Annotated in this window: 56 protein-coding genes and 1 riboswitch (2 of these 57 only partly in view); of the genes, 24 read left to right on the top strand and 32 right to left on the bottom strand. The window is 49.7% G+C overall.

Annotation, left to right across the window (positions count from 1 at the left end):
- From IE094_RS09980 to acnA, 3 genes are all read right to left on the bottom strand, one after another.
- A protein-coding gene (locus IE094_RS09980) for a DUF1223 domain-containing protein (protein ID WP_189640546.1) crosses the window boundary here: on the bottom strand, positions 1-301 show its 5' end (the start). The gene continues 407 nt to the left of window position 1, outside the view; only the first 301 of its 708 coding nucleotides appear in the window; it begins with the start codon at positions 299-301; its stop codon lies off the left edge, out of view.
- A 204-nt stretch (positions 302-505) separates the two neighbouring features.
- Complete coding sequence (locus IE094_RS09975) at positions 506-1,153, bottom strand: hypothetical protein (protein ID WP_189640545.1); 648 nt, start codon at positions 1,151-1,153, stop codon at positions 506-508.
- Positions 1,154-1,446: 293 nt separating this feature from the next.
- Entirely contained in the window at positions 1,447-4,137 is a 2,691-nt protein-coding gene (acnA, locus tag IE094_RS09970; protein ID WP_189640544.1) for an aconitate hydratase AcnA, read from the bottom strand.
- A gap of 160 nt (positions 4,138-4,297) precedes the next feature.
- On the opposite strand from acnA, the gene ccmA reads away from it, so the two are divergent.
- The 4 genes from ccmA to ccmD are packed head-to-tail and all read left to right on the top strand — an operon-like array spanning position 4,298 to position 6,504.
- Entirely contained in the window at positions 4,298-4,921 is a 624-nt protein-coding gene (ccmA, locus tag IE094_RS09965) for a heme ABC exporter ATP-binding protein CcmA (RefSeq protein WP_189640543.1), read from the top strand.
- Complete coding sequence (ccmB, locus tag IE094_RS09960) at positions 4,918-5,574, top strand: heme exporter protein CcmB (protein ID WP_189640542.1); 657 nt, start codon at positions 4,918-4,920, stop codon at positions 5,572-5,574. Before ccmA ends, ccmB begins: the two co-directional genes overlap by 4 nt.
- Before the next feature lie 59 nt (positions 5,575-5,633).
- Positions 5,634-6,365 (top strand): heme ABC transporter permease, encoded by a 732-nt coding sequence (locus IE094_RS09955; RefSeq protein ID WP_189640541.1) that lies wholly within the window; start codon positions 5,634-5,636, stop codon positions 6,363-6,365.
- The gene (gene ccmD / locus IE094_RS09950) at positions 6,358-6,504 is read left to right on the top strand and encodes a heme exporter protein CcmD (protein WP_189640540.1); all 147 of its coding nucleotides are present in this window, start codon (positions 6,358-6,360) and stop codon (positions 6,502-6,504) included. Before IE094_RS09955 ends, ccmD begins: the two co-directional genes overlap by 8 nt.
- 328 nt (positions 6,505-6,832) lie before the next feature.
- Here ccmD and IE094_RS09945 read toward each other — a convergent pair whose 3' ends face one another.
- Both IE094_RS09945 and mbfA read right to left on the bottom strand, forming a co-directional pair.
- On the bottom strand, positions 6,833-7,273 hold the full coding sequence (locus IE094_RS09945; RefSeq protein ID WP_189640539.1) for a 6,7-dimethyl-8-ribityllumazine synthase: 441 nt from the start codon (positions 7,271-7,273) through the stop codon (positions 6,833-6,835).
- Positions 7,274-7,362: 89 nt separating this feature from the next.
- Positions 7,363-7,505: riboswitch (FMN riboswitch) on the bottom strand.
- Between the two features lie 65 nt (positions 7,506-7,570).
- Positions 7,571-8,554, bottom strand: coding sequence for an iron exporter MbfA (gene mbfA, locus IE094_RS09940; RefSeq protein ID WP_189640538.1), 984 nt, complete (start codon positions 8,552-8,554; stop codon positions 7,571-7,573).
- A gap of 123 nt (positions 8,555-8,677) precedes the next feature.
- Between mbfA and pyrC the strand changes: the two genes are divergently transcribed.
- The 12 genes from pyrC to IE094_RS09880 all read left to right on the top strand — a co-directional run bounded on the left by pyrC (position 8,678) and on the right by IE094_RS09880 (position 21,119).
- Positions 8,678-9,718, top strand: a complete 1,041-nt coding sequence (pyrC, locus tag IE094_RS09935) for a dihydroorotase (RefSeq protein WP_189640537.1) — start codon at positions 8,678-8,680, stop codon at positions 9,716-9,718.
- A gap of 110 nt (positions 9,719-9,828) precedes the next feature.
- On the top strand, positions 9,829-11,328 hold the full coding sequence (locus IE094_RS09930; RefSeq protein WP_189640536.1) for a replicative DNA helicase: 1,500 nt from the start codon (positions 9,829-9,831) through the stop codon (positions 11,326-11,328).
- A gap of 72 nt (positions 11,329-11,400) precedes the next feature.
- Positions 11,401-12,450: an alanine racemase gene (alr, locus tag IE094_RS09925; protein ID WP_189640535.1), complete on the top strand. Its 1,050-nt coding sequence runs from the start codon at positions 11,401-11,403 to the stop codon at positions 12,448-12,450.
- 61 nt (positions 12,451-12,511) lie between these two features.
- Positions 12,512-13,246 (top strand): MlaE family ABC transporter permease, encoded by a 735-nt coding sequence (locus tag IE094_RS09920; protein ID WP_229802225.1) that lies wholly within the window; start codon positions 12,512-12,514, stop codon positions 13,244-13,246.
- Positions 13,243-13,989 (top strand): ABC transporter ATP-binding protein, encoded by a 747-nt coding sequence (locus IE094_RS09915; protein ID WP_189640533.1) that lies wholly within the window; start codon positions 13,243-13,245, stop codon positions 13,987-13,989. The genes IE094_RS09920 and IE094_RS09915 overlap by 4 nt, the downstream gene beginning before the upstream one ends.
- Entirely contained in the window at positions 13,986-14,999 is a 1,014-nt protein-coding gene (locus IE094_RS09910; protein ID WP_189640532.1) for a glycosyltransferase family 2 protein, read from the top strand. Before IE094_RS09915 ends, IE094_RS09910 begins: the two co-directional genes overlap by 4 nt.
- Positions 14,996-15,427, top strand: a complete 432-nt coding sequence (locus tag IE094_RS09905; protein WP_189640531.1) for a paraquat-inducible protein A — start codon at positions 14,996-14,998, stop codon at positions 15,425-15,427. The genes IE094_RS09910 and IE094_RS09905 overlap by 4 nt, the downstream gene beginning before the upstream one ends.
- Positions 15,428-15,467: 40 nt before the next feature.
- On the top strand, positions 15,468-16,841 hold the full coding sequence (radA, locus tag IE094_RS09900) for a DNA repair protein RadA (RefSeq protein WP_189640530.1): 1,374 nt from the start codon (positions 15,468-15,470) through the stop codon (positions 16,839-16,841).
- Positions 16,842-16,854: 13 nt separating this feature from the next.
- Complete coding sequence (locus IE094_RS09895; protein ID WP_189640529.1) at positions 16,855-17,454, top strand: CvpA family protein; 600 nt, start codon at positions 16,855-16,857, stop codon at positions 17,452-17,454.
- 161 nt (positions 17,455-17,615) lie between these two features.
- Entirely contained in the window at positions 17,616-19,088 is a 1,473-nt protein-coding gene (gene purF / locus IE094_RS09890) for an amidophosphoribosyltransferase (protein WP_189640528.1), read from the top strand.
- On the top strand, positions 19,088-19,741 hold the full coding sequence (locus IE094_RS09885; RefSeq protein WP_189640527.1) for an SDR family NAD(P)-dependent oxidoreductase: 654 nt from the start codon (positions 19,088-19,090) through the stop codon (positions 19,739-19,741). Before purF ends, IE094_RS09885 begins: the two co-directional genes overlap by 1 nt.
- Before the next feature lie 19 nt (positions 19,742-19,760).
- Positions 19,761-21,119 carry a sulfatase gene (locus IE094_RS09880; protein WP_189640526.1) on the top strand — a complete coding sequence of 453 codons (1,359 nt, stop codon included), beginning with the start codon at positions 19,761-19,763 and terminating at the stop codon, positions 21,117-21,119.
- On the opposite strand, the gene der is transcribed toward IE094_RS09880, so the two are convergent.
- From der to panB, 4 genes are all read right to left on the bottom strand, one after another.
- The gene (gene der / locus IE094_RS09875) at positions 21,120-22,604 is read right to left on the bottom strand and encodes a ribosome biogenesis GTPase Der (RefSeq protein ID WP_189640525.1); all 1,485 of its coding nucleotides are present in this window, start codon (positions 22,602-22,604) and stop codon (positions 21,120-21,122) included.
- A gap of 50 nt (positions 22,605-22,654) precedes the next feature.
- Complete coding sequence (locus IE094_RS09870) at positions 22,655-23,980, bottom strand: outer membrane protein assembly factor BamB family protein (protein WP_189640524.1); 1,326 nt, start codon at positions 23,978-23,980, stop codon at positions 22,655-22,657.
- Between the two features lie 37 nt (positions 23,981-24,017).
- The gene (locus IE094_RS09865) at positions 24,018-24,707 is read right to left on the bottom strand and encodes a tetratricopeptide repeat protein (protein ID WP_189640523.1); all 690 of its coding nucleotides are present in this window, start codon (positions 24,705-24,707) and stop codon (positions 24,018-24,020) included.
- A gap of 93 nt (positions 24,708-24,800) precedes the next feature.
- Positions 24,801-25,676, bottom strand: a complete 876-nt coding sequence (gene panB / locus IE094_RS09860) for a 3-methyl-2-oxobutanoate hydroxymethyltransferase (RefSeq protein WP_373295872.1) — start codon at positions 25,674-25,676, stop codon at positions 24,801-24,803.
- Positions 25,677-25,880: 204 nt separating this feature from the next.
- Between panB and IE094_RS09855 the strand changes: the two genes are divergently transcribed.
- Entirely contained in the window at positions 25,881-27,101 is a 1,221-nt protein-coding gene (locus IE094_RS09855) for an efflux RND transporter periplasmic adaptor subunit (RefSeq protein WP_189640522.1), read from the top strand.
- Entirely contained in the window at positions 27,098-30,571 is a 3,474-nt protein-coding gene (locus tag IE094_RS09850) for an efflux RND transporter permease subunit (protein WP_189640521.1), read from the top strand. Before IE094_RS09855 ends, IE094_RS09850 begins: the two co-directional genes overlap by 4 nt.
- Positions 30,572-30,610: 39 nt before the next feature.
- On the opposite strand, the gene IE094_RS09845 is transcribed toward IE094_RS09850, so the two are convergent.
- The 3 genes from IE094_RS09845 to IE094_RS09835 all read right to left on the bottom strand — a co-directional run bounded on the left by IE094_RS09845 (position 30,611) and on the right by IE094_RS09835 (position 34,263).
- Positions 30,611-31,270: a hypothetical protein gene (locus IE094_RS09845; RefSeq protein WP_189640520.1), complete on the bottom strand. Its 660-nt coding sequence runs from the start codon at positions 31,268-31,270 to the stop codon at positions 30,611-30,613.
- 116 nt (positions 31,271-31,386) lie between these two features.
- A complete protein-coding gene (locus tag IE094_RS09840; protein WP_229802215.1) occupies positions 31,387-33,216 on the bottom strand; it encodes an ABCB family ABC transporter ATP-binding protein/permease in 1,830 nt (609 codons plus the stop codon).
- A gap of 66 nt (positions 33,217-33,282) precedes the next feature.
- Entirely contained in the window at positions 33,283-34,263 is a 981-nt protein-coding gene (locus IE094_RS09835) for an Ig-like domain-containing protein (protein WP_189640519.1), read from the bottom strand.
- A gap of 86 nt (positions 34,264-34,349) precedes the next feature.
- On the opposite strand from IE094_RS09835, the gene IE094_RS09830 reads away from it, so the two are divergent.
- Positions 34,350-34,910: an LOG family protein gene (locus IE094_RS09830; RefSeq protein ID WP_189640518.1), complete on the top strand. Its 561-nt coding sequence runs from the start codon at positions 34,350-34,352 to the stop codon at positions 34,908-34,910.
- Here IE094_RS09830 and rarD read toward each other — a convergent pair.
- From rarD to yajC, 7 genes are all read right to left on the bottom strand, one after another.
- The gene (rarD, locus tag IE094_RS09825) at positions 34,895-35,791 is read right to left on the bottom strand and encodes an EamA family transporter RarD (RefSeq protein WP_189640517.1); all 897 of its coding nucleotides are present in this window, start codon (positions 35,789-35,791) and stop codon (positions 34,895-34,897) included. The two genes, IE094_RS09830 and rarD, sit on opposite strands and share 16 nt — an antisense overlap.
- A gap of 312 nt (positions 35,792-36,103) precedes the next feature.
- On the bottom strand, positions 36,104-36,712 hold the full coding sequence (locus IE094_RS09820; RefSeq protein ID WP_189640516.1) for a superoxide dismutase: 609 nt from the start codon (positions 36,710-36,712) through the stop codon (positions 36,104-36,106).
- A gap of 112 nt (positions 36,713-36,824) precedes the next feature.
- Complete coding sequence (locus tag IE094_RS09815) at positions 36,825-37,178, bottom strand: Mth938-like domain-containing protein (RefSeq protein ID WP_189640515.1); 354 nt, start codon at positions 37,176-37,178, stop codon at positions 36,825-36,827.
- A 9-nt stretch (positions 37,179-37,187) separates the two neighbouring features.
- Positions 37,188-37,937 carry a sulfite exporter TauE/SafE family protein gene (locus IE094_RS09810; protein WP_189640514.1) on the bottom strand — a complete coding sequence of 250 codons (750 nt, stop codon included), beginning with the start codon at positions 37,935-37,937 and terminating at the stop codon, positions 37,188-37,190.
- Between the two features lies 1 nt (position 37,938).
- The gene (gene secF, locus IE094_RS09805; protein WP_189640513.1) at positions 37,939-38,904 is read right to left on the bottom strand and encodes a protein translocase subunit SecF; all 966 of its coding nucleotides are present in this window, start codon (positions 38,902-38,904) and stop codon (positions 37,939-37,941) included.
- 12 nt (positions 38,905-38,916) lie between these two features.
- Positions 38,917-40,605, bottom strand: coding sequence for a protein translocase subunit SecD (secD, locus tag IE094_RS09800; protein ID WP_189640512.1), 1,689 nt, complete (start codon positions 40,603-40,605; stop codon positions 38,917-38,919).
- A 24-nt stretch (positions 40,606-40,629) separates the two neighbouring features.
- Positions 40,630-40,980: a preprotein translocase subunit YajC gene (gene yajC, locus IE094_RS09795; protein WP_189640511.1), complete on the bottom strand. Its 351-nt coding sequence runs from the start codon at positions 40,978-40,980 to the stop codon at positions 40,630-40,632.
- Positions 40,981-41,265: 285 nt separating this feature from the next.
- On the opposite strand from yajC, the gene serS reads away from it, so the two are divergent.
- On the top strand, positions 41,266-42,558 hold the full coding sequence (serS, locus tag IE094_RS09790; protein ID WP_189640510.1) for a serine--tRNA ligase: 1,293 nt from the start codon (positions 41,266-41,268) through the stop codon (positions 42,556-42,558).
- A 112-nt stretch (positions 42,559-42,670) separates the two neighbouring features.
- On the opposite strand, the gene IE094_RS09785 is transcribed toward serS, so the two are convergent.
- Together IE094_RS09785 and IE094_RS09780 are read right to left on the bottom strand one after the other, a co-directional pair.
- The gene (locus IE094_RS09785) at positions 42,671-43,312 is read right to left on the bottom strand and encodes a hypothetical protein (RefSeq protein ID WP_189640509.1); all 642 of its coding nucleotides are present in this window, start codon (positions 43,310-43,312) and stop codon (positions 42,671-42,673) included.
- 150 nt (positions 43,313-43,462) lie between these two features.
- Positions 43,463-45,037 carry a bifunctional metallophosphatase/5'-nucleotidase gene (locus tag IE094_RS09780; protein ID WP_189640508.1) on the bottom strand — a complete coding sequence of 525 codons (1,575 nt, stop codon included), beginning with the start codon at positions 45,035-45,037 and terminating at the stop codon, positions 43,463-43,465.
- A gap of 198 nt (positions 45,038-45,235) precedes the next feature.
- Here IE094_RS09780 and surE point away from each other — a divergent pair, with 198 nt between their 5' ends.
- From surE to IE094_RS09765, 3 genes are read left to right on the top strand one after another with little or no spacing between them, the layout of a single operon-like run.
- Complete coding sequence (gene surE, locus IE094_RS09775; protein WP_189640507.1) at positions 45,236-45,997, top strand: 5'/3'-nucleotidase SurE; 762 nt, start codon at positions 45,236-45,238, stop codon at positions 45,995-45,997.
- Positions 45,998-46,648, top strand: coding sequence for a protein-L-isoaspartate(D-aspartate) O-methyltransferase (locus tag IE094_RS09770; protein ID WP_189640506.1), 651 nt, complete (start codon positions 45,998-46,000; stop codon positions 46,646-46,648).
- A 37-nt stretch (positions 46,649-46,685) separates the two neighbouring features.
- Positions 46,686-47,882: a peptidoglycan DD-metalloendopeptidase family protein gene (locus tag IE094_RS09765; RefSeq protein WP_189640505.1), complete on the top strand. Its 1,197-nt coding sequence runs from the start codon at positions 46,686-46,688 to the stop codon at positions 47,880-47,882.
- Positions 47,883-47,936: 54 nt separating this feature from the next.
- Here the strand turns inward: IE094_RS09765 and IE094_RS09760 are convergent, their stop codons facing one another.
- From IE094_RS09760 to IE094_RS09710, 11 genes are all read right to left on the bottom strand, one after another.
- Positions 47,937-48,455, bottom strand: coding sequence for a helix-turn-helix transcriptional regulator (locus tag IE094_RS09760; RefSeq protein ID WP_229802214.1), 519 nt, complete (start codon positions 48,453-48,455; stop codon positions 47,937-47,939).
- 144 nt (positions 48,456-48,599) lie between these two features.
- Positions 48,600-49,124, bottom strand: a complete 525-nt coding sequence (locus IE094_RS09755; RefSeq protein WP_189640504.1) for a hypothetical protein — start codon at positions 49,122-49,124, stop codon at positions 48,600-48,602.
- A gap of 329 nt (positions 49,125-49,453) precedes the next feature.
- Complete coding sequence (locus IE094_RS09750; RefSeq protein ID WP_373295871.1) at positions 49,454-50,269, bottom strand: ATP-binding protein; 816 nt, start codon at positions 50,267-50,269, stop codon at positions 49,454-49,456.
- 11 nt (positions 50,270-50,280) lie between these two features.
- Positions 50,281-51,156, bottom strand: coding sequence for a twin-arginine translocase subunit TatC (gene tatC, locus IE094_RS09745; protein WP_189640502.1), 876 nt, complete (start codon positions 51,154-51,156; stop codon positions 50,281-50,283).
- Positions 51,156-51,602 carry a Sec-independent protein translocase protein TatB gene (gene tatB, locus IE094_RS09740; RefSeq protein WP_189640501.1) on the bottom strand — a complete coding sequence of 149 codons (447 nt, stop codon included), beginning with the start codon at positions 51,600-51,602 and terminating at the stop codon, positions 51,156-51,158. Before tatB ends, tatC begins: the two co-directional genes overlap by 1 nt.
- 28 nt (positions 51,603-51,630) lie before the next feature.
- Positions 51,631-51,870, bottom strand: a complete 240-nt coding sequence (locus tag IE094_RS09735; RefSeq protein ID WP_373295870.1) for a twin-arginine translocase TatA/TatE family subunit — start codon at positions 51,868-51,870, stop codon at positions 51,631-51,633.
- Positions 51,871-52,008: 138 nt separating this feature from the next.
- Positions 52,009-53,094 (bottom strand): ABC transporter ATP-binding protein, encoded by a 1,086-nt coding sequence (locus tag IE094_RS09730; protein ID WP_189640500.1) that lies wholly within the window; start codon positions 53,092-53,094, stop codon positions 52,009-52,011.
- Positions 53,095-53,156: 62 nt separating this feature from the next.
- On the bottom strand, positions 53,157-54,578 hold the full coding sequence (locus IE094_RS09725; protein WP_189640499.1) for an SLC5/6 family protein: 1,422 nt from the start codon (positions 54,576-54,578) through the stop codon (positions 53,157-53,159).
- Positions 54,579-54,716: 138 nt separating this feature from the next.
- Complete coding sequence (locus IE094_RS09720; protein ID WP_189640498.1) at positions 54,717-55,841, bottom strand: DNA alkylation repair protein; 1,125 nt, start codon at positions 55,839-55,841, stop codon at positions 54,717-54,719.
- Positions 55,842-56,618, bottom strand: a complete 777-nt coding sequence (locus IE094_RS09715; RefSeq protein WP_189640497.1) for an SDR family oxidoreductase — start codon at positions 56,616-56,618, stop codon at positions 55,842-55,844. It abuts the gene before it with no gap.
- Positions 56,619-56,683: 65 nt separating this feature from the next.
- The gene (locus IE094_RS09710) at positions 56,684-57,163 is read right to left on the bottom strand and encodes a hypothetical protein (RefSeq protein ID WP_189640496.1); all 480 of its coding nucleotides are present in this window, start codon (positions 57,161-57,163) and stop codon (positions 56,684-56,686) included.
- A gap of 216 nt (positions 57,164-57,379) precedes the next feature.
- On the opposite strand from IE094_RS09710, the gene IE094_RS09705 reads away from it, so the two are divergent.
- Positions 57,380-57,671, top strand: the 5' end (the start) of a protein-coding gene (locus IE094_RS09705; protein ID WP_189640495.1) for a peptide chain release factor 3. 1,316 nt of this gene lie beyond the right edge of the window; 292 of the gene's 1,608 nt are visible here — the first part of the coding sequence; its start codon is at positions 57,380-57,382; its stop codon lies off the right edge, out of view.

The raw sequence follows: 57,671 nt of genomic DNA, 5'->3' as shown, positions 1-57,671 counted from the left end.
TCATCTGCGGCGTTACCAATCGATAGCGCGTTTGAAGAGCAGAATTATATTGCGCTTGGCGTTTGCTAAATTTCGCCTGTGCAAATTTATCTTTCCAACCAAGGTAATCCCAATAGTCAACGTGCACTCCCAATCCAATAACATCGTCATGTTTTGAAAGTTCGGTCAAGATCTTGTCCGCAGGTGGACAGGATGAACATCCCTGACTGGTGTATAATTCCAAGACCACCATTTTTTGATCTGCTTGGGCAGCGCCCATTCCAAAACAAACCAGAGAGAGCGACGTGAACAATATACGCATTTCAGTTCCTTGATATCGATTTACATCAACTTAATCCGTAGTCCTGTAAAACGCTAATAAAGAAATCGCGAGCATTCTGTTACGTTGGGAAATTGATAACTTTCACACGGAACACAAACGCGGGCGTTGTTGAAGTGGTACAATTGTATCCCTATTCAACGAAAAAACGGCGCTGATTGCGCCGTTTTCAATGTGGTTGATTGATTAGTTAACCTCGACAACGTCGTCATCTTCGTCTTCGTCGTCACAATCATAACTGTGATTATAGTGATGCGAAGGTAAACAAAACCAATCGCTGTAATCACGGTCACAGGAATCTTCTTCTTCCTCTTCCTCTTCATTGCAGATTGGATTCCCGTTTTCATCGGTGCCATCACACAAATCATCGCCATCATTGTCGTCGTCATCGTTGCCGTCGTCGTCATCAGCAACATCATCGTCGCTATCGTCGTCACAATTCCAATCATGGTTGTGACCCCAGCTATCGTTATCACAATCATCATCGCGATCATCACCACGGTCATCATCATCGCGATCATTATCACAATCATCATTATGGGAATGCCACCAACTAGTGTTGTCACAATCGTTGTCATTACGATCTTCATTGCAGTCATCGTTGCGCGTGCTTGATGTGTTACAATCGTCATTATCGCGTGACCACCAATCACGATCATCACGATCAGAGTCATGATGACGCGAATAACGATCATCGCCACGACAATCATCACGGTCATTCCGATCATGGCGGTCATGACGATCATCTCTGTCATTGCGATCGTTTCGATCCCACCATTTTTTCGTGCTGTGTGAACTGTATGATGAATATTTGAAAATGCTAAAATAGCCCATTGAAATGTCTCCGATTACTGCACCTTAATTGGTGACTATTACCCGCTTACTCCCAAACATATTAAAGACACAATTCATCACAATAAAGCCACTTTTTACTTAAAACGTCTTGTTTTTCTTACTTAATTCCATCTCTCATTTTATATGCATCCAATCAATCAACCTAAGGTTGCCTTTTTTGACCTTAATTGAAAGTCCCGAGCATCAGCCCGATGATGCCCCTTGCGATTCTCTTGAATAAAAAAAACGGCCCCCAAAAGGAGCCGTTTTCACAATTTACAATAAAGATTGAATTAGGACGATTTGGCCAAGTTACGCAGCACGTAATGCAACACGCCACCATGTTCCAGATATTCGATCTCTACCTCGGTATCGATACGAGATTTCAATGTGATTTCTTTCACATCACCATTTGGATAAGTGATCGTACATGGCACCAATGATTGTGGTTTGATGTCACCTTCTAGTTCGGCAATAGACACGGTTTCTTCACCGGTCAGACCTAGCGTTTTGCGTGTGTCACCATCGGTGAATTCAAACGGGATAACGCCCATACCAACAAGGTTTGAACGGTGAATGCGTTCAAAGCTTTCGGCGATCACGGCCTTAACACCCAACAGGTTTGTCCCCTTAGCGGCCCAGTCACGAGATGAACCAGCACCATATTGTTCACCACCAAAAATAACCAAGGGAATACCCGCATCTTTGTATGCCATTGCGGCATCATAGATAGATGTTTCTTTTCCATCTGGTCCTTTGGAATAACCACCTTCGACACCGTCAAGCATTTCGTTTTTGATACGAATGTTGGCGAATGTACCGCGCATCATGACCTCGTGGTTACCACGACGTGAACCATAAGAGTTGAATTCACGTACAGGAACTTGACGTTCTGTCAGATACTGACCAGCAGGTGAGCTTTCTGCGAAAGAACCCGCTGGGCTAATGTGGTCGGTTGTGATCATATCACCCAACAAAGCCAAAACCTTGGCGCCTGTTACATTTGAAATCACACCTGGTTCCTTGGACATACCTTGGAAATAGGGTGGATTTTGAACATATGTTGATTGAACTGGCCAATCGTATGTTTTGGCATCAGTTGTTTCAACAGATTGCCATTTTTCGTCACCCTTGAATACATCCGCGTATTTTGTTTGGAATGCTTCGCGTGTCACGGTTTGTTCAACCATTTCGGCAACTTCTTGTGTCGTTGGCCAGATGTCTTTCAAGTAAACGTCGTTACCGTCTTTGTCTGTGCCAATCACATCTGTTGCCAGATTGATATCCAACGTACCTGCAATCGCGTACGCCACAACAAGTGGTGGTGATGCAAGATAGTTCGCACGAACATCAGGTGAAATCCGGCCCTCAAAGTTACGGTTACCTGACAATACAGATGTCGCCACCAGATCACCCTCTGCAATCGCCGCCGAGATTTCCTTTTGAAGCGGGCCAGAGTTACCGATACATGTCGTGCAACCATAACCAACAAGGTTAAAGCCAAGCGCATCCAGATCTTTTTGTAAATCTGCCGCTTCCAAATATGCGGAAACAACCTGTGAACCAGGTGCCAGTGATGTTTTCACCCAAGGTTTGCGGTTCAAACCAAGTGCCGCCGCTTTGCGTGCAACCAGGCCCGCGCCGATCATCACATATGGATTTGATGTGTTCGTACATGAAGTGATTGATGCAATCACAACCTTGCCCGATTCCATTGTGTAATCTTCGCCAGCAACAGCAACCTCTTTGCCCATTGGACGCTTAAAGGTTTCTTCCATTTCACGACGGAATGCGTTTTGGCCTTCGGTCAATGCGACGTAATCTTGCGGGCGTTTTGGCCCGGAAATCGCAGGTACGATTGTGCCCATATCCAGATGCAATGTGTCGGTGTAAACTGGGGAATAGTTTTCATCGCGCCAGAAACCGTTTTCCTTGGCGTATGCTTCAACCAATGCAACACGATCTTCGTCGCGGCCTGTGTTCGTGAGGTAACGCAATGTTTCGTTATCAATTGGAAAGAAACCACAAGTTGCGCCATATTCAGGTGCCATATTCGCAATCGTTGCACGATCGGCCAATGGCAGTTTATCCAAACCAGTACCGTAGAATTCAACGAATTTGCCAACCACGCCTTTGATGCGCAGCATTTCAACCACTTTCAAAACAAGGTCGGTACCTGTTGTACCTTCCATCATTTCACCAGTCAGCTCGAAACCAATCACTTCTGGGATCAACATGGAAATTGGCTGGCCCAACATTGCGGCCTCGGCCTCAATGCCGCCAACGCCCCAGCCAAGTACGGCCGCGCCGTTCACCATTGTGGTGTGGCTGTCTGTACCAACAAGCGTATCAGGATATGCAATTTCAACACCATTTTGGTCTTTGTCAGTCCAAATCGTTTGTGACAAATACTCAAGGTTAACTTGGTGACAAATACCAGTCCCCGGAGGAACAACGCGGAAGTTGTTAAATGCCTTTTGGCCCCATTTTAGGAATGTGTAACGCTCCAGGTTGCGTTCATATTCACGGTCCACGTTCATCTGAAACGCGCGTGGGTTGCCGAATTCGTCAATCATGACCGAGTGGTCGATAACCAAATCAACAGGGTTCAGCGGGTTAATTTTTTCCGCATCACCACCCAATGCAACGATACCATCGCGCATGGCCGCCAAATCAACCACGGCTGGAACTCCGGTGAAATCTTGCATCAAAACACGTGCGGGACGGTATGCAATTTCGCGCGGGTTTTTACCACCCTTAACGCCCCATTCGGCGAATGCTTTGATGTCATCAACAGAAACTGTTTTGTCATCTTGGAAACGCAGCATGTTTTCCAATACCACTTTCAGCGCGGCTGGCAGGTTGGAAAAATCGCCCAATCCTGCTTCTTGTGCGGCTGGAATGGAATAATAATCAATTGATTTGCTACCAACAGTCAGCGTTTTACGTGTGTTGCTAGAATCTTTGCCGACGATTACGGTCATGAGGCCTCCGATTTATGGCTAAGTTTACGGTTAATGGGCTTATGCGACATAATAGTGAGTCGGGCAAGTGGTAATTGTATACTATTGTATGCAGAACGCTGATAATCTGCGCCGCTTTGGCTGCTTTCCAAACTGGTGTTGATCGGCTAAGCCATTGAACATGAGCCTATCTGTGCAAAATATATCCTGCTTGCGTGCAGGGCGGGCAATTTTTGAAAACCTATCTTTTGATTTGAAAAAAGGTGATTGTCTGGTGCTGCGCGGCCCTAACGGGAGCGGTAAGACCACGTTGTTAAAAACCCTTGCGGGAATTTTGCCCAGCGCCACGGGCGAAATTCACTGTGATCCCGCGCAAATTTCATATGCTGGGCATTTGGATGCGATCAAGGCGCAATTAACGGTGCGTGAAAATCTTACCTTTTGGGCGGGGATTTATGACGCGGGGAATCTTGACCGCGTTTTGTCAGAATTCGATTTAACAACGCTTGCAGACAGATACGGGCAAACATTATCAGCGGGGCAACGCCGCCGTTTGGGACTGGCGCGTATGATTTTAACAGAATGTCAAATTTGGCTGTTGGATGAACCGACAAATTCATTGGATGCCGAACATGCCGCCATTTTTGCCAAGGCTGTGAACAAACATTGCTCCAACGGTGGTGTCGCGGTTTTATCCAGTCATATTGACTTGCATATCCCCAACACCCAAACCTTGGACCTGTCCGATTTCGCACCCACTGGTGCCACCGAAACCGATCCGTTTTTGCAAGGGGGCTTTTCATGAAGTCTTTATTCTTGCGCGATATTAAACTGGCGTTTCGTTCTGGTGGTGGTTTTGGCCTGACACTCGCATTTTTCCTGATCGTGATCCTGTTTGTCCCACTTGGCGTTGGTGCGGATAACGCGATACTTGCACGCATTGCACCGGGTATTTTATGGATTGGTGCGATTTTATCATGCCTGTTATCACTTGATCGGATTTTCCAGCTTGATTTCGAAGATGGCACACTGGAGGCATTGGCGACATCGCCCCTACCCCTCGAATCCATCGCCGCGTCCAAGGCAGCCGCCCATTGGATCACAACAGGATTACCACTGACCATTATCGCGCCATTGCTGGCATATTTATTGCAATTGCCTTACGCGGGATATTTTTGGTTAATCAGCAGCCTTCTTATCGGTACACCCGCGCTTAGCTTTATCGGAACATTTGCCGCCGCTGTGACGGTTGGGGTGAAACGTGGTGGGCTGTTGTTATCCCTTCTCGTGCTGCCGCTTTATATTCCAACATTGATATTTGGTGCACAAACTGTGATCCGCGCCACGATTTCGCTGAACCCGATGCCCGCACTATTGCTTACCGTTGGGATCAGCTTGTTTTCCATCGCATTGATGCCGTTTGCCTGTGCTTTGGCTTTGAAAGTGAATTTAAAATAACACAAGCGTGACGTTCTGAACCGTTGCGACGATGTAACCAACCAAATAAAAGGTCGCCTATGTCATTATGGGAATACGCAAATCCAGTAAAATTTATGGCGCTCTCGGGGCGCGTTTTACCTGTGTTAACCATCATGTCGGCAGTTTTGCTGGTTGCTGGACTGATCTGGGGGTTTTTCTTTACGCCTGATGACTACAAACAAGGTTCCACAGTTAAAATCATATTCCTACATGTTCCTGCCGCGATGATGGCAATTAACGCGTGGGTAATGATGTTGGTGGCATCCCTGATCTGGTTGATCCGTCGCCACCACGTTTCCGCATTGGCAGCCAAGGCCGCCGCCCCTATTGGCATCACCATGACATTGATTGCAATCGCCACGGGCGCAATTTGGGGAAAACCCACTTGGGGCACGTATTGGGAATGGGATCCACGCTTAACCGCATTCATGATTTTGCTTGTTTTCTATCTTGGCTATATCGCGTTGTGGGAAGCGATCGAGGACAAAGATACCGCTGCTGACCTCACATCAATTTTGTGCATGGTTGGATCTGTGTTTGCGCTGTTATCACGTTACGCGGTGAATTTTTGGTCGCAAGGATTACACCAAGGCGCATCGCTATCATTGGACAAAGAACAGCACGTGGACAATGCGTTTTATTTTCCATTACTGGTCTGTATTGGCGCATTTATTTTGCTTTTCTTCACGTTGGTTTTGTTGCGCACGCGCACAGAAATTCGCCTGCGCCGTGCGGTAGCATTGGCAAATCGGAGGAATTCACATGGTTGATCTCGGCAAACACGCCACCGAGGTTTTGCTTGCTTATGGTGTATCCATTGTAATGATCATCGCCCTTGTCGGCTGGAGCTTGGCACAGGCCAAACGTGCCAAGGATCAATTGGCACGACAAGAAAACACGCATAAGTAGAGTTATTTAACTAAACTTGCCCTAACGGCAATTTATTGCTTCAAAAAAGTTAATTTTCTTTACCTATCGAAATAATGGTGTAACCCTTTGCTCGCCTATTATGGCGAAAACAAGGGAAATTGAAATGACTGTACTAAAAACATCTCTGCTACTTATTCTGACTGCCAGCTTTCTAACTGCGTGCGCTAAAAAAGAAGAGCCAGCACCAATGATGGAAGACACAATGATGACAACTGACGAGCCAATGTCAAAACTGTAAATCATTTTCGAACAAAAAAACGGCGCGCAAAACCTTGCGCGCCGTTTTTCGTTTCAACCGTGTTGAACTCTATTCGATATCCAAATCCGCCATCATGATCACGGCGCGTGCTGCCTCGGCACCCTTTTTCACGAAATGTTTCGTGTAAAATTCGATATGCTCTGGCGTTTCTTGGAATTCATGTGGTGTCAGGCTTACGGAATAAACGGGCACACCCGTTTCCATTCCTGCCTGAACCAAGCCATCCACCACGGCCTGCGCCACAAATTCATGACGATAAATGCCACCATTTACCACCAACGCGGCGGCGACCACGCCGTCATATTTGCCCGTCGCGGCCAGCTTTTTCGCAACCAATGGCATTTCCAATGCACCTGGCACGCCAAACACGTCCAGTTCACATTCCACACCTTGGGATTTCATTTCTGCTTCAAACCCTGCTTGGGTTTGATCAACGATTGGCGCATGCCAGCGCGCCTTTACATAAGCAATTTTAAGGGGTTTTGTCATCGTTTAGGTTCCTTTCAATAAGACGCCTTGCATTCGCAAGAAACGCCCAGACAAAACCCAGAGCGATAGACAGACGGACTCCCCCATCTGCCCCTTCTCTTTCATCCAGACTTTCACTGTCGGCCTTGGGATTGCACCAAGTCTGCTGACCCTTTCGAAAAAGGCGCTCGCGGGCTGATAAGTTTCCTTAAACACCGCCGGTGGGGAATTACACCCCGCCCTGAGAATATCCGTTGTTTGGCATAAATTGATTTTCAGGCCAAGTGGAAAAAATACACCGTTGCGTCAACATTTGCGCTATGCGTTGCCAATCAAAATACCCGCAGCAAACACCAACGCACCACCAAGGATAACTTGGAATGCCGCGCGCATCCACGGTGTTTCCATGTATTTGTTTTGGATCCACGTAATAACCCAAAGCTCAACCACCACCACAATCATCGCAATTACGGTTGCTGTCCAAAAATCGGTGATCAAGTATGGCAATGCATGCCCCAACCCACCAATTGTTGTCATGATCCCTGCGGCGAACCCGCGTTTCATGGGTGAACCGCGCCCCGAAATGACCCCATCGTCACTCGCCACCTCGGTAAAGCCCATGGAAATACCCGCACCCACCGATGCCGACAGGCCAATAAGAAAGGTTTGCCATGTGTCACCCGTGGCGAAAGCCGCTGCAAAAATGGGCGCGAGTGTGGAAACCGAACCATCCATCAAACCCGCCAATCCAGGTTGCACATAGGTTAAAACAAATTGGCGATGTTCGCGTGCGGCCTCGTCATCGGCAACTTCGTCGGTAATATGTTTTTCGCCCAATCGGCGTGCCAAACTTTCGTGGTTGCGCTCTTCTGTAGCCAATTGGCCCAGCAATTTGCGCGTGTCTGCATCTTGGGTGCGTTTCAGCGCTTGTCGATAGAACCGTTCGGCTTGGTGTTCCATGTCTTCTGCAACTTTGCGCACCTTTTCAATGCCCAATGGGCGTACCAGCCAATCAGGTTTGCGCTGAAAATACCCGCGCACATGTTCGCGGCGTATCAATGGGATAACATCGCCAAATCGTTTCTGATGCAAGTCAATCAACGCAGCACGGTGGGTGTTTTCCTCGGCAGCCATGCCATCAAACACCTTGGCGGAATCTGGAAATTCGTCGCGTAATCCATCGGCATAGGCTGCATAAATACGGGCATCGTCTTCTTCAGATGAAATCGCCAGTGCCAAAATTTCTTGTTCAGACAAATCCTGAAATGCGCGGCGATTGCCAGATAAAATTCGCGACAACATGTTAAAACCCTTTTCCCTATTCGCCGAATACAATTAGCGGAATTTTTCAAATTGATAAATCCCGCATTGCGCATCGCTGCCCTGCACCGTTAAACACCATTTAACAGATTTACGGAGCACACCATGACAAAATCCATCACCATCATCCGCCCTGACGATTGGCATTTACATCTGCGCGATGGTGACATGCTGTGCGCGGTTCTGCCTGAAACGGCGCGTGATTTTGGGCGTGCGATTATCATGCCCAATCTGGTGCCACCAGTTGTCACTGCCAAAGACGCCAGCGCATATCGTGATCGCATCATGGCAGCGATGCCTGATGGTTCAGATTTCAAACCGCTGATGACACTATATCTCACCGAAAATACCGATCCCGATGATGTGGCGGCCGCGTTTCACGATAGGCTCATCAGCGCGGTCAAATATTATCCAGCGGGCGCAACCACCAATTCCGACGCTGGTGTGTCCGATATCAAAAACGTCATGCCCGTGTTGGAACGCATGGCCGCAATCGGATGCAACCTGTGTATCCACGGTGAGGTCACGAACCCAGAGGTCGACATTTTTGATCGTGAGGCAGTGTTTTTGGAAACCATCCTTGACCCATTGCGCAATGCCTTGCCTGAATTGCGGATCACATCGGAACATATCACCACGAAAAACGGGGTGGATTATGTCAAATCCGCAGATCGCAATTTGGCCGCGTCGATCACCACGCATCATTTGATTATCAACCGCAACCACATCTTGGTTGGCGGGATAAAACCGCATTATTATTGTTTGCCAGTGGCCAAACGCGAAACCCACCGCGTTGCACTTGTGGATGCAGCAACATCGGGTGATGCACGTTTTTTCCTTGGCACTGACAGTGCACCGCACACCGACCCCACCAAAGAAAACGCATGTGGCTGTGCGGGGTGTTTCACCGCGACCAATACCATGTCTTGTTTGGCACATGTGTTCGAAGCCGCAAATGCATTGGATAATTTGGAAAAATTCACCAGCTTAAATGGCCCAAAACATTACAATCTGCCGGTGAACAACAGCCAAATAACACTGGTGAAATCGGACACGCCCGTTACCTATCCAAGCAAGATTGAAACCGCCGACAGCACCGTAACCGTGTTCGATCCTGGTTTTGATTTACATTGGAAAATTGCATAAAATTCACAAATCACAGCTTATCCACAGGTTATCCAGATAGCTTCTGTAACGGATTTGTGGCATAGTGTTTGCAACATAAAAAAATCAATTTCAACGGCGAGCAGAAATTCATGAATGAGATTAGCGCGTTAGGCAACGGTGTCCCTGCCGAAGCATCAGAATCACCGACCCTGCCCCATAATATCGAGGCGGAACAGGCATTGTTGGGTGCGTTGTTGGTCAACAACGATGTGTTTGATCGGATTGCATCCGTGGTCAAAGACATCCATTTCTTTGATCCCGTGCATGGTCGTATTTTTCAGGTCATCACCGCCCGTATTCAAAAAAACGCACTTGCATCGCCCGTCACCATCAAGGCATTTATGGAAGACGACGAAGGTTTGGCCGAACTGGGCGGACCTGCTTATCTGGCGCGTCTTGCAGGTGCATCTGTATCCGTTTTTGCCGCGCGAGATTATGCCCAAATGATTTATGATATGGCCATTCGTCGTGATCTGATGGCGATTGGCGAAGAAATTTCACAAAAGGCTGGCAATGTAGAGGTCGCATCAGAACCCAAAGATCAAATCGTCGAAGCCGAACAGAAATTATACAGCCTGTCCGAGCAAGGCCAGGTTGAAAGTGGATTTCAAAGTTTCCTACAAGCGGTGACAGAGGCCGTGACCCAAGCCAACGCCGCATATCAACGTGATGGCGGTTTGGCGGGGATTTCCATGGGGCTTCGCGATATGGATAAAAAACTCGGCGGTTTACACCGATCCGACCTAATTATTCTGGCGGGTCGTCCATCGATGGGCAAAACTGCGCTGGCGACCAACGTCGCGTTTAACGTGGCCAAAGCGTATAAAAAAGGCATCACCGCAGATGGAACCGAGGGCGCGGTAGAGGGCGGCGTTGTCGGGTTTTATTCGCTCGAAATGTCAGCGGAACAATTGGCTGGGCGTATTCTGTCAGAGGCCGCACAAGTACCATCGCAACAAATTCGTTCAGGTGACATGACCGAAGAAGAATTTCGCCGTTTTGTCCAGGCCGCGAAAGATTTGGAAACATGCCCGCTTTATATTGACGATACTGCCGCATTACCAATCAGCCAGCTGGCCGCCCGCGCGCGGCGTCTGAAACGGACACATGGATTGGATGTGTTGATCGTGGATTATTTGCAACTTGTCCGCCCCGCCACCGCCAAAGACAGCCGTGTGAACGAGGTGTCCGAAATTACCCAAGGACTAAAAGCGATTGCCAAGGAATTGGATATCCCCGTGATCGCCCTGTCCCAGCTTTCGCGCCAAGTTGAAAGCCGTGAAGACAAACGCCCACAATTGTCGGATTTGCGTGAATCGGGTTCGATCGAGCAAGACGCCGATATCGTGATGTTCGTTTATCGCGAAGAATATTACAAAGAGCGCGAAAAACCAGGTGATCACGAAGCCGATAAAATGATGATCTGGCAAGAAGAAATGGAAGCCCTGCACGGCAAAGCAGAGGTCGTGATCGGCAAACAACGCCATGGCCCCATCGGCACAGTTGAATTATCATTCGAGGGTCAATTCACCCGCTTTGGCAACCTTGCACAGGCGTGGCAACAGGGCGGTGGCGAAGACAGCTTTTAGGCGTTTATCTTCACCAAGCACTTGACCTTGAACGCTGGCTGTGGCCAATGCATTCCAACAAAGGACTTGGTGATGGCGACAGCAACGTTAACAATTGATCTTGATGCGATCACGCAAAACTGGCGCGCGTTAGATGCAAAATCAGCGCAAAGCGTCGAAACAGCCGCTGTAATCAAAGCCGATGCATATGGGCTTGGTGCGGCGGTCGTGGCGAAATCACTATATCATGCTGGTGTGCGCAGCTTTTTCGTTGCCGTCGCAGAAGAAGGCATTGTCATTCGCAAAGCGGTTGGAAACAATGCCAAAATCTATGTTTTTTCGGGCATGATGCTGACTGATGCGCAACCCATTCGCGAATACAATCTGATCCCCATGCTCAATGCCCCTAACCAAGTGGCAAGGTTTCGTAACGAAACCTCTGATTTAACCTATGGCTTGCAATTGGACACAGGTATGAACCGATTGGGGTTGGAGCCTGATGAATTTAATGGTGTCAAAGATGCCGCAAATGATGCCGATCTGATCATCAGCCATCTTGCATGTGCCGACGATCCAGCGCATCCTCAAAACGCGCAACAGCTGGCCGCGTTTCATGCCATGACCAACGGGTTATCCGTGCGCCGATCATTGGCAGCAACGGGCGGAACATTGCTGGGCGCGGATTATCATTTCGATCTCTGTCGCCCTGGTGTTGGTCTTTATGGCGGTTTTCCTTTTAACGATGCGACCCCCACGGCGCACCTTGCCATCCCCGTTATCCAAACGCGACGTGTCACCAAGGGTGAAACCGTTGGATATTCGGCGGCATGGGTCGCAAAACGTGACAGTATCGTTGCAACACTTGCTGCGGGTTATGCCGATGGTTTAATCCGCGCGATGGGCCACGATTCAGTTTCGCTATATGCGGGCAACACCCCCTGTCCGCTGATTGGGCGGGTTTCAATGGACTTACTAACAGTTGATGTCACTGATTTGGACGCTGTTCCAAATGAATTACACCTGTTAAACAGCCAACAAACGGTTGACGATTTGGCAGATGCTGCTGGTACAATCGGGTACGAAATTTTAACCTCGCTTGGCGGTCGATATGAACGCAGGTATGTTGGCGAGGCAAGAGGGTAAAATGATTTTGGTATCTTGGATTAACGGATTTCTCGCCGCGATTGGTGCCGCAACATTGGGAATGTTTGCATCCATCGGGCGCGTCGTGATTTTTGCGCTCTCTACCATCAGCCATATTTTTCGCCCACCCTTTTACCCCAAGGAATTCGCACAACAATTGTTGCATATCGGATATTTCAGCCTGCCCGTTGTCGGCCTAACGGCCGTTTTCACGGGTGCTGCGCTCGCCTTGCAAATTTACGCAGGTGGTGCACGTTTTAATGCAGAAGCCGTGGTGCCACAAATCGTGGCCGTGGGTATGGTACGTGAACTTGGCCCCGTATTGGTTGGCCTGATGATTGCTGCGCGCGTGACGTCATCCATTGCCGCCGAAATTGCCACGATGAAGGTGACAGAACAGCTTGACGCGCTTACCACCTTGTCCACCAACCCTATGAAATATCTGACCGTGCCACGGGTTTTGGCAGCATTATGTGTTGTGCCGATTTTGGTTGGCATCGGCGATATCATCGGGATCATGGGCGGGTATTTTGTGGCCACGGGGCGGCTTGGGTTTAATGCCGCTGCTTATTTGCAAAACACCGCTGATTTTCTAGAAATCATGGATATCATATCCAGCCTTGTAAAAGGTGCTGCATTTGGCGTGATCGCCGCATTGATGGGGTGTTATTACGGTATGCAATCCGATCGCGGCGCACAGGGTGTGGGCAAGGCCACAAAAACATCCGTGGTTGCTGCATCCGTTTTAATCTTGGCTGCCAATTACACATTAACAGAGTTGTTCTTTTCCGCATGATAAACGTTGAAAACCTCCACAAAGCATTTGGTGATAATCACGTTTTAAACGGGGTTGATATGTCGATTGGCAAAGGCGAAAGCATGGTCATTATCGGCGGTTCAGGCACGGGTAAATCCGTGTTGTTGAAATGCATTTTGGGGCTAATTACACCCGACAGCGGCACAATCACAGTGAACGGCAAAGACGCGACCAAGGGTGATCGCGATGCATTCTTGGCGCAATTTGGCATGTTGTTCCAAGGGGGCGCGTTATTTGACAGCCTGTCTGTTTGGCAAAACGTCGCGTTTCGTTTGCAACGCGGGCCGTTGAAACTGTCCAAAACCGATGCGCGTGATGTCGCGATTGAAAAGCTGCGTCGCGTTGGTTTGAAATCGGATGTTGCAGATCGTTTCCCCGCCGAGTTATCGGGTGGTATGCAAAAACGTGTGGGATTGGCGCGCGCCATCGCAGCCGAACCACAGATTATATTTTTTGACGAACCCACCACTGGCCTTGATCCGATAATGTCTGGCGTTATCAATGATTTGATCCGCGAAATTGTTGTGGAAATTGGCGCCACCGCCATGACCATTACGCATGATATGTCATCGGTACGCGCGATTGCGGATAAGGTTGCAATGTTGCACGATGGTTCGGTTCAATGGACAGGCCCAATTGATCAATTGGAACATTCCAACAATCCATATCTAGATCAATTTTTGAATGGTCGCGCAGAAGGCCCGATCGAGGCCGTACGGTGATCACGTCTTTGATCACATCGATCAAAGACGAAGCCCCATATATCATCGACTGGGTTGCCCATTACCGCGCATTGGGTTTTGATCACATTGTGATTTTCCAAAATGATAGCGTTGATGGGGCAGATCACCTTTGCTCTGCATTGCAAGATGCAGATTTTATTGACTATTACGAGAATTCCGACCCTGAACACGCCCCCAAAGATGTTCAACATTTCCCCGCCCAACGTCGCGCGTATGGCTGGGGGCAGTTGTTGGATAAGGTCGCGCAATCTGATTACATGTTCTTGGCCGATATCGATGAATATCTGGAATTAGCGATAGATGATACGTTTAGCGATATGATCGCTCGATTGGATAATCCCGATATTATCAGCATCGCATGGCGGGTGTTTGGATCTGCAGGGGAAACCGCGTTTGCGCATAAACCCGTTTGCGAGCGTTTCACCCGCGCGGCGGCTATTTTCGATCAAGGTGGGCTTCGCGCATTCAAACAAATCAAATCCGCGTTCAAACCAACGCTGACGCAAAAGTTCAACGTCCACCGTCCATTGAATGCCGCCGATCACGATTGGCGATGGGTCACGCCCGATGGGCGTAATATCAAACTGTCCGCGAATGTCTCAGATGATTTTGATTATTCCTTTGCGCAACTGCGCCATTATCATTGTAAATCACGCGCAGAGTTTATGGTCAAAATGCTGCGCGGATATGCATCGCACGGTAATAAAAAACTGCCCCAAATCGGATTGCCTGCGTTTCATTCGATGGATGCAAATGATGTTGAACTGCCGTTTAAAAACCAAGCCTATCAACGCGGGCGCATGATCGCACAAGAAATGCGCGAAATCCCCGCGATCAAAACCGCCGAAGATGATGCCATCGCACGATTTGAAAAACTGGCGGGTTTGGTTGAAAAAGCGATCAACAAGAATGATATATTCAAACAGGCCGTAACATTTCGCGCCGATTTAACACAATATTTTCAAACCGAAGTTTACGATAAATTATGACGCTTAAAATTGCTAACCTAGCCCTGTTAATCCTATTCCCCATCGCATGGTTTGCGCCCTTGCTGCGCGCAGGGTTATTACCGTTTTTTAAACTTGATGAAATCAGTGTCATCACAGGATTACAGGCATTATGGGACAAGGATGTTTTCCTTGCATTGCTGGTCACATTTTTTGCCCTTATCGCGCCGATGGTAAAGGTGGTGGGAACATCATTGATCCAATTTAATTTGCTAAAGGATAGTGTCAAACCAGTGCTTGCATTGTTGGGCAAACTGGCCATGGCCGATATATTCTTGATCGCGATTTATATCGTAGTGGCCAAAGGCGTTGGCGTTGGGCGTCTTGAAACCGCATGGGGGTTATATCTGTTTACGGCATGCGTTCTAGCCAGCTTTGCAATCACATTATTTGGTGCAAAATCAAAATGATATACTTGCGCAATGAAATGCGCTTGGGCTAGAAACGCGCATGGCTAAAACAACCCTTGCATATACATGTTCCAATTGCGGCGCGTCCCATAAAAAATGGGCGGGGCGTTGTGAAACATGTGGTGAATGGAATTCCATCCAAGAAGAAGCCCCTCTTGCCGCAGGGCCCAAGGGAAAAACGCTGGGCGCGAACAAGGGGCGTAAAATTCCACTCGGGGATTTATCAACCGTTGATGCACCCCTACCCCGTGGCCTGTCTGGGATTCAAGAGCTGGATCGTGTCTTGGGTGGTGGTTTGGTGCCATCATCGGCGATTTTGGTTGGTGGTGATCCGGGGATCGGAAAATCCACGTTGTTGTTACAAGCCGCCGCCAGTTTTGCGCGTAACGGACAAAAAGCGATCTATATTTCGGGCGAGGAAGCCAGTAGCCAAATTCGCATGCGCGCACAGCGTCTTGAATTAACAGATGCACCGGTTCGGTTGGCCACCGAAACGAACTTGCGCGATATTCTGACCACATTGGAAGAAGAACGCCCCGACATCGCGATTATCGATTCCATTCAAACCATGTGGTCCGATCATGTTGATAGCGCCCCAGGTTCTGTTTCACAGGTGCGTGCAACCGCACATGAATTAACAACATTTGCCAAACGCCGTGGTGTTTCCGTGATCCTTGTCGGGCATGTCACCAAAGAAGGGCAAATCGCAGGGCCACGCGTTGTCGAACATATGGTCGATACGGTTTTGTATTTCGAAGGCGAGCGTGGGCATCAGTTTCGCATTTTGCGCGCTGTGAAAAACCGTTATGGCCCCGCCGATGAAATTGGCGTATTTGAAATGACGGGTATGGGCTTGCAACAAGTCACAAATCCATCTGCGTTGTTTTTGGGCGAACGGGACAATCCCGCCGCTGGTTCCATCGTTTTTGCAGGGATCGAGGGATCACGCCCGTTGCTGGTGGAAATCCAAGCATTGGTTGCACAATCATCGCTCGCCACACCGCGCCGTGCGGTTGTGGGTTGGGACAGCGCGCGGTTATCCATGATACTTGCGGTGCTGGAATCGCGCTGCGGAATTAGCTTTGCTGGTTTGGACGTATATTTGAATATCGCAGGTGGTTTGCGCATTTCTGAACCCGCAGCAGACCTTGCGGTTGCTGCTGCGCTCATTTCCGCACGTCAGGATAGGGCACTACCTAAGGATACAGTCGTTTTTGGCGAAATCAGCCTATCTGGCGCACTTCGGCCTATATCTCAGGCTGAAAACCGACTTAAAGAAGCAACAAAGTTAGGATTTTCGAACGCATATGCACCTTCGAGGATGAAACTTGCGTCCGAATCGGGCATGAATGTACAAAAGATAGAGGATATTGCACAGTTCGTCGAAAATTGTTTCGGCACGATAGAGCAATAACAAGGGGATTATCATGGAAGGTTTCACAATCGTAGATGGGGGCGCGGCAATTGTTCTGCTGTTGTCGGCAATTTTGGCCTACTCTCGTGGGTTCGTTCGCGAAATCCTGTCAATCGCTGGCTGGGTGGTTGCGGCAATCGTTGCATTCATCTTTGCACCACAGGTTGAACCACTGATCGCCGAAGTGCCCGTTTTGTCAAAATTCCTATCGTCATCTTGCGAATTATCAATGATCGTTGCATTCACCGCCGTTTTTGCACTGACGTTAATCGTCGTTGCAATTTTCACGCCGTTGTTTGCAGGTGCGGTTCAACGTTCCGCGCTCAGCGGTTTTGACCAAGGATTGGGTTTCTTGTTTGGTATCGGTCGCGGTATCGTTTTAATCTTGGTTGCATTGATCTTGTATCAATTCATCATCCCAGGCGACGAAGGCATTCCAATGGTTGAGCAAAGCAAAACCAAAGAATTGCTGGCTGGCACACAAGCCCAAGCGCAAGAAGCATTGCCAACCGAAGAATCAACAAACTGGTTGATGGCGAAATATGCAGAACTCACAACCAGTTGTAACGGTGGTACTACGCCAAACGCAGAAACACCAAGCACTGGTAACTAACCCCCAGTCTTAAAATCATTTCAAAGCGGCGCAGATTTCTGCGCCGTTTTTTGTTGGTGACGCAAAATTGTAATAAACCTTACGTATCGGCGCGTGACACTTGTTCAGCCAACCCCTATAAACGGGTTGACCAAAACAGCTGCACGAGTCGGAACCCCACCATGCGCTTAAGCGATACAAAGCCTTTCCTTGCTCATCCATTTGATCACAATAAACTAAAAGAAGAATGCGGCGTTTTCGGCGTGATCGGCGTGACCGATGCGGCGAATTTTGTGGCACTTGGATTGCACGCGTTACAACATCGCGGGCAAGAGGCAGGTGGCATTGTCGCCTATGACGCCGAAAACGGGTTCAATTCGGCGCGTCGTTTCGGATACGTCCGCGATCATTTCACCAAAAAATCCTTGATGGAAACCCTGCCCGGCGAAAACGCCATTGGGCATGTGCGTTATTCCACCGCGGGGAACAAGGGCAACACCGCCATTCGCGATGTGCAACCGTTTTTCGGCGAATTTTCAATGGGTGGTTGTGCGATTGCGCATAATGGTAACCTGACCAACGCCGATACATTGCGCAAAGAATTGATCGAGCGTGGCTCTATTTTCCAAAGCTCGTCCGACAGTGAATGCATTATCCATCTGATGGCGCGTTCATTACATAAAAACCACACCAACCGCATCAAAGACGCCCTTTCCCGTGTAGAAGGGGCGTTTTCCGTTGTGGCCATGACACGCACCAAATTAATCGGTGTGCGCGATTCACGTGGTGTGCGCCCGCTTGTGTTGGGCAAAATCGGTGATGGCTACGCGCTCAGCTCGGAAACATGTGCGCTGGATATCATCGGCGCTGAATATGTGCGCGAAATCGAACCTGGCGAAATGGTCGTGATCGGCCCTGCGGGCATCGAAAGCAGCTTTCCATTTGAACGCAATGAACCACGCCCGTGTATTTTTGAACATGTATATTTTTCACGCCCAGACAGCATTCTGGGTGGGCAATCTGTGTATGAAACCCGCCGCCAGATCGGCGTTGAATTGGCACGCGAAGCACCGGTCGAGGCAGATCTAGTCTGCCCCGTTCCCGATTCAGGAACCCCCGCCGCAATTGGATACAGCCACGAAAGCGGCATCCCGTATGGCATGGGTATTATCCGCAATTCTTACATGGGGCGTACATTTATCGAACCATCCGAGCAAATCCGCAATATGGGTGTACGCCTGAAATTGAATGTCAACCGCGCCTTAATCGAAGGCAAACGCGTGATTTTGGTGGACGATAGTGTGGTGCGTGGCACAACCAGCCGCAAGATCAAGGAAATGATTTTGGATGCAGGTGCTGCCGAAGTTCATTTTCGTATCGCATCGCCACCCACAGCATGGCCATGTTTTTACGGCGTGGATACACCAGAACGAGAAAAGTTGCTGGCTGCCACAATGACCGCCGAAGAAATGCGCGAACATTTGAATGTCAAAAGCCTGAAATTTATTTCGATTGACGGGCTGTATCGTGCGACAGGTATCAAAACAGGTCGCGATAACGCAGCCCCTAAATATTGCGATGCGTGTTTCACGGGCGAATACCCAGTGGAGCCTCGCGATCAAATCGCCAAGGGTTTTAAACTGGCCGCTGAATAATGACAAAATTTTCTGGTAAAATTGCGCTGGTCACTGGTGCATCGCGTGGGTTGGGTGCGGCAATCGCCGAACACATGGCCGCACAGGGCGCCCATGTGATTGCAGTGGCACGTACATCTGGCGCGCTCGAAGAATTGGATGATCGCATTCAGGCCGCAGGTGGTAGCGCCACTTTGGCCCCGTTTGATATCACCGACGAGGGCGCATTGCAGCGTCTATGTCTGTCGATCTATGAACGCTGGGCTGGTTTGGATTATTGGATGCATTGCGCCATCCACGCCACGCCGCTCGCCCCCGTGCCCCACATCGGCGACAAAGATTGGGCCAAAAGCATAGCGGTGAACATCACCGCCACGGGGCGATTAATCGCGAATGTCGAGCCATTGTTGCAAATGAAATCTGGCACCGCCGTCCATTTTGACGATCCTGTTGTTGGCAAAAAGTTTTACGGCAACTACGGCGCGGCCAAGGCTGCACAGGGCGCATTGTTCAAAAGCTGGGCGTTGGAAACCGCCAATAGTGGTATGAGTGTCCGATCATTGGCACCAAACCCAATGCCAACCGCAACCCGCGCACGGTTTCACCCCGGCGAGGATCGCGATGCGCTGACCCACCCAAGCATAGAAGCAAAGCGTCTGTTGCAAAGCTTGTAAAACCTGCGACAGTGGCGTGATGAGCGTTGCGAAAAACATCCTATTTTTGTCAATCGAGGATTTGAACGATTGGGTTGAACCCTTGCGCGGGCATCCCCAAACGATCACGCCGAACATCACCCGATTGGCCAATCGCGGGATGTTGTTTGAAAACGCATATGCCCCCGTCCCTGCCTGTTCACCGTCACGCACAGCGACCCTGTTTGGGCAAAACCCGTGGGAAACAGGAATTTATGCGAATGCACATAAGTGGCACGATGTTTACGCAACGGGTGCACGTAAATCGCTGGTTGGTCGAATGCGCGATGCAGGATTTGATACTTATGGCGCGGGTAAGGTTTTTCACCAATCACGCGCCCATCACGATGCCAATGATTGGACAGATTACAATCTGTTAGATCAGGATAAATTTACCCCGATCAGCCGCGTTTTGAAAAACGGAGATATTGGTCATCTGTCTGATTTTGGTGCCTGTGACGATGTGGAAACCCTGAACGACGAACGCAACACTGATTGGATTTGCGACCACATGAAATCGGATGCCACAGGGCAATTCTGGGCGCTTGGGCTTTATCGTCCACATTTGCCGTTTATCGTACCTAAGCGGTTTTTCGATATGTTTGATGGCGACATCACCGATCCACCAGGATTGGGTGCGAACCAATTTGATCCTGATAATCTGTCTCCACAGGCGGAATTGCCCAAAGCGGGGCGATTTATCGCCAATCGCAATGCCAATCTTGGGCGTGCGCTGCACAAAACGGGGGAATACAAGGACTTCATTCGCGCCTATCTTGCCTCCATCGCCTATGCCGATCATTTGTTGGGGCGTGTTTTGGATCGCATGGATGAACAATCCCTTTGGGAAAACACGCTGGTGGTTTTATGGTCGGATCATGGATGGGAGCTGGGCGAAAAGCTTACCTTTCGTAAATTTTCGCTCTGGGAACGGGCGTTACGCGTACCGCTTATTTTCGCAGGAGCAGGCATTGATAAGGGTAAAACCCAAGAACCCGTGTCATTGATTGACATCGCGCCAACCCTATTCGCGCAATCTGGCCTGCCTAAACCAGATCAGTTTTCAGGACAAGACCTGTCCCCCTTATTCAAGGATCCCGATCAAACTTTGCGCGGTCATGCGGTTTCAATTTGGGGTAAAAATCTGGACAAGGCGCGGTATAAGCATGCAATATCTGTGCGCACGCGCGATTATCGCCATATCCTCTATTGGGACGGGGGGCATGAATTTTACGATCATCGGGTAGATCCGTTTGAACATTGCAATCGCTGTGATGATCCAACGATGGACGATATCATCGCAAACCATCTGGATTGTATTCCCGCCCAGATGGCCCAACCGATCACATTCAAAAGCTAGTTATTTTTGAGATTTAGGTTTGGTTCCACGGCCCACATCTTTTTGGAATTTACCCTCGATGTGTTTGTTCAACTTGGTCACACGTTTTTCTTTTTTCTCGGCATATGGATTTTTATCCGCTTGCGAGCGCATGAAAATGCGGATCGGTGTGCCCGGCATGCCCATGTCCACACGCAATCCGTTGACCAGATAACGTGAATAACTGGTTGGCAGCAAATCAGGATGCGAACACATGATCACAAAACTTGGTGGGCGTGATTTGACTTGGGTCATGTAACGCAGCCGAATGCGGCGACCACCTGGTGCGGGTGGTGGATGGCTTTCGGTCATGCCCATTAACCAGCGGTTCAAGTTTGACGTGGAAATACGTTTATTCCACACTTTGTGCACGGATAAGATTGCCTCGTGCAAACGATCAAGCCCACGTCCTGTTTTTCCAGAAATCGTCACCATCGGTGCGCCGCGCAACTGGGGCAACAGGCGTTCGAATTTTTCGCGCAAATCTTTTAATTTGGCCTGTTTTTCGGTTTCTACATCCCATTTATTCACCGCAACAACAACGGCACGGCCTTCGCGTTCGGCCAGATCGGCGATGCGCAAATCCTGTTGTTCAAACGGAATTGCAGCGTCAAGCAGAACAACAACCACCTCAGAAAATTTCACCGCACGCAGGCCATCGGAAACAGAAAGCTTTTCCAGCTTTTCTTGAACCTTGGCTTTTTTACGCATCCCCGCCGTGTCCCAAATCCGAAACGGCACACCGTCCCAGTTGTGATTGACAGAAATTGAATCGCGCGTGATCCCTGCCTCTGGACCCGTTAACAGGCGGTCATGGCCGAGGATTTGATTGATCAGCGTTGATTTACCCGCGTTCGGGCGGCCAACAACGGAAATTTGCAACGGGCGTTTTTCGGAAAATGTGATTTCCTCGCCTTCGTCATCTTCGTCCAGAACAACATCGGTTTCAGGTTCAAATTCACGGTCTTTAAATTCAGCGGCGATTGGCATCAACACTTCTTGCAAATCGGCCATACCTTCGCCGTGTTCTGCGGACAATTGCAAAGGCTCACCGAGCCCCAACGAATATGCATCGAAAAAACCAGTTTCGCCTGCGCGGCCTTCGGCCTTGTTCACACCCAAAATGACGCGGGCGTTTTTCTTGCGCAAAATTTCGGCGAAAACACGATCGGCGGGCAATACGCCTGCGCGCCCATCAATCATGAACAAACAAACATCGGACATGTCCACAGCGCGTTCCGTTAACATACGCATACGCCCTTGTAGGCTTTCGTCTGTTGCCTCTTCTAACCCTGCGGTATCGACCACGGTGAATTTTAATGGCCCAAGGCGTGCGTCGCCTTCGCGCAAATCACGCGTAACCCCTGGTTGATCATCAACCAGCGCCAGCTTTCGCCCGACCAAACGGTTAAACAGCGTTGATTTCCCAACATTCGGGCGACCAACAATCGCAAGTGTAAAAGACATGATTTTGCCTGTGTGTTAAAGTGTAGCACGCCCCATACAGTTAATTGAACCTATTGGAAAGCGTGCAATTGACCTTTGTTCGATAGAATATACAGCACACCCGCCGCGATTGCTGGCTGTGATGCAGCACCGTTTGGGATATTTGCGCTGGAAACCAGATTGCCGTTTGTTGGGTCAAAGCTTCGCAATTGACCATCGCTGCCAGCGACGATCACACGACCACCCGCAACAACAGGGCCATAATGAGCATATGCACCGCGTTTACGTTTGATGTTTTTATATTTTGGCAGCTCTTGCGACCAGATCACAGATCCATCCGCGGCATTCAAACGTTTCAAATTGTTTTGATCAGTCACAACGAAAACCGAATTTCCCGCCGGCCAAACGGGGCCAAGTGCGCCTTCGTCAATTGTCCACAGACGTTCGCCTGTGCGGCGGTTCAATGCCGTAAGACGACCAGATTGTTTACCTGCATAAACCACATCACCCGAAACCACCGGTTCGCCAGAAAACGCATCAACAAATCCGCGCGCGCTGCCCAAACGATAGCCCGACACGACTTGTGTCCATAATTGCAAACCGCTATCCATCAAATTGGCCGAAATTTCACCAGTCGCGAAAGGTAAATATGTAATCTTACCAGCCGCGGCAGGGCTACCTGTGCCGATCACACCAGCGCCTGATTGTGCGGTATCTTTTTCCCACGCGATGCGCCCGTTTGACAATTCCAAGGCAACCGCCTTGTTATTGCCAGCGATTAATATCGCTTTGCCATTTGTGACCAATGGCGCGCTTGAAACAGATGCGTGCACACGGTGGCTCCAGCGTTTTGTCCCTGTGGCAGGGTCCATTGCGTACACTTCGCCATATCCTGTGGTCGCAACCAAAATGCCATCACCATAGGCCAATCCGCCGCCAGAAATGGAATCTTTGGTATCTGTGGACGCCGAAATATCTACAGACCATAATGCGCCACCCGATGTGGAAAATGCAGATAGTCGCCCATCCGCATCCATTGCGAACACACGCCCATCGGCGATCACCGGATCAGCAGACAATCGCAACCGCGCGTTCGTACCCGTGCCAATATCACGCGACCAGCGTAATGTGGGGGCTGTTGATAATGCGGGGTGGGTGATCGCATGTGCTGTTGTGCCATTGCGATGTGTCCAATTGGCATTCGATCGCGCGGCCGATAGCGAAATTGGCTGTCCGTTCACTGCATTCAGTGCAGTTTCATCCGTAACACCAGCGGTTTCGCTGTTATCCGCGCGTAAATCAAACCGTTCACCTTGCAGAATCTCTTCTTTGCGAGAACAGCCCGTGATCAGGACAGCCAGAGTAACCACACTTATCAAGCATTTATTCAATTGCATGTTTACACCAATCGCCTTTGTCACTGTTTAAAATAGTTTATTGCGCTTGCACGCCATTTGAAAGCATTTCCGCAATATCGGGCAATGTGCCGCCCAGCGCGATAATGGATTGCCGGGCGCGTTCGCTCATGGCGTTGCTGACTTGTGGTTCCAGCAATAATGCTTGGAATTGCTTAATCGCATCATCCGTTTTGCCCGCATCCATCATTGCCAGCGCTTTTTGTTCCAAAGCAACGGCGCGAAACGCAGCACCTGGTTTTGCCAAAACATCCAACGCCAAAATGCGTTTGCCATATTCGGTTTCCGAACCGCGCAGCATCAATGATTTCAACATTGCCAATTCACGGTAAATTTCAGGTGCAGCACCATCAAGTGCAAGTGTATCCAGAATATCCAAGGCCCCAGCCTTGTCATCATTATCGGCCAAAACAGCAGCGCGTTGAATTTCGATCAACGCAGCAGCACCACCCGCATCTGGTAAAATCGCGGCCAATGCATCGGCTTGTTGCACGTTACCATCTGTTTCCAATGCTGCCGCGATGCGATCACCCAATTCTTCTGCATTGGATGCTTTGGATGCTTTGGACCATTCAGAATAGGCCGTGCCGCCAACGATGGCGACAATTAACAAACCAGCAATCCAGCCGTATTTTTTGAAATATCCGTAAAGTTGGTCTTTGCGAACCTCTTCGGACACTTCTTCGATAAAGGAATCTGTATTGCTCACGTTTTGCTCCTGCGTATTTCTGCGGGGAAACTAGCGTAAATCGCGTGGGAAAGCCAAGCAGATAAACGCATATCCATCAGGTCTCTTGAAACCCTAGTCTGCTTTCATCTTATAGGTATAATCATCGCTTGGAAATTTACGTTCGCGCACTTCGGATGAATAACGTTCCACCGCATCGCGCATCATTTCTTCCATGTTGCCATAGCGTTTGACGAATGTTGGTACACGAGGGAACAGGCCAATCATGTCCTCGAACACCAATATTTGCCCGTCACATTCCACACTGGCACCAATGCCAATGGTTGGAATGCCAACTGATTTGGTGATTTTATTGGCCAATCGCACCGCCACACCTTCGACAACCACAGAAAATGCGCCCGCCTCTTCGACAGCTTGTGCATCTTTGATAACTTCGTCGAACTGATCTTTTTCACGCACGGCCTTGAACCCACCCGCCGTGTTCATCTGTTGGGGCATCAAACCAACATGCGCCATCACAGGAATACCACGGTTGGTAAGGTGGCGAATGGTTGGTGCCATTTCACGCCCGCCTTCCAATTTAACCGCCGTACAACCCGTTTCCTTGATCAACCGCGCCGCGTTTCGAAATGCAACCTCTGGGCTTTCTTCGAAACTTCCAAATGGCATATCGACCACGACCAATGCTTTTTCAGCACCGCGCATTACGGCCTGACCATGCATAATCATATGTTCCATGGTCACACCCAATGTATTGGGCATACCGTGGATCACCATACCCAGACTGTCGCCTACCAAAATCATATCCGCCTGTTCATCCACAATATGGGCCACATGTGCGGTATAGGCAGTAAGGCAAACCAATGGTCTTCCACCCTTGGCGGCGGTAAACGCAGGCACGGTCATTTTTTTGCGCTTTGGCATTGTTTCCGACACTTGTTCAGGATCAGAAACCGCAGATTTTTTTGAAATTGTGCTGGTGGTTGACATGTGCTGCCTCTTATTGTTTCGCTCTGCTTTATATATAAGCAAAGTTTTATCATTGCGACTCTAAACCACAACGCTCACAGATACACTGTTGATATATTACAAAAGTCATATAAAAGTAAGCATTGCTAACAGCTGCAACTTAAGGCTGATATTTCGCAAAAAATAAGTTAAGTCAGTTACAAATTCACGAACCACGGGTCTCTTATGAAAATTTCATCAATCATCACTGCAATCTTGGTCTGTGTTGCAACATTTTTCCTAATTATGAAGCGTGATTTTGTGATGGAATTGGTTCGCGGAAACGCCGCAGAGCAATTATCCGCCGCACAAGAAGCGTTAAAACTCGCCGAAGAAGACGCCGCCACTGCCGCAAGCGAATTTGATGCAGCCCGCGCCAAACGCGATGCCGCGAATGCGGTTGTTCAAAACGCCAAAATGGCACTGGCGACCAGTGACGACGCGCCTGCAACAGAAACCTCTGACAAAATTTCAGTGCTCGCGATGAAATCTACCGCACAAGATGTGACCAGCGGGATATTGTTACGCGGTGAAACCACCGCGTACAAATTCGTAGAAGTTAAGGCCGAAACATCTGGCACCGTTATTTCGCAACCTTTGCGCAAGGGTACATTGGTGGAACAGGGCGAATTGTTATGTGAACTGGACCCAGGCACCAAAGCGTCTGCATTAGCAGAGGCACAAGCGCGCCTTGCCGAAGCCCAAAACAACAGCAAAACCAGCGAAGATTTGGTCAAAAAAGGGTTCGCATCTGAAACCCAAGTCATCAGCCGCAAAGCTGCATTAGAAGCCGCGCAAGCATCCGTGATCCGTGCGAATAAAGACATCGAAAATTTACAAATCACCGCACCGTTTTCGGGATTGCTGGAATCTGATGCCGCTGAATTTGGTGATCTGCTGCTGGCGGGTTCCACATGTGCCACGGTAATCGCGCTCGATCCGATTAAATTGACAGGTTATGCCACGGAACAACAGGTTGCGAAAATCGCCGTGGGCGCCCCCGCATTGGCCAGCTTGATCACAGGTGATCAGGTCCAAGGGAAAGTTACCTATATTTCACGTTCTGCCGATCAAATCACACGCACATTTTTGGTGGAAACCACGGTTCCAAACCCATTATTGAAAATGCGCGATGGATCTACTGCGGATATCTACATTGGGCTTGATGGCACCAAGGGGCATTTGTTGCCCCAATCTGCGATGACATTGGATGGCGATGGGCGCTTTGGCATTCGCGCCGCGGTCGATGGACATGCGCAATTCATGCCCGTTCAAATGATCAGAGACACGCCAGACGGTATCTGGGTGACAGGGTTGCCAGAAAATATCGACGTGATTGTGTTGGGTCATGAATATGTTGTCACTGGCACACCAGTTGAGGTGACATATAAAGGCGACAAATCATGACGGGGATAATTGATTGGGCCATTGAGCGTGCGCGCATGATTGTTGCGCTCGTGCTTTTATCACTTGGCGCGGGTATTCTGGCCTATACTGGGCTTCCAAAAGAGGGTGAACCGGATATCGACATCCCGGCCTTGTTCGTTTCAGTCCCCTTCCCCGGCATTTCCGCACAAGATTCCGAAAAGCTATTGGTCAAACCGCTTGAAAGCAAACTTAAGGGCTTGGACGGTTTAAAAACCATTTCAGGCACTGCCGCCGAAGGTTATGGCGGTGTCGCGCTTGAATTCGAGTTTGGCTGGGATAAAGCCGCCGTCATCGCCGATGTGCGTGACAAAGTTAATCAGGCCGAAGCCGATTTTCCAGATGGTGCAGATCAATACACAATCAACGAAATCAACTTTTCCGAATTTCCAATTGTGGTTGTGTCCCTGTCGGGCAACATTCCGGAACGCACCATGTTGCGCGTGGCCACCGATTTACAAGATCGTATCGAGGCCATGTCCGGAGTACTGGAAGCAGGGCTCGCAGGACATCGCGATGAAATGCTTGAGGTTCTGATCGATCCGCTCAAGCTAGAAGCATATAACGTCACTGCCAGCGAATTGATCAACGTTGTGAACAACAACAACCTGTTGATCGCAGCGGGCGAATTGGAAACCAAAACGGGGGCGTTTAGCTTCAAAATCCCATCGTCATTTGATGAACCACAGGATGTTTATTCCCTGCCTGTCAAGGTGAATGGTGATCGCGTTATCACGCTGGGTGATCTGGCTGAAATTCGTCTCACGTTTGAGGATCGCGCAGGAACGGCACGGTTTAACGGCAACAGTACCGTCGCGTTACAAGTTGTGAAACGCAAAGGCGTCAATCTGATCGAAACCGTAAGCTTGGTAAAAGAAGAGGTCGCCGCCGCCGTTGATGAATGGCCCCAAGAATTGCGCGATGCAATTGCGATCAACTATTCCACAGACCAATCCATTCAGGTCGGCGGCATGGTCAGCCAGCTTGAATCGTCGGTCTTTACCGCGATTGCGCTGGTGATGATTGTGATCTTAGCCGCGCTTGGCGTGCGATCCGCGCTCTTGGTTGGGTTTGCCATTCCAACGTCGTTCCTGTTGGCCTTTGCCATCATGGGCACCACGGGGATCGCAATTTCAAACATCGTGATGTTTGGTCTGATCCTTGCGGTTGGTATGCTGGTGGATGGCGCCATCGTTGTGGTGGAATATGCCGATAAAAAGATAACAGAGGGCGTGGGCCCGATGAAAGCATATGGTATGGCCGCCAAACGCATGTTCTGGCCGATCGTGTCGTCCACGGCGACAACGCTTTGTGCATTTTTGCCCATGTTGTTTTGGCCCGGTGTCCCTGGTGAATTCATGGGCATGTTGCCCGTGACCTTGATCTATGTCCTAACTGCATCATTGTTGGTGGCGCTTGTATATCTGCCGGTAATCGGTGGCATTGCGGGGCGTTTTTCACGCGGCGTCGGCGGTAGCGCGCGTTGGTTGCGCGCAAAATTCCATTGGACAGTCCGTTTTGCATTATTGGTCGGCGCTGCATGCGTGTTGGTGTTTGGGTTGATGACACTGCTGGGTGGCAACATCCTGTTTGGTGCGATTTTGTTCATTGTCGGCTGTGTTGGGGGTTCAACCCTTGGCCATGCCCTGCGCCACGGTGCGCGTGAAAAACCGATTAAGGGTGGATATCAGCGAAACTGGTTTGGTCATTTCATCCATTTCATCGTTGGTAATCCCATCATGCCCGTGGTGACATTGGCAGCAACGGGTTTCTTTGTGATGACCGTGTTTGGAATTTTTGGCAAAAACAACAATGGTGTTGAGTTTTTTGTTGAAACCGAACCTGAGAACGCCATTGTTTATGTCCGCGCACGCGGCAATTTTTCCCTGCCCGAAAAAGACGCGCTGGTGCAACAAGTCGAAGAACTGATGCAAGGCGTCGAGGGTATCAAAAACGTATTCGCCTTTGCTGGTGAGGGTGGATTGAATAACAACACAGGCGGTGCACAAGCCCCCCTTGATACCGTCGGACAGGTGCAGGTCGAGCTGACAGAATGGGATACGCGCCTCTCTGGCCCCACGGGCACTGAAATCATCGACGACATTTCAAATCGTATCGCTAAAATAGCAGGTGTTCAGGCGGAAATCTTGGTGCTTGAAATGGGTCCTGCGTCTGGCAAACCACTGGCGTTGCGAATCAAGGGCCAAGATTGGCAAGATTTGATGGATGCCGCCGCAATCGTGCGCACAAAATTCGAAAATACCGACGCCGCAGTCAAAATCGAGGACACACGCCCCCTGCCGGGCATTGATTGGGAAATAGATGTCGATGTTGAAAAAGCAGGGCGCTATCAAGCCGATGTGGCCCAAGTGGGCGCGATGGTGCAGCTGGTCACGCGCGGATTGCAACTGGGCACAATGCGCGTTGACACATCCGACGATGAAATCGACATTCGCGTACGCTTACCCGAAAAAGACCGCTTAATTTCTACGCTGGAAACACTGCGCGTGCGCACATCCAGTGGTCTGATCCCGATATCAAATTTCATCACACTCGAACCCGTGCAAAAGCTGGGGCAAATTGATCGCGTCGATTCAAAACGTTATTTCGATGTTAAGGCCGATGTAATTGATGGCGCCAACGCAAACGAAGAAATTGCCAAACTAACAACATGGTTAGAAACCGAAAATCCCCTGCCCGCGGGTATTGATTACGAATGGAAGGGCGACCAAGCCGAACAAGAGGAAAGCCAAGCATTTTTAAGCCAAGCATTCATCGGTGCGCTTGGCCTCATGTTCGTGATCTTACTGGCACAATTTAACAGCGTTTATAACGCCATCTTGGTGTTGTTGGCGGTGATCCTGTCAACCACGGGTGTGTTGATCGGCATGTTGATTATGGATCAACCGTTTTCGATCATCATGACGGGTACAGGGATTGTCGCACTTGCGGGGATCGTGGTGAATAACAACATCGTATTGATTGATACCTATCAAGAATACGCCGCATATATGCCAAAACTCACGGCGATTACGCGCACCGCTCAGGATCGCATTCGCCCTGTATTTTTGACCACTGTCACCACAATTGCGGGACTAACACCCATGGTTTTGGGGTTGTCGATTGATTTTTATAACGGTGGTTATACGATTGATGCCCCCACCGCGCTGTGGTGGAAACAGCTATCAACGGCGGTGGTGTTTGGTCTGGGGCTTGCCACTGTGTTAACCTTGGTCGTCACACCGTCCCTATTGGCGCTACGCGTTTGGTTTAACAAAGGTGTTTATAATTCATCCGCGTGGATGGGCACGATAACCGGTGGGCGCAACAGCCGCGTTGGCCGCGATCGAACATTGCAAAAATCCACGAAAAAAGCATCACTTGGCACTGTGTCATGGGATGATGACAACGTGGATGATGGAAACGTTACCAAGCTGAACGCAGCGGAGTAATCAGCTTATTATGTGAATAAATCAGTCAAGAAAGCTTGGTTAGGGTGCTGCCTGCGAAGGAGGTGAACACATTCCAACCAAATTGCATATCTTTTCAAAGAACGCATCCGTCGCGTCCAACATCCAATTCGCGAGATGCAATACATTAAGAACTGCGTTCCACCAATTTGCTGGCAACAGGCTCGAAAGGGCTTGCACAACTTGTCCATAAACTCCATTCGCAATATCCGTTGCAGCGTTAGTAACCGAAGCGACAAAACCCTTGAAATCATACTCTCCAGTAGGTGCAATCGGAACGCCTAAGTGAACCAATATAGTTGAGACGACGGTCTTAACCACCATTTTACAAAGCTTACAGGGAAAGCCCTTAAATGCGCTCGCAAAACCACTCCGAACCTGCGAAATAATGACTTTCGCTTTTGCAAAACCTTTTGCTTTGAATCTAAATAGTAACTTGCGCGACTGTTTTGTAATTCCCGTAAAAATCGTGCCGCGTGCATTACGAATACTTTGCTCCAAATGCACTTCTGAAAATTGCTCGATTTCACCAAGTTCGTTCTGAATTACAACCAGAGTATCTGCTTCAAATGGTTCCAGTAATCTGTTCAATATGACTTCATCGTCGTTTAATTCGATAAGAATTTCTTCGACTACAATTTCATCAGATTGGTATTTTTCTGAAGTAACAAGATGTGACATTGTGTTGGCTCCCATACGAAAAATAATATTAATTATAACTGGGCGTATCGAGGTTACGTCAAGCGATATCGCGCCAGCACCACAACCAGTCACCTTCAACAATGTCAGCGATTACCTCAAGCAACGCCCTGCTCTTCCTCTGCAATTTGGTTTTGCCACATCTGTGCGTAACGCCCGTTTTGCGCCAGCAGGTCATCATGTGTGCCACGCTCGGAAACTTTGCCTGCCTCTAGCACCACAATTTCATCGGCATCCACCACCGTGGACAGACGATGCGCGATGGTGATCACGGTGCGTCCACGGCCAAGACCGCGCAGGGATTCTTGGATATCGCGCTCGGTCTCGGTATCCAGCGCTGATGTCGCCTCGTCCAGTACCAGAATTGGCGGATCTTTCAGCAAGGTGCGCGCAATGCCCACGCGTTGCTTTTCACCGCCTGATAATTTCAAACCCCGTTCGCCCACGGTGGTTTGATATCCATCTGGCAGGCTCATGACAAAATCATGGATTTTGGCGGATTTGGCGGCGGCAACGATTTCATTCTGGCTTGCCCCATCACGACCATAGGCGATGTTATACCCGATTGTATCGTTAAACAGCACCGTATCCTGTGGCACAATCCCCAGCATCATATGCAGGCTTGATTGCGTCACATCACGAATGTCTTGGCCGTCAATTTTCACACCGCCCCCGTCGACATCATAAAAACGGAATAACAACCGCCCGATGGTGGATTTTCCCGAACCAGATGGTCCAACAACTGCCAATGTTTTGCCCGCCTCAACCGTGATGTTGAGATCATCCAAAATCTGACGATCTGCGTTATAGCCAAAATCAATTCCGTCAAATTCAATTTGGCCACCTGATACGCGCAATGATTTGGCGTTTGGTTTATCTACCACTTCGGCGGGTTGTTCCAACAGTTCAAACATTTCAGACATATCGACCAATGCTTGGCGAATTTCGCGATACACTGTGCCAAGGAAATTCAACGGCATCGTAATCTGGATCATATATGCATTGACCATCACGAAATCGCCTACGGTCAAATCGCCACGCTGCACGCCAAACGCCGCCATCACCATCACACCAACCAGACCAACAGTAATAAAGAGCGATTGCCCGAAATTCAGAAATGCGAGGGAATAGTTGGTTTTCAACGCCGCCGCCTCGTATCCACGCATGCTTTCGTCATAACGCATGGCTTCGCGTTCTTCGGCGCCGAAATATTTCACGGTTTCAAAATTAAGCAGACTATCAATTGCTTTTTGATTGGCGTCTGTGTCTTGGTCGTTCATTTCCTTGCGAATTTTGACGCGCCATTCGGTGACGGCAAAGGTAAACCAAATGTAAATCCCGATGGTGACAACCACCACCGCCAAATACCAAACATCAAAGACGAAAAACAAAATGCCTGCGATGAACAACAATTCCAAAATCAACGGGCCAATGGAAAACAGCATGAAGCGGAGTAGGAATTCAACGCCCTTAACCCCGCGTTCAATAATCCGGCTCAGCCCCCCCGTTTTACGCGTGATGTGGTATCGCAGGCTTAAACGGTGCATATGGCGAAACGTTTCCAACGCCAATTGGCGCAAGGCACGCTGTCCAACACGTGCAAAAATCACATCGCGCAGCTGGTTAAATCCCACGGACATCAATCGCAAAACACCATATGCAACAGTTAACCCAACCGCACCTGCGGTCAGCATAAACACGGTGTTCGGCTCGCCCTGTTCAGGTGCGAGTGCATCCACCGCACCTTTGTAAAAAAACGGGGTGATAACGGAAACAATCTTGGCCAGAACCAGCGAAATCATCGCCAATACAACGCGGACTTTTACCCAAGAATGTTCGGCTGGCCACAGGTATGGCAATACTTTTTGGACGACATTTATGGCTTGTTTTTTGTCAACGGTTTGCTGGGTATTGGTGGATTTGCGCAAGGGATATTTCCTTTATTCATCGTGCCTGATCGGAAACTACGCCCCAGCACCCAGAATGACCAGTGCCTAGTTCGGCAATGTGAACACTTGTCCAGGATAAATCAGATCGGGGTCTTTGATTGTGTCGCGATTGGCGTCATATATCTGCACAAACCGTGTCCCCGCGCCATATTTTTGTTTCGCCAATGCCCAAAGCGTAAAACCAGGTTGAATAGTGACACTATCGCGCAGCGTATCGCCATCGGGGATTTCACGTTTAAACGGGCTCTCGATCCGCGATGTCACCGCACCCGTTTCTGAAATAGAATCGATACGCACGGTATAAATTCCCTCGTCCACATCTGGCAGGGCAACAGACCAGCGCCCATTATCAATCTGTCCTATTTCTTGGGGTTCGTTGTTCACGTACACGCGCACGGAATTATCGGCAACACCGCGCCCTGAAAACACCACATCACCCGTGGCGGCATAATCAATCGTGTCCAATGTGATTTCGCTGACAACACTAGGCGATTGGGATTGATCCACTTGATGGGATGGGGTGGTGATTACCTGCCCATCCTGCGTGCCAACAATCATCGGGGTTGCGTTGGTTTCAGGGGCGATTGGCATCACTAAAAAACTATCATCCGATGTCGCGCCATCCTGTTCGGATTTCAATCGCAGCGTGGTTGGTTCATCCCCCGTTGGCACATCCAACAGCGCCACAAAATTTCCATCCGCGCCCACCTCTGCTTGGCCTAATTCCTGACCATTGCCCGTGACGGTAATGGTGCTGGATGGTTCACCGCGCCCCGCAATGACCGCGCCCCCGGTTTCATCAACGCGCACCACATCGAATGTGAGTGGCGTGGGTTCCACACTGGGTTCAACGGAAACGGTTGTTTCAGGCTCTTTTTCAACGGCTGTTGACGTATCCGCCACCTGCACCGCAGAATCTGGAATGAATGATTGCGCTATCCAAACAATCACCGCCAACAGGATCACTGCTGCTATCAGCACTCCGTATTTTCCCTTGTTCGAAACAGTGTTAATTTCGTCGTTCATATAACCCACCCGCGTGACATTCGGTTTCACACAACTATAATGCCATAAAACGTATTCTCCCTAGTTTTTTCACAAAGGTTTTTTCAATGGCGCAAAATTTAAACAAATCCGTCTGTGTTTATTGCGGCTCTCGTATGGGCACACAGGATAGCTTCAAACAATCCGCAACTGACCTTGGCCGAGCGTTGGCAGAATCAAATTTGCGCCTTGTTTACGGTGCGGGTGATGTCGGATTGATGGGCGCTGTCGCCAATGCGGCGCAATCCGCGGGCGGGCAAACCTTTGGCGTAATCCCCGTGCACTTATTGGACCAAGAGGTGGGCAAACGCGACCTGACCCATTTTATCATCACCGAAAATATGCATGAACGCAAAAAGGTGATGGTGATGAATTCAGATGCCTTTGTTCTGTTGCCAGGTGGGCTTGGGTCACTGGATGAATTTTTCGAATTGCTGACATGGCGCCAATTGGGATTGCACGAAAAACATTGTGTGATTTTGAATGTGGATGGGTATTGGGATCCGATGATCACAATGATTGACCATCAAATCGAAAATGGATTTGTCGCACCGCATAACCGAGATTTTTTCACGATTTGTAATTCCGTGCCCGCGGCAATGCGCGTGCTTAATCAGGTTTTATCTTGATTGCGCCAGCTTTCCACCGAATAAATCGCAAGCCCAGCCCAGATCAGTGCAAATGCAATCAGATGCCAATTGGTGAACGGTTCCATGAAAATGACCGTTGCCAATAAAAACTGGATTGTTGGATTGACGTATTGCACCAATCCAACACTGGCAAGGCTGAGCCGTTTCATCGCATAGGCCATCAAAACCAGCGGCCCCGCCGTCATCGGCCCTGCAAAGATCAACCAAAACGTATCGATGCCATGACCAAAATAACCACCTGGGCGATCAACAATGCCGATCCAGCCTTGGGTATGTGCGCCCCATAACCAGATCGCCGCCAGCGGTGATAACAACACTACCTCGCCCAACACAGTAATCGTGGGCCCCGCCGCCAGTGGTTTTTTGATTAGGCCGTATAGTCCAAACGTACCGCCAAGGATCAATGAAATCCATGGTGCCACACCCAATCCATATGTCATCAAACTGACCGCAATAAACGCCAACACAACGGCAAACCATTGTCTGCGCGACAATCGTTCACCTAAGAACAGATAACCCAGCACAACAGCGATCAATGGGAATATGTAATAACCAAGGCTGCTCTCGGCCAATTTGCCGACCTGTACGGAATAGATGAACACAAACCAGTTGATTGAAATCATCACCGCCGCCAGCACAACCAACGCCATTGCACGCCCATCGCGCAATAATGCGCGTAATTCATGCAACCGCCCTTTGATCCCGATGAACAGCAATAACAACAACGCAGACCAGATCGTGCGATGGCTTAACACCTCTAACGGGGGGACGTGTGCGATTTGGCGATAATACAGCGCGGACAGGCCCCAGATCGTACAGGCCAAAACCATCGCAATCACACCTTTTGTGCTTTCACGCATATCCGAATCCTTATTCATTTTTGCAAAAAGAAACCCCGCAGATTGCTCTGCAGGGTCTTTGCCCAACAACCTAGACCAAGGTCTAGTCCTCCCGTTGTTTAGCGTTTGAACGTAACGTCACTGTAACAGCGTTCAGAGTCAAGAAAATCATGCGAATTTTCTGCACAAATTTCGCAACTTTGCACAAATATTAGCTTTTCTTCTTTAAATCCACTTACCGCACAACCATTGGTTGCCAAATGGTGCAGAGCACAAATGAAAACGGCCCAAGAATCACATCGATTCTCGGGCCGTTCAGTTAGTTGGTTTGGTTTATGCGGCGGCCAGACGGCTCGCTACATTTTCCCAATCAACAAGATTGTCGAGGAAGTTTGACAAGTAAACTGGGCGCTTGTTGCGGAAATCAATGTAATATGAATGTTCCCAAACATCACAGCCCAACAATACCGTTTGGCCAAAGCACAATGGGTTCACACCGTTCTCCGTTTTGGTTACTTCTAAACCGCCATCGGCATTTTTCACCAACCAGCACCAGCCTGAACCAAATTGGCCAGCACCCGCTGCGCCAAACGCAGTTTTGAAATCATCAACAGAACCAAAGCTGTCTGTGATCGCCGCTTCCAATTCGGATGGCATCGCGCGTCCTGTTGGGCCCATCATTTTCCAAAATTCGTTGTGGTTCCACAACTGGCTGATGTTGTTAAAGATACCGTTTTGCGCAACAGATTTTGCATCATATGTGCCAACGATAATCTCTTCCAAGGATTTGCCATCCCATTCTGTGCCAGCAATCAATTTGTTGCCATTATCCACATATGCCTTGTGGTGCAGGTCGTGGTGGAATTCCAATGTTTCCGCAGACATGCCGCCAGCGGCCAACGCATCATGCGCATAAGGTAGATCAGGAAGTTCAAAAGCCATGTTATGCCTCTTTCGTTAGAGTGGTAATTTCTGTTTCAGCTATAGCGCAAATGATATGCAATTACAGTGGTAAATAATTCTGCTCGGCGCAAATTTGCGTCATCCTTTGGGATTAGACCGCGATCAACGCCGCACCAACCCGCCGCCCTTCGGACAGCAGGATATTATATGTGCGGCTTGCTGATGGGCTCGCCATGATCTCAAACGGCACTGCGTTTTTTTCAAATATTTCGCGTGTGGCGACTGGAATTTGGGTAATCGCATCGCCCGTTCCGATGAAAATAACATCCAATGTTTCAGTCGCGGCAATGATTTGATCCAAATCATCAAACCCACCCCAACTGAACACACCGCTTGGCAACATCAACAGGTTGCCGTCATGAATTTTATCTTCGACACGAAAAAAACCAGGCCCGTATGAATCAATCGGAGGCTGACCGTCATATGTGATTTCTTTTAATTGCATATCCCCTGCCTAATCCCAAATTGGCATGCCTGCAAGGGCACTGATCCCAATAATGGCATAGGCCACACGGCGATAGATATGCTCCTTGTCAGGATTGAAAATCCACTGGCCTACCAGCCCGCCAATGCCATATGGCACAGCAAGGATCACGCCAATGACCATGGGCAAGATGGTTAACAACCCTTTGATCAGGAACACAACGAACGTCATGATATCCACAAGGAACAGATATAATATCGTATTGCCCCGCACCATTGCGGGTGCACGCGGGCTGGACATGTACGACAAAATAACTGGCGGCCCCGGCAATGCCGCAATCCCGCATAAAAACCCGCTGATCACGCCAACAAGTGACGTCATGATTGCATTTAATGGGTTGGTGTAGCGCCAACCGCTGATCAACAGAACCAGCATCATCAATGCCAAACACGACACCATCCAGCGAAACACAACGGGGTCAAGCTGGGTCAACAGGTACACGCCAAACGGCAACCCGATAATCGCGCCGAACCCTAACAAACCCACATCGCGCGGTTCACCATCGCGCCAAGCACGGGGCAACAGCGCCAGTGGGCCGAACAGATCAAAAACCAGCAACATGATAATGGCGGTGATGGGTTCCACCACCTGTGCGGCAAACGGCATAAATACCATTGCCGTACCGAACCCCGCAAACCCACGCACCAATCCAGCAAGACTTACCGCAAATATTAACAGCCACAGACCGTCAATATGCAACGCCTGCTGGATCAATTCCATATTACGCGTCGATATTGGCGAATTGCGTGCCTGCGGCTCCGTCTTGTTTTTCCCAATCGCGCTTAACGCCCAATTTCAACAAAATCGCAGAGGCCACAAACACAGATGAATATGTCCCAACCACTACGCCCCAGATCATCGCAAACACAAACCCGTGGATCACATCGCCACCCAGAACAAACAAGCTGATCAATGCGATCAAGGTGGTGACAGATGTCATTACCGTACGGCTCAGCGTTTCGTTGATCGACAGGTTTAGAACCTCGCGCAATGGGCGTTTTTTGTATTTGCGCAGGTTTTCACGCACGCGGTCAAACACAACAACCGTATCGTTCAACGAATATCCAACAATTGTCAGCAACGCCGCGATGATGTTGAGATCAAAGCTCATTTGAAACAGCGAAAACACCCCAATTGTCAGCACAATATCATGCACCAATGCGGCCACTGCACCCAATGAAAATTGCCATTCAAACCGCAACCAGATGTAAAACAACACCGCGCCTACGGATAATAACACCGCAATCACCGCGGTTTTGACCAATTCGCCAGATACCTGTGGGCCAACACTGTCGATCTGTGGGAATGTCATGTCAGGGTCGATTGCATTCAATGCTGCCTTTACCGCCGTAATGGTTTCGGTTGTTACGGCCTCGTCGCCCTCTTGGGCTTCGAAACGTACCTGTGCAACATGTTGGTCAGGCTTGGTTGGGTCGAACACCTCGGTCACGGAAATATCGCCCAAATTCAACGCATCCAACGCCGCGCGATATTGCGCAACATCCACCGCATGAGTGGAATCCGTGCGAATGGTTGTACCACCCTTAAAATCAATGCCGTAGTTCAGCCCCATAGAAAAGAACAGAAAGATCGACACGATCATCGCCAGCGCAGATGCACCCAATGTAATCGGCGAAAAGCGAAAGAAATCAAAATTTGTTTCGGATGGGATCAGTTTTAAACGCATGGTTTTCGCCCCTTAAACGTCGATTGTTTTTGGCCGCTTATGCGCAAGCCAAGTTGAAATAATCAGGCGTGTCACCCAAATCGCGGTGAACACCGATGTCACAATACCAAGTCCAAGTGTGACGGCAAAACCGCGCACTGGGCCGCTGCCCATCACAAACAGGATGATCGCGGCAATCAATGTGGTGATATTGGCGTCAATAATCGCACTGAATGCGCGTTCATAACCCAACTCGATCGCACGTGCGGGGCCTTTGGCTGCCTTTAATTCTTCGCGGATACGTTCGAACACCAACACATTGGCATCCACGGCCATACCAATCGTCAACACGATCCCCGCAATACCAGGTAATGTTAGTGTCGCGCCAATTGCGGATAACAGGCCAAAAATCAAGGCTACGTTGATGATCAAGGCTACATTGGCAAACAATCCAAACAACCCATAGCTGAGGAACATGAAAACCAGCACCGCGCTAAACGCGACGATACAGGCCAACGCGCCCGCATCAATGCTATCTTGGCCCAGCTCTGGCCCGATGGTGCGCTCCTCGAGGTATGTTAGTGCTGCGGGCAACGCACCTGCGCGTAGCTGAATGGACAGGTTGGTTGTTTCTTCCACGCTAAAATTACCGGTGATAATGCCTGAACCACCTGAAATATGTGATTGAATGGTTGGGGCACTTACGACCTCTTCATCCAGAACAATCGCAAATGGCTGGCCAATATTATTGGCGGTATATTCACCAAAAATCTTGCCACCTGTGGTGTTCAAACGAAATCCAACTGCTGGGCGATTGTTTTGATCAAACTGTGCGGATGCATCCACCAAATGATCACCCGTAATTACGGGCGTTTTATCCAAAATGTAATACACGCCCTGCTCGTCACCCGCTGGCAACAAAATTTGGCGCGCTTGCAATCGGGCATTTTCGTCTGATGTGCGACCTGCAACGGGATGGAAAGTCAACTTCGCCGTTTTCCCGATCAGGGATTTCAACTCTTCCGCGCTACCGATACCGGGGACTTGGATCAAAATGCGATCTTCGCCTTGGCGTTGAATAATCGGCTCGCGTGTCCCTGCTTCGTCCACGCGGCGACGTACGATTTCCAATGATTGCGCCATAGTGCGATCATTGGTGGCCAATTTCTCGGCCTCTGACATCGTAATCACAATCACATCGCCGTCGGCACGTGCCTCGATATCATTGGAACCTGCACCAGACAGGGTCACAATCGGACTGGCCAATCCACGCACCAATTCCAACGCACGTTCCATTTGCTCTGGCTTGGATATGCGCACGCGCAATTCACCATCTGCGGCGTCCACACGGCGAATGGTGCCAATCGTGGCACGCTCGCTGCGCAATTCACCCAATACTTGTTGCCAATAATCATCCATGCGTGTGGCGTACACATCGCTAACCTGCACCGCAGCCAACAAATGCGCACCACCGCGCAAATCAAGCCCAAGGTTCACCAATGACGATGGCATCCATGATGGCCACTGATCCGCCACTGCTTCCAGCTCTGCCCCGCTCATCGCCCCGATTTCTGGGTTCGCGGCCAATCCACCGCTTAACACCACATTGGCATCATTACTTTGTTCAACGCGGTCGTAAAACCCGTTTGGAATTGCCAATAAAATACCAAGAGCACACAGCCCCCAGATAACGATCTTTTTCCAGAGAGAAAATTGGAGCATGAACTTGCGCCTGTATGAGTGTGATTATTTTTTAACTGTTTTTTCTGCTTTTGCAGATTTCGCTGGCTCGGTTTTGTTCAAAACCGTTTGCACCGTGTGCTGTACAACGCGCACTTTAACACCAGTTGCGATTTCAACTTCGATTTCATTATCGCTGCCAACTTTGGTCACTTTGCCGATGATACCACCAGATGTCACAATCTGATCACCCTTGCGCAGTGCATCAACCATCGCGCGATGCTGTTTGATTTTCTGTTGCTGTGGACGGATCATCAAAAAATACATGATCGCAAAAATCAGGATCAACGGGATAAAGGAACCCAACGCACCACCCGGTGCACCCGCAGCCTGTGCATAAGCAGGAGAAACAAACATTTAAAACCCTCGTGTTTTGGGTGCCAAACACCCGTAAAATTTCAGTCGCACGATTACTATAGGCGGCATTGGATATTGGCAAGCATAACCGCGCAAACATCGCAAAACCGTGAGTGTTTGGCCAAATCTGTGTCCTGCGCTGGCGCCATACAGTTGTCCGACACTTGTCCCACGCATGTCCGCCATATGTCCCACGCTGGTTTTGGTGCGATATTTGGGCTTAACCATCCGATGGGTTTGGTGTATCACGCCCCCAATTCGAAACTTCAATTCAGGGACAAACCCATGCACGATATCCGCGCAATTCGCGAAAACCCATCTGCCTTTGACGCCGCTTTGGCCAAACGTGGTGTGGCCCCGATGTCCTCTGAAATTTTGGCCATTGATGAATCACGTCGCGCCAAAATCACCGCCGCCGAAGCCGCCCTTGCCGATCGCAACGCTGCATCCAAAAATGTGGGTGCCGCCAAGGCCAAAGGCGACGATGCAGAATTCGAACGTCTTCGCACCTTAGTTGCTGAAAAGAAAGCAGAAATTGCCGATCTTGAAGAACTGGCAAAGGTGGAAGACGCCAAATTAAACGACATTCTAATGGCCCTGCCCAACAGCCCACATGACGATGTGCCAGAGGGTGCGGATGAAAATGATAACGTCGAAATCCACAAATGGGGCACCCCGCCAGCATTTGATTTTGACGCTAAAGAGCATTTTGAAATCACAGGCGTCATGCCCGGTATGGATTTCGAAACTGCGGCCAAGCTCAGCGGCTCTCGCTTTGTCCTGCTCAGCGGTGCAATCGCACGCATTCACCGCGCATTGGCGCAATTCATGCTTGATACCCACACGTCAGAAAACGGATTAACAGAAGTTAACGCCCCCGTGCTCGTGCGCGACGAAGCCATGCTTGGCACGGGCCAATTGCCCAAGTTCGCCGAAGACAGCTATCAAACCACAAACGGCTGGTGGTTGGTGCCAACGTCAGAGGTGACACTCACAAATATTGTTGCAGGATCAATGATTTCAGAGGATTACCTGCCCCGTCGCTACACTGCCCATTCCTTGTGTTTCCGCTCCGAGGCTGGATCAGCAGGGCGCGATACATCGGGCATGTTGCGCCAGCATCAATTCGAAAAGGTCGAAATGGTTTCGGTCACAAAACCCGAAGATTCCCGCGCGGAATTGGATCGCATGACCAAATGCGCAGAAGGAATTTTGGAAAAACTCAATCTGGCCTATCGCACCATGGTTTTATGCACGGGTGACATGGGATTTGGCGCCCAGCGCACCCATGATATCGAGGTGTGGTTGCCTGGCCAAAACACCTATCGCGAAATCAGCTCTTGTTCGGTTTGCGGCGATTTCCAAGCACGCCGCATGAACGCACGGTTCAAACGTGAGGGCGAGAAAAAACCCGAATTCGTTCACACGCTGAATGGTTCTGGCCTTGCGGTTGGGCGCTGCTTGATTGCGGTTTTGGAAAACGGCCAAAACGCCGATGGTTCCATCACCATGCCCGACGTATTGCACCCCTATCTGGGCGGCAAAACACAGGTGACTGCGGATGGGCAACTCGCCTAATTCCATTTTGTAAAAATATCCAAAACCATTTGCACCTTTTGGTGCAAATGGCATCGCTTGGGGCTTGGCCCCAAGCTCATCTAATGCAGGCTTGCCTGCTCATTTTAGCGGATCATTTTTTGAACCAAATCTGTTGACCAGCGGGTTGTAATTGTTCACGCACGCCCGCGTCCAATTGTTCGACATCCACAGGACAATAATCTTCGCGCCCCACCTTTAGGGTTTCTTTACAATTTACGGATATCATACCCGTGATCGGAACATTTTTCAGATGTGCATTGGAATCGCCATTTAACAATGTTCCCAACCCCAGCGGGCCATAGGCTTGCGGTTTTTCAATCGCAACATCGACATTCCCGCGCAACATCAATTGCTGCCCTATGGCTTCGCCAGCCATCAATGTTGCACTGATATTCATCCCTGTCAGCACCGCAATCACGCTGGAACCACGGGTAAATGCGCCAAATCGCGTCTGTGGACGGTACACAAAGCAAAGCCCCAAACCCAAGCCAATCATCAATCCAAATGCGATCAGTTCCAGCCAAATTTGGCCAAGCCCAATCATGTTACGCGCCGTGACAAAATCCACAATTTTACCTGTGATCGAATTGCTTTTGTTAAATATCAAATCCGCAATTGTTAGAAAAGCACCGCCAACAAATGATCCAACCACAACTTCCCAAACATGTGCAGGATTGGCAGGTTGCGCTGCGACCTCTGGTGGGGTGTTTAAATTCGTTTCGGTATTGGTCATTTCAGTCTCCCTTCCAAATATGGGATAAAAAATCGAATACCGAACACTGGCAAATTTTGATGATTATTGCAGTGACGTAGATCACCCAATATCAACCTATAGATGCAAAAAGGCCCCGCAAACGCAGGGCCTTTTCAGTTAAACTATAACTTATTTTTTGGCGATACGCCCATCAACGTACGGTTTGTAATCCGCATTTTTGGCAATGAACTCGGCCAATACATCGGCCACATCGGGGCCAAAATCATATGCGTTTGCGGCATCTTGGAACATTTTAAATCCATCACCACCGCCACGCACAAAGTTGTTTGAAACAACACCGTACGTCGCACTTGGATCAATCGGTGCCCATGCGCCATCTTTCATCACCATCACGTCTTGGATGCGACCTTCATTTGGTGCAACACTTGCGTCCCAAGTGAATTTCATCCCAGCGATCTGTGGGAAACGCCCCTTTACTTCTTCCACTTGGCTCACACCATTTTCAAGCGCATCAATCATTGTTTGACCTGATACTTGGAATGTGGACAGCGTGTTTTGGAATGGTAACACGGTCAAAACTTCGCCCATTGTGACTTCGCCTGCATCAATGCTAGACCGTACACCTCCAGAGTTTTGGAACGCGATTGAAATCCCCTGATCCTTGACCCGATCCAACATCGCATCGGCAATCAGATTGCCCATGGAACATTCCTCGATCCGACAAATGGCGCGATCGCCCTCAATTGCACCTGCTGCTGATCCGATGACTTTGTCGCGGATTTCTTGCAATGGCACGGCCAATTCCGCGATGCGTGCTTTGGTGGCTTCGTCTTCGACGACCGTGGCATCAATAACCAATGGCTCGCCTTTGGCCTCGGTAATATTTCCCGCATCATCAAATGTGACATTCAATTCGCCCAAGAACTTACCGTATGCATAGGCTTGCACAATCGCGGTGTCGTTCACCATCGTTGGGTACGGTCCTGCGGCGCCATCATTGCTGTTGGACAACAATGTATTTGAATGCCCCCCTACGATCACATCAACGCCTGTGGTACCAGCAGCGACAACTTTGTCGACTTCGTAACCAGAATGGGACAGCACGATAATTTTGTTCACGCCTTCTGCGGTCAGCTTGTCAACTTCGCCTTGAACGGCATTGGTCGGGTCAGTGAAAATTATGTTATCGCCAGGACTTGCCAATTCCTTGGTGTCGATTGGTGTCAAGCCAATCAGGCCGAGTTTTTCACCACCACGTTCAATCACAGTAGATTTTGCCAGCTTATCCGCCAATTTCGGTTCGCCCGAAAAATCGGCGTTTGACATCAAAACGGGGAAATTCACCGCATCCATGAACCCACGCAGAACCTCTGGCCCATCATCGAATTCGTGGTTGCCCACGGTCATCGCGTCATATTCCATCTTGTTCATCATTTCCGCGGCAACCTTGCCTTTGTAATAGGTATAGAAAAGCGTGCCTTGGAATTGATCGCCACCATCAACCAAGATGGAATTGTTGGATCGTTTACGTGCATCCGCAACCGCATTCACCAAACGCGCGGAACCACCGAAACATTTACCTTCGGCGTTATCTTCTTCGCCACAGCCTGAATCATATTTGCTTACTGGTTCAAAACGTGCGTGAAAATCGTTGGTATGCAGAATCGTCAACGAATAATCAGCAGAAGCATAACCAGCCGTTGTCGCCAGCAATGCCAATGAAGTGAGGAGTTTTTTTGTCATAGCAGCACCCTGTTTTGTGTTGTTGTTAAAAGATTATTCAAAGCCTACTCCTTGAACATATCACAAATCAACATATCAATTTGGCGCAACAAATTTGTGACGTAAGGGTAAGCGAAATCATTTTTTTGAACAAAAGACTCTTTTAACCACCCCCCAACTCCGATAGCAGTGATAACAGCAGATTATATCGGGGACGGGATGCGCATTTTAATAACCAATGACGATGGTATCGATGCACCTGGTCTGGCGGTGCTGTTGGATATTGCGCGCAAACTCACCGATGCGAATAACATCACTACGGTCGCTCCTGCCATTGAACAATCGGGGGTTGGTCATTGCATTACATATACAAATTCCCTGCATTATGATGATCGGGGCGACGGCGCATTTGCGGTGCATGGATCACCTGCGGATTGTGTGATTGCGGGTGTGTTTGAAATTCTGGATGGCAACAAACCTGATCTGATCCTCTCGGGCGTTAACAAGGGGAATAATGCCGCGCAAAACACGCTTTATTCTGGCACGGTTGGCGCCACGATTGAGGCGGCAATGCATGACATAAAATCCATCGCGCTGTCGCAATTTTATGGCCCCGCACTTCTTGATTGCGACACATTCGATCCCGCCCGCGCATATGGTGCAGAGACAGTTCAAAAAATTCTGGGTGCGGATGCTTGGACCGCTGATCAGGGCATGTTGTTTTACAATGTGAATTTTCCACCCGTTCCTGCCGCAGATGTGCAGGGGCATCGGATCACCACGCAAGGGTTTCGCAACGGTTCCCCGTTCAGCACAGAGCGGCGCGAAAATACGCTTTGGATCAAAGGCACGCCCCAACATGAAAGCACTGCTGCGGGAACCGATGTGCATGCCAATTTGGCGGGGTATATTTCCATAACACCCTGCCATGTTGATCTGACAGCACACGCGCAAATCGCGCAATTGAAAGAAGTGTTCTAGATGCAGGTGACACCCGAAGTAATGATGCAATACATGCTGCTGTTGCGCAACAAAGGGGTGCGCGACAAACGTGTGTTGCATGCCATGGAATTGATCCCGCGCCACCCGTTTGCACAGGGCAGTTTTGCCAAACATGCCTATGATGATGCGGCATTGCCGATTGCCTGTGGTCAAACGCTATCGATGCCATCCGTCGTTGGCAAAATGACCCAAGCATTAGAGGTCGGTCCACGCCACAAGGTTTTGGAAATCGGCACGGGGTCTGGCTTTCAGGCCGCCGTGCTCAGCCAGTTATCGCGCCGTGTTTATTCCGTGGAACGCCACCGCCCATTGGCACAAGAAGCAAATAAAACATTGAACGATCTTGGTGTGGTCAATGTGACGATAATTGTGGGGGATGGCGCGCTTGGTTTGCCCGAACAAGCCCCCTTTGACCGCATCATTTTAACCGCAGCTGCAGAAGATCCACCTGCAACCCTCTTGGCGCAGTTGAAAGAGGGCGGTATTATGGTATTACCAGTAGGACAGTCGGACACGGTTCAAACCCTGATCAAGGTCACCAAAAGTGCCACAGGTTTGGATTATGAAGAATTAGAAGACGTACGATTTGTCCCATTAATAGAAGGCATCGCACCGCGCGTGCTCAGATAGGCCCCGCAGAGGGTGAACAGGCAAAGGAAACAGGCACATGTCATTGAAAACGAAACGTTTTCACCTGTCGACAGGTATAATTTTCGCAAGCATTTTCGCACTTACCGCGTGCGATGATATCAAAGATATTCGTTCAATCACCGACATTGGCCGCAAGGTTGATCCCATTCCTGGAAGCAATGTCAAAAAGACCCAATCGCGCCCTCAGGCCGATGAACGTGGGGTGATTACCTATCCGAATTATCAAGTAATTGTTGCAAATCGATCTGACACAATGACCGATTTGGCCGCGCGTGTGGGGATTTCCGCCGATGAATTGGCCCGCTTTAACGGCCTAAAGGTGGATCATATGCCACGCGATGGCGAAGTTTTGGCCTTGCCGAAAAACGCAGATCGCGGCGTGGCAATCACACCCGCCGAAACTGGCGTCAGCGGATCCAGTGTTGAGGATATCGCATCATCTGCACTTGACGATGTACCAAATTCACCAGCACGCATTCCAACGGGTACCGAACCCAAACGCCATGTCGTCAAATCGGGTGAAACCGCTTATACGATTGCGCGACTTTACGGTGTGTCGGTTACATCCCTTGCGTCTTGGAACGGCTTGGACAAAGATTTAAGCCTGCGCACAGGTCAGCAATTGTTGGTACCGGTCGAGGATAACTCTGCCGCGGTCGCCGCAGCACCAGTTCAAGTGGCCAGCAATAGTACCGCAACCCAACCTGCGCCGCGCCCATCAGCGGTCAGCAAACCTGGATCAGGATCGTCGGCCCCTGTCCCACCCAGTTCAACCAAAAGCTTGCCAAAACCAGTACCAGCGGCAAAGCCTGCTGAACAAGTGGTGGCCGCCGCGCCAGAGCGCAAACCAACAACCAGTTCACGCAAATTGTTAAAACCAGTGAATGGTAAAATCCTTCGCGGATTTTCATCCAAATCAGGCGGGAACGAAGGCATTGATTTCGCCGCGAACAAGGGAAGCGACGTCAAGGCCGCCGAAAATGGTACGGTTGCGCTGACATCCAATTCCGTCAACGGATCATCGATCATTTTGGTGCGCCACCCCGATAACCTCTATACAGTTTATTCAAATGTATCGGATGCAACGGTGAAAAAAGGCAGCACCGTAACGCGCGGCCAAACCATTGGCAAAGTGTCGGGCGGCAACCCACCCTTTGTCCATTTCGAAGTGCGCCGCGGCACAGAAGCGGTTGATCCAACACCATATCTATAATGAAATACCACCCAGCGTGAACGCGCGTTGGGTGGTTTTTATTGCGTGATACGACTAAAACTCGTTCACTTCGCGATCGTCGAATTTATCATTGTTGATTAACATATCATCCACCAAGATCGACAAAAGCTGTGCGCGACCGCTGACGCCTACTTTGCGATAAATCGCATTGCTCTGCGCCTTGACCGTGCCCTCTGATGATCCACGTAATTGCGCGATTTCCTTGATGGAAAAACCTTTGATGGTAAACCAAGCGACGTCTCGTTCAGCGGCCGAAAGCGCCCATCTTTCGAATTTTTGATTGACCACCGTCACAAATGCATCTGATGCCCCGCGCAGCTTTTCTTCGGCGCGTTGCTGGCTACGTTCAGCACGTAAAATCATACGCACGCCCAAAATAGCGCCCAGCATTAATCCAACACTTGCGCTGACCTCAAGCGTTTCACGCAACTGCCAGCCAATACTTGTTGTACGCAGCCCAAGAATCGACACCGCCAAATTGGCGATAAAGATACCCGAACATAAAACCTGAATCCCAACAGTGGCCCAGAGCAAAAACTTGCGATTGTTCAATGTGTTTCCCCAAAAACCGTCAGGGTGTTGAAATGAATTAGTGTGCAAAACGAAGTTAACCAGAATTTAGAGAGAAATCACGCGCTATTATTTTATTAGGTCACGCATTGTTTGCATTCATCGCTGATGTGCGATGCGATGCTGTTATCGATTACGGCCGCCGCCACGACCATTGCCGTTACCATTACCGCCGCCGTGGCCGTTGCCATTATCGCCGCCGTGGCCGTTGCCATTATCGCCGCCGTGGCCGTTGCCATTATCGCCGCCGTGGCCGTTGCCATTGCCGCCGCTTTGGCCGTTACCATTGCCGCCGCTTTGGCCGTTACCATTGCCGCCGCTGATGCCATTGCCACCGGGCGACTCGCTTTCGTCGTCATTTTCGTCTTCATCTTCAGATGTCGCATTGGCGCCGTTTTCTGCACCGAAAACCCAGTCGTCTTGTAATATTTGGCCAGACCCACGGGCCACGACGATCTCGCGTTCCAATGCGCCTTTGTGTGCAGTGATAACCGTGCGGCCAAGCCATGTACGCCCGCGCTTGGTAACTGTGAAACCTTGGTTGGTTAATTGGCGCACCAAAGCATCCGCAGGCGTCGTCGCCTGTTGGGCAAAACTTGGTGTCGCCATGGAAAGGCTGACAATGATCGCGGTACGGGTAATTTTTAACATGAGCCAATCTTTGAATTAAGGAACGGGTATTGGATGCAAGTGAATAATAAAGAGGGGCTATTCACTTGCATCCAAATAGAGCAACGTTGCGTGTCGTCGTCAACTCTGTATGACATCGGTTCTGGTTGCACCTTCGCCTTTGTCATCAACGCTAGAAATCAAAATCTACACTCGCCTTGTCCCCGACAAGTGTACCTAGTGAAAATGGGTATCCAGCACGGAACATCTGCAATTAAACAAAATTTCGAATTCAGCGCTATAAACGAAAGGTATACTGGCATAAACCAAAGGTATATACGCATATTTTACTTTTAAAAACAGTAAGTTATCTATAGTTTTATTTTTTTACGTCCAGCAAGATCAACAAAAAATTGCCATGCAACGCGTCCAGATCGCGCCCCGCGCGTAGCTTGCCATTCGATTGCTTGCGCACGCAGGTCAGAATCGTCGATCGAAACACCGTATGAATCGCAATACCCACGAATCATTTTTAGGTACTGATCCTGATCACAAGGATGAAAACCAAGCCATAGGCCGAACCGATCGGACAGCGATACCTTTTCCTCCACCGCTTCGGATGGATTGATCGCTGTTGATTTTTCATTTTCGATCATATCGCGTGGCATCAGGTGGCGGCGATTTGAAGTGGCGTAAAACAACACGTTGTCGGGGCGACCTTCGACACCACCATCCAAAACGGCCTTCAGGCTCTTGTATGCGGCATCATCACCATCAAAGCTAAGATCATCACAAAACAGCAAAAACCGATGCTCGCTTTGGCGCAGGATCGCCAAAAGCGTTGAAACGCTTGCCAAGTCTTCACGTTGAATTTCAACAAGCTTAAGCGAGCCACCAACCGCGGCATGCACTGCCTTGACCAAGGATGATTTACCCATGCCCCGCGCGCCCCATAACAAGGCATTATTCGCAGGCAGCCCATCGCCAAATTGCGTGGTATTGGCCAGCAAAGTGTCACGCGCACGATCAACGCCAACCAACAGGTCCAGCGATACGCGGCTGACATCAACAACGGGCATCAATTGTTCGGGGCTTGAATGCCAAACGAACGCGTTCGCCGCATCAAGATCAGGTTCGGATAATGCGGCTGGTGCCAATCGTTCCAGAGCCGATGCTATACGATTCAATGTATCTTCGTTCACAGGTCAAGCTCTGCTTCTTCGGCGGCGATGCGTGCGTCGCGTTTCTTTTCCACCATCATCACCAACCAGATGGACACCTCGTAAAGCATGTAAACAACGCTAAACAAAATCACCTGTGTAATCACATCAGGGGGCGTCACCACAGCGGCGAGTGTTAAGATCCCAACAACCGCATATTTGCGCATGTCTTTCAGGCCTTGGGATGAAACGATCCCTGCTAAACCCAACAAAGTCAACAACACAGGCAACTGAAAACAAAGCCCAAAGGCAAAGATGAACTTTAACGTCAGATCTAGCGATTCCTTAACCGAGCCTAAGAACACCGTTTCCAACTCTTGGCTGGCGTCTGGGTTGGCGACCTTGCCCACATCACCGCTGGTCAACAAATCTGTCACGGCAGGAAGGATATCGCCAAAGCCGATGAAAAACCGCATCGCCAGCGGTGTTACAACGTAATGCGCGAATGCCGCGCCCAACAGGAACAACAAAGGGGATGCGACAATAAACGGTAAAAATGCGCCCTTCTCATTTTTATACAATCCCGGCGCCACAAAGCGCCACATCTGATAGGCGATCACAGGGAATGCCAGCATCAAACCACCGATGACCGATATCCGAAACAGGACAAAGAATTTTTCTTGGGGGGCGGTGAATATTAGGCGCGCATCCTGTCCACGTTCTTGCAAGATTTTTGCAATTGGTTCGAACAGAAAATTCAACAATGGTTCAGCAACGAAAAACACCAATAACATCGCAACGATAAATGCGCCGACGGAATAGATTAACCGTGTGCGTAATTCCGCAAGATGTTCGATTAATGGTGCGGAGCTCGCCTCGATATCATCATGTTCCAGATCAGGTGTGTCGCTCATTAACTTGCTTTCTTGGCGGTCTTTTTTGCGGCTGTTTTAGTGGTCTTTTTCGCCGCTGCTTTTGCAGGCTTTTTAGCGGCGGTTTTGGTCGCGGTTGTTTTGCTCGCAACCTTTGCGGGTGTGCCCGACGCGCCCGATGCACTTGTATCGCTTGCAGATTTTGCACCGCTGCCAAAATTGTCAGCGTATGATTTCATTGGGTCCTTGATGGTATCAAGACCCAAATCTTTGATATCGGTGGCCTTGCGCACCGTGTCACCAATATCCTTGATACCCGTGTCATCCGCGGCCTGATCCATGGCACGCTGGAAATCGCGCGCCATGCCACGGGCACGGCCAACAAAATTGCCCACTTTGCGAAACATCATGGGCAAATCTTTGGGGCCAACAACGATCAAGGCGACAACGCCAATGACCAACATTTCGGCCATACCAATATCAAACATGCAAATCCCCTATGCGCGGCAACAGGGCCTATGCCTTGTCTTTGTTGGGTGTAATATCTTTGGCTTCTTCGGATGCGTCTTCAAGTGCGGCATCCATTTCGTCTTTGCCTTCACTCACGCCTTTTTTGAATGCGGTGATGCCTTTGCCCACCTCGCCCATAAGGTTGCTGATTTTACCACGGCCAAACATGACCAGAACCACAACTGCAATCAGCAGCAAGCCTGGCAAGCCAATGTTTTGGATGAAAAGTGGTGTCATTGGAATCATGTGATCCTCCTAAAAAATCGCCAGCACAGATGCGCCGTTTTTTTGTTTCCGATATATAGTTAGGCTCTTTTTCAATGGTTTCAAAGCCTAAACAATCGCGATTGCGTGAATATTTGCCGATTTATTGAAACATTTCCTTCACTGCGCAAAAACAAAGCACCGATCGCGGCGCACACTTAACCATAATGGCGTGCCCGCGTTAGGCAAAAACACACCTGGAACAACCGCATGCAGGCGCACATTGTCATAATCCATCGCAAATTCGACCAAACTCTGATGCCCTAAAAACCGAGCGCGCTCCACCACGCCACGTGCAGGTGTGCCCTCTTCGACGGTTGGGTTTGGGCCGCGACCACCGCGATCAAAATCAATGCGCAAATGTTGTGGTCGAATAACAATTTCAACATCCGTTCCATCGGCAATACCAGGTGTCAAAAATTCACCAAATGGCGTACGGGTTAATGCACCGTTTACCTGACCGTTTATCACGTTAATGTCGGAAAAAAATGCTGCAGCGCGGCGATCAACTGGGGAATTATAGATATTATACGGCGCACCCGATTGCACGATACGCCCATCGCGCATCAATGCGATCTGATCGGCCATGCGCATCGCCTCTTCTGGTTCATGCGTGACCATCAACACTGCCGTGCCTTCGGATTTCAACAATTCCAGCGTTGCATCGCGAACGGTATCACGCAGCCGATTATCAAGCCCGCTAAACGGTTCATCCATCAACATCACGGCAGGGCGCGGTGCCAATGCACGCGCCAATGCAACCCGTTGCTGTTCACCACCCGATAATTGATGGGGGTACTTGTCACCAAAATCCTCTAATCCAACCTTGCCGAGCAATTCGCGCACTCGCACGTCCCGATTGGGATCACGCGAAATCCCAAACCCGACATTCTTCGCAACGGTCAAATGCGGGAACAGGGCAAAATCTTGGAACATCAATCCGATACCACGCGATTCTGGTGGTAAATGATGCCCATCACCCGATACGGTTTCGCCATTTATCAAAACGCGCCCAGATGTTTGCTGGTCAACACCCGCCGCGATACGCAGGGTCGTTGATTTGCCGCAACCAGATGGTCCCAACAAACACGTCACCTGCCCCGCAAGCAAGCGAATGCTTAGTCCATCAACCACATTGCGCGATCCAAAACGGCGCGTAATATCGCACAGTTCCAATATTGCAGTATCATTTGCGTCTTGCGTCACGGTGGTTGCCTTGGTTCCTTCACCTGACCAATTTAATCAGGCATAGCGTGGCGATACCAGTGTCACGCGCGAACGGCAAGTATCCGATTGCTGATGATCCCCAAAATTCCTGCGGCAAATCCGACAACAAGCACAGCGATACAAATCACCAATAGCTGATCGTATTTGTGAATTTCACCCGCCGATATCCATGGATTCACCATTTGCGCAACCAGTTCAGTACCACGATACATATACGCCGCTGCCCCTAAAATTGCCGCCGTCCACGCCACCAAATACGACCAACGCGGCACAATCATTCCCATGAATGCCAGTATCAAAACAGGTGTTAAAAACATCGACGCTGTGCCTGAAACCGCCACCGCATCAAACAATGTTTTATTCCCCCACAGGGTCAAAATTGCACCACCGACCATGAAGAACACCATCGCAATGCGCCCGTTTAACACGCTGCGTGCGGCGACATTGAATTCATCAATCACCAGGCGCGCAGCAGACGCCAACGCGCTATCCAGTGTTGAAATCGCAGAAACCAACAATGACGCGGCAATCAGAAAATACACAAACGGCCCAAACATCGTGGACCAAGTACCCAACAATTGGTTTTCATAAGCGGCACCAATCAACCCTGCCTGAATACCAAACATGCCAAACCCAAATATGCACAGCGCCGAAATGATAAATGCAAAACCAAAGCTCTTGCGCGTTGTTTCTTCATCCGCCAAAAAACCACGGTCCATCATCACGGGGTCATGCGCGGGGTATGAAAACACTTGCAATGCGGCCACTGCGACCAAAACCCACCCTGGGCGGCTGGCCTGATCATGCACACCCTGTGCGCCAAAAATTGCGCCAAACGAAAACCCATCGCCCAACACCATCACGCAAAATGCGATGATAAACACCACCAGAAAAATAAGCATCTGCAACACATCTGTACGCAGCGATGCACGCAATCCACCAAGCGCAGAATACACCAACCCGATGAACGCAAGGGCAATCACCGATCCCGCTTCTGCCCAAACCACATCTGGAAATGCCGCCGCGAAAATTAATCCAACAACGATCAAATTCGCAAACACCTCGGACAACAGGCGCAGCGCAATCACCACATTATAAGTCCATTCCCCGGTACGCCCAAAATGATCAAACAGCCAATCCTGTACCGATCCCGCGCGATCGCGCCGCAACCGCGCAACAATAAAGCCACCCGTCAGAAAACTCAGATAATATGTGGTATAGGCCAACGTGCCCGCAAACCCATAAAAATACCCCAAAATCGCGGCATTCATCAATGATCGTGCAAATATCCATGTGGTCACTTGGCTCAATACCAACACCCACAAACTGGGCTGTCCGCCAGCGTGATCCGCCCCTTCAAAAAATCCCGCGAGCCCAACATTGCGCGGCGCCAAATACAGGCTGATCCCTGACACAATCAAAACAAACCCAACCAACGCCCACGGGCTTGCAAATATTTCCATGATTTTCCCCTTAAAATTTGCGCGCTTCTATCACGCAAAATCCGATTCACATCATAGCTTTTCCTGACAAAGCCGTGAACGCTGGGTCATCTCTCCAAATGTTTAAAATATCCATAAAAGCGATGGCGCATCCGCACGCTACGCGATCAATTCAAAATCCGTGCTCGCCAGCACACGCCCGTTTACTTGCAAATGCACGCGGTGCGCACCTGTAAACAATTTAAACGTCGTCGCGTTGGCAACCAAACGGTGGCGTTTACGCAGTTCAACCACCTGCCCTTCCTTGATCTCAAACTGTTTTAACTTGAACACTTTGGGCTTGCGCTCACCATTTGCTTTGACGAATTCTATTATGAAATCTACGATCAACGGCTCATCTTGCGTCGCTGTAATCGTGCTCGAAATCTCCAAATAATCATCCATTTTCACGCGCTTGGGCACGGTGACGCCCCCCACCGTCACCGCTGGATTTTCACGATACCCTAACAAGGACAACGCATTCATATCCCCCTGTTTGATCAATGTGCGCAGCGCATGTTTGCACATCCACGCCATCTCTTTTGCGTCCTGCGCTCCACGATTGCGCCAATCGTGCAATGTCGCCACCACCAATTCTGGGTCAATCTTGGAAATATCATTCAGGTGATTGGCAACTGATCGCGTCACAAACCGTGTCCGATCGGCATATAACTGATCCAACAGCGGTATCGTTTGCGTCTGTTCCAGCGCGACCTTCTTGCCCCACGGCAACACGGGGCGCGTGCTTTCGCTGACTAACCTGCGCACGTGATAATTGTCATCGCGCGCCCATTCATCAAATATCGCCAGCACCCGCTCGGGGTATCTGATCAAAAAATGCCGCATCGCAAATTCCACAGAAAAGCGGCGTGTAATTGCGTGTAACAACACCATTGATCGCTCAAAATGCTGATCATTCAGCCCGTGCATCACCACATATTCACTGAGAGGCGCAAAAATAAAGCTGCCAAAATCATCATCTGATTTGCTCGGATCGAGCTCTGGCGGCAATGCCGCTTCAATCCGATCCACTGCATTTGCAAAATCATCTGGTAAGAACCGCGTCAAACATTGCGCGATCCAGCCAATGCGCGCCATCAATTCCAGATCCAGCATCCGCTCCATCACGGCTGCAATAAACCCATCCCGATCAAATTCAGAATCTGATGCATGGAAAAGTTCAGCCAGATAAGTCACCCGATCAAGGTTGAACAACTCGTCTTTCAGGCTGAACTTTTCTGCCATTTAAATCGTCGCCAATGTCGCGCCACCGTCAAGCAATAGGTTTTGCCCAACGATAAACCCAGCCTGCGTTGAACATAAAAACGCGCAGGCCGCACCAAATTCAGATGCCTCGCCATAACGCCCTGCAGGAATGGTGCCCTCGCGGTTTTTACGCGCTTGATCCATGCTGATCCCTTGCGCATTGGACACGCCAGTATCCAAGGAAACCGCACGATCAGTTGCGTGAATCCCAGGCAACAGGTTGTTAATTGTCACACCGCTTCCGGCCACTTGGCGCGCAGTTCCTGCAACATAACCCGTCAACCCTGTGCGTGCGGCATTAGACAGGCCAAGTGCTGCAATCGGTGCTTTCACGGATTGGCTAGTGATATTCACCACACGACCCCAACCCTGTTCCATCATGCTTGGCAAACAGGCCTTCATCAACGCAATTGGTGTTAACATATTGGCGTCCAGCGCCTTGATGAAATCATCACGATTCCAATCAGACCACACACCGGGGGGCGGCCCACCTGCGTTGGTGACCAAAATATCTACATGGCCCGCCGCATCCAAAACCTGCTTTTGTCCCGCTTCGGTTGTGATGTCACACGCCACCGCAGTCACATCCACACCGTGTACACGCAATTTTTCTGCCGCCGCGTCCAATGTTTCTTGTGTCCGCGCACAAATCACCAAATCAACGCCCGCTTTTGCCAATGCCTCTGCACAGCCAAAACCAAGCCCCTTTGACGCCGCCGATACGATCGCGCGTTTGCCTTTGATTCCTAAATCCATAATGCATTCCTTCTGCTTTTGGCGCAGACTAACGCATCATCGCACCACGTCCAGCAGAAATGGCATTATCTGGGATCACCACCAATATTCATGAATTTCTGCATTTCAGACACAACTGTATGCATGGTCTCTGCGCGAAATATACCAAAACTGTGTAATGTGAACCCGACATTCGCATCCCGCACCCGAAACAACACGCGCCGCATCCCGCGATGATCACCGCGTAACCGCGCAAACCAGATCCCTGAGATATCCGATAACTCATATCGTGTTTCATCAGCCGCGCGCAGCGGGTGTTTATGGGAATGCAGCACCGCATTCTGTTGGCGATCTATTGTCATTACCGTGACAGGTGCAAAAAACATCAACCCTGCCATTGGCATCACGAAAAACAAAACCGCCCCAAAATAATCGCCCAGCTGCCCTGATACCACTTTGTAAATGAAATAAAAGCCAGCCAATAAAAACGCACCAAAAAACATGCGCATGACTTTATTGTCCTCACACACAACCATCCGATTACTGTCTTGTGATATTATTTTCATAATTCCCCCTTCCATTATATCTATGCCGCCACTGACAATTTACAAGCAAAGGCACCATTCCTAACACCGCCACACCCTTCCAAATGTTTTAAATATCCAAATGACAACATCTGCCAAAACACCCCACGCATGCCATACACTTGTCCGCCATTTGTCCGACAGATGTCACACAGTGTTTTCTTGCCCTTCCTATAAACCTTATCTATACGCAGCCTCATGTTAGATCGCGCAGATAATTCATTCGTTTTGCCCCCCGAAATTGATCGGCGGCGCACATTCGCCATCATCTCTCACCCCGATGCGGGGAAAACCACTTTGACGGAAAAATTTCTGCTCTATGGTGGTGCGATTCAGATGGCTGGACAGGTGCGCGCCAAAGGCGAAGCACGCCGCACACGTTCCGATTTCATGCAAATGGAAAAGGATCGCGGCATTTCCGTATCCGCATCCGCTATGTCCTTTGAATTCAAGGATTTCTGGTTCAATCTGGTGGACACACCCGGTCACT

The organism is Paramylibacter ulvae (assembly GCF_014652655.1).
Taxonomy (GTDB): Bacteria; Pseudomonadota; Alphaproteobacteria; order Rhodobacterales; family Rhodobacteraceae; genus Amylibacter; species Amylibacter ulvae.
The sequence above is the reverse complement of the archived record's forward strand: the minus strand, read 5'-3'. Positions and strand labels throughout refer to the sequence as shown.

Excerpts from the sequence above, each read along its gene's own strand:
- IE094_RS09975 (WP_189640545.1), bottom strand. The coding sequence starts at position 1,153 with ATGGGCTATTTTAGCATTTTCAAATATTCATCATACAGTTCACACAGC.
- secF (WP_189640513.1), bottom strand. The coding sequence starts at position 38,904 with ATGCGTTTAAAACTGATCCCATCCGAAACAAATTTTGATTTCTTTCGC.
- IE094_RS09720 (WP_189640498.1), bottom strand. The coding sequence starts at position 55,841 with ATGGCAGAAAAGTTCAGCCTGAAAGACGAGTTGTTCAACCTTGATCGG.
- IE094_RS09870 (WP_189640524.1), bottom strand. The coding sequence starts at position 23,980 with ATGCAATTGAATAAATGCTTGATAAGTGTGGTTACTCTGGCTGTCCTG.
- IE094_RS09710 (WP_189640496.1), bottom strand. The coding sequence starts at position 57,163 with ATGAAAATAATATCACAAGACAGTAATCGGATGGTTGTGTGTGAGGAC.
- der (WP_189640525.1), bottom strand. The coding sequence starts at position 22,604 with ATGTCTTTTACACTTGCGATTGTTGGTCGCCCGAATGTTGGGAAATCA.
- tatC (WP_189640502.1), bottom strand. The coding sequence starts at position 51,156 with ATGAGCGACACACCTGATCTGGAACATGATGATATCGAGGCGAGCTCC.
- IE094_RS09930 (WP_189640536.1), top strand. The coding sequence starts at position 9,829 with ATGAATGAGATTAGCGCGTTAGGCAACGGTGTCCCTGCCGAAGCATCA.
- serS (WP_189640510.1), top strand. The coding sequence starts at position 41,266 with ATGCACGATATCCGCGCAATTCGCGAAAACCCATCTGCCTTTGACGCC.
- alr (WP_189640535.1), top strand. The coding sequence starts at position 11,401 with ATGGCGACAGCAACGTTAACAATTGATCTTGATGCGATCACGCAAAAC.
- IE094_RS09955 (WP_189640541.1), top strand. The coding sequence starts at position 5,634 with ATGTCATTATGGGAATACGCAAATCCAGTAAAATTTATGGCGCTCTCG.
- ccmD (WP_189640540.1), top strand. The coding sequence starts at position 6,358 with ATGGTTGATCTCGGCAAACACGCCACCGAGGTTTTGCTTGCTTATGGT.
- IE094_RS09780 (WP_189640508.1), bottom strand. The coding sequence starts at position 45,037 with ATGACAAAAAAACTCCTCACTTCATTGGCATTGCTGGCGACAACGGCT.
- IE094_RS09835 (WP_189640519.1), bottom strand. The coding sequence starts at position 34,263 with ATGAACGACGAAATTAACACTGTTTCGAACAAGGGAAAATACGGAGTG.
- purF (WP_189640528.1), top strand. The coding sequence starts at position 17,616 with ATGCGCTTAAGCGATACAAAGCCTTTCCTTGCTCATCCATTTGATCAC.
- ccmB (WP_189640542.1), top strand. The coding sequence starts at position 4,918 with ATGAAGTCTTTATTCTTGCGCGATATTAAACTGGCGTTTCGTTCTGGT.
- IE094_RS09785 (WP_189640509.1), bottom strand. The coding sequence starts at position 43,312 with ATGACCAATACCGAAACGAATTTAAACACCCCACCAGAGGTCGCAGCG.
- IE094_RS09905 (WP_189640531.1), top strand. The coding sequence starts at position 14,996 with ATGACGCTTAAAATTGCTAACCTAGCCCTGTTAATCCTATTCCCCATC.
- secD (WP_189640512.1), bottom strand. The coding sequence starts at position 40,605 with ATGCTCCAATTTTCTCTCTGGAAAAAGATCGTTATCTGGGGGCTGTGT.
- tatB (WP_189640501.1), bottom strand. The coding sequence starts at position 51,602 with ATGTTTGATATTGGTATGGCCGAAATGTTGGTCATTGGCGTTGTCGCC.
- pyrC (WP_189640537.1), top strand. The coding sequence starts at position 8,678 with ATGACAAAATCCATCACCATCATCCGCCCTGACGATTGGCATTTACAT.
- IE094_RS09735 (WP_373295870.1), bottom strand. The coding sequence starts at position 51,870 with ATGATTCCAATGACACCACTTTTCATCCAAAACATTGGCTTGCCAGGC.
- IE094_RS09725 (WP_189640499.1), bottom strand. The coding sequence starts at position 54,578 with ATGGAAATATTTGCAAGCCCGTGGGCGTTGGTTGGGTTTGTTTTGATT.
- mbfA (WP_189640538.1), bottom strand. The coding sequence starts at position 8,554 with ATGTTGTCGCGAATTTTATCTGGCAATCGCCGCGCATTTCAGGATTTG.
- IE094_RS09850 (WP_189640521.1), top strand. The coding sequence starts at position 27,098 with ATGACGGGGATAATTGATTGGGCCATTGAGCGTGCGCGCATGATTGTT.
- yajC (WP_189640511.1), bottom strand. The coding sequence starts at position 40,980 with ATGTTTGTTTCTCCTGCTTATGCACAGGCTGCGGGTGCACCGGGTGGT.
- IE094_RS09885 (WP_189640527.1), top strand. The coding sequence starts at position 19,088 with ATGACAAAATTTTCTGGTAAAATTGCGCTGGTCACTGGTGCATCGCGT.
- IE094_RS09855 (WP_189640522.1), top strand. The coding sequence starts at position 25,881 with ATGAAAATTTCATCAATCATCACTGCAATCTTGGTCTGTGTTGCAACA.
- radA (WP_189640530.1), top strand. The coding sequence starts at position 15,468 with ATGGCTAAAACAACCCTTGCATATACATGTTCCAATTGCGGCGCGTCC.
- IE094_RS09830 (WP_189640518.1), top strand. The coding sequence starts at position 34,350 with ATGGCGCAAAATTTAAACAAATCCGTCTGTGTTTATTGCGGCTCTCGT.
- IE094_RS09920 (WP_229802225.1), top strand. The coding sequence starts at position 12,512 with ATGTTTGCATCCATCGGGCGCGTCGTGATTTTTGCGCTCTCTACCATC.
- IE094_RS09715 (WP_189640497.1), bottom strand. The coding sequence starts at position 56,618 with ATGGATTTAGGAATCAAAGGCAAACGCGCGATCGTATCGGCGGCGTCA.
- surE (WP_189640507.1), top strand. The coding sequence starts at position 45,236 with ATGCGCATTTTAATAACCAATGACGATGGTATCGATGCACCTGGTCTG.
- IE094_RS09770 (WP_189640506.1), top strand. The coding sequence starts at position 45,998 with ATGCAGGTGACACCCGAAGTAATGATGCAATACATGCTGCTGTTGCGC.
- IE094_RS09845 (WP_189640520.1), bottom strand. The coding sequence starts at position 31,270 with ATGTCACATCTTGTTACTTCAGAAAAATACCAATCTGATGAAATTGTA.
- rarD (WP_189640517.1), bottom strand. The coding sequence starts at position 35,791 with ATGCGTGAAAGCACAAAAGGTGTGATTGCGATGGTTTTGGCCTGTACG.
- IE094_RS09820 (WP_189640516.1), bottom strand. The coding sequence starts at position 36,712 with ATGGCTTTTGAACTTCCTGATCTACCTTATGCGCATGATGCGTTGGCC.
- IE094_RS09810 (WP_189640514.1), bottom strand. The coding sequence starts at position 37,937 with ATGGAATTGATCCAGCAGGCGTTGCATATTGACGGTCTGTGGCTGTTA.
- IE094_RS09945 (WP_189640539.1), bottom strand. The coding sequence starts at position 7,273 with ATGACAAAACCCCTTAAAATTGCTTATGTAAAGGCGCGCTGGCATGCG.
- IE094_RS09880 (WP_189640526.1), top strand. The coding sequence starts at position 19,761 with ATGAGCGTTGCGAAAAACATCCTATTTTTGTCAATCGAGGATTTGAAC.
- ccmA (WP_189640543.1), top strand. The coding sequence starts at position 4,298 with ATGAGCCTATCTGTGCAAAATATATCCTGCTTGCGTGCAGGGCGGGCA.
- acnA (WP_189640544.1), bottom strand. The coding sequence starts at position 4,137 with ATGACCGTAATCGTCGGCAAAGATTCTAGCAACACACGTAAAACGCTG.
- IE094_RS09815 (WP_189640515.1), bottom strand. The coding sequence starts at position 37,178 with ATGCAATTAAAAGAAATCACATATGACGGTCAGCCTCCGATTGATTCA.
- IE094_RS09765 (WP_189640505.1), top strand. The coding sequence starts at position 46,686 with ATGTCATTGAAAACGAAACGTTTTCACCTGTCGACAGGTATAATTTTC.
- IE094_RS09915 (WP_189640533.1), top strand. The coding sequence starts at position 13,243 with ATGATAAACGTTGAAAACCTCCACAAAGCATTTGGTGATAATCACGTT.
- IE094_RS09755 (WP_189640504.1), bottom strand. The coding sequence starts at position 49,124 with ATGTTAAAAATTACCCGTACCGCGATCATTGTCAGCCTTTCCATGGCG.
- IE094_RS09895 (WP_189640529.1), top strand. The coding sequence starts at position 16,855 with ATGGAAGGTTTCACAATCGTAGATGGGGGCGCGGCAATTGTTCTGCTG.
- panB (WP_373295872.1), bottom strand. The coding sequence starts at position 25,676 with ATGTCAACCACCAGCACAATTTCAAAAAAATCTGCGGTTTCTGATCCT.